This is a genomic window from Treponema sp. J25 (assembly GCF_004343725.1).
Classification (GTDB): Bacteria; Spirochaetota; Spirochaetia; order Treponematales; family Breznakiellaceae; genus J25.
Genome location: NZ_PTQW01000034.1, coordinates 1 through 57,671 on the forward strand (window position 1 = coordinate 1; position 57,671 = coordinate 57,671).

The following is a 57,671-nucleotide window of genomic DNA, read 5'->3' on the forward strand; positions in this document are numbered from 1 at the left end:
AAGGCAAGGCTGGGAGGGGAATTTGGGTGCAGCGCTGAGGGGGCCCAAAAACCTGGCGCTATTGCGGGGTGACCCGGAAAGGGGCCAAAAGACGCCCGCTGTGGCCTGGAGGGAGCGTCCCCCATCGGCAAAAACCTCCCGGCGGAGCTTAGAGATCGCCAGAATCGGGTAAGATTGGCTAAAGGGGCCCTTCTCAGGGCCCCGCCGTGGGTGAGCCCGGAGTGGGGGGAGCGCCTGATCGCCTGAGCCGTGGGGCTAGATGTGTGGGCCGGGCTGGAAGCCCGGCCGGGGAGGGGCTGTAGAAGCGGCGAAGGAAGCAGGCGCGAGGGGGGAGCCGCGGCGGCTGAGGCGACGGTATGCGGGCTAAGCTGAGAGGGGGCGGTGCGGTGCTCCCCTCCTGGATGGTGGCAGTGTACGGGGCCTTGCAATGTAAGAAGGGGCGCGATATAGTAAATGTTAACGACCGGTCGGTAACATTGGGGCGCTTTGGGTGTTTTAGAGTAAGTACAGGGGATTCTCAAATCGACTGGCGGTAGCCCCGACCAACGTGAGGGTAGCAGGTAGATGCTTTGCAAAGAAAGGATAATCGAGACTGCCTTTAAGGTGTGGGGAGAAGAATGTTACAGAACTCGCAGTTTGACCACGGTGGCAAAGGCCCTCGGGGTATCCAAGGCGGCGCTGTACCGGCATTTTAAGGACAAGGATGAACTGATTGAGGCCCTCTATCGGGATTTCTATAGTCGTTTTATTCCTCTGATGGAAGAACTGCGGTTGAGATTTCAGGCCTGTTCTTCGCCGAAGGAACGGTTTGTTACGTTTGGATTGCACCTGGCCCGGTATTTCATTCGGCAGGGGGCAGATTTTGGGTTTCTGTTGTTTGTGGTGATGAATGGGCAGAAACCGGAGTGGGCTATCCCCGAACAATTACGGCAGCGGGGCATTACGTTTGAAGACTTTTTTCCCCTCCCGGAATCTGAAAAGGAAGAGCTTATCTATCGTTTTACCCTTATTTTTTCTACCGTTAGTTTTTATTGTGGCCTGTACTATCTTAAACAGTGGTATACCCTCGAAGAGGGGGAAGGGCTTTTTCTGGAATTTATAGAAGGGGTCCTGCGGCGGGGTCTTGGGTTGGATGCGAGGGAGATGGAAGCGGCGCTGGTTTCTTCCGGTGAAACGGAGGGGCGAACCGAAAGTTCCGCCTCTGGATTTAAAGCGGGACAGGGATTTGAAGCGACACAGGGGGCGCAGCAGTCTTTAATTGCCGCTATTGCTGCCGCCGTGGCCGAGCGAGGCCCCTGGGAAGCGTCCATGAGCTATGTGGCCGAGCGTTCGGGGCTTTCAAAAAGCGGTCTCTATGCCCATTTCGCAAGCAAAGAAGCGATGCTTGAGGCCCTTTTTAAAAACGAGTATGAGGCGCTATTGGATTTTTTGGCGAAATACCTAAAGCAAAGAGAAAGGGTCCCCTTCCCGGGGGAAGGGGGCCTCTCGTTGGGTCTGCGGTTGTGGCAGGTTATCGATGCCCTGTATAGCTACCTCTCTGCCCATCGGGACCTGCTGGTTATTCTGGACTGGGTGCGGATTCAACGGATTGATATTGGAAAGCTTCCCGAAAAAGGAAGGGCCCTCTGGGACCTGATGGGGCCCTTCCCGCGGCTTACGGAAAAGCTTCCCCTGGGGCCTTACAATACCCACCGATGGATTCTCTTTTCCCTGATTAGTCTGCTTATGATGCAGTTTCGGCAGCCCGGTGGGGGGCCGGAACGGAAGAGCATACAGAAATTACTTTTTACCTACCTCGCCGCTGGGGTGGAAGGATGGTGTGCATGAAACAGGATGAATGCGGTTTAGTTATGATGTCTGGTGCCTCGCAGGTAGGACAGCCCCTGCTAATGGGGCTAGTGGGGCACCCCTGCAGGAAAAGTCCGCCGGCAGGGACTGGGACGGGGATTGCGGCCGCGGTAACACATCGGCGTTTTCCCCTTGCGCCCGGGTCTCTTATGGGAGGGCTGCTCCTGGGGGCTTTTCTGATGGGCCTGTCCGACGGGCGAGGCCTCTGGGCCCAGGACAGGGGGCCCCAGGGGAACATAGAGCCAAAGACCGCCATCAGTGCCAGCAAGGGTGGTTCTGAAGGAGAGAAGGCACCGGTCGGGGCTGAGAGCAGACCCCAGGTGCTTACCATGGACGATGCGGTAGCCCTGGCGCTGGAGCACAATTTGGGCTTTCGTTCCAGTGGGATTGATCTGGGCGTAAAGGAGCGGAAGGCCAGTACCGCCTGGAATGTCTTTGTCCCGACGATAGATGTGGCCGGAAGTCTGTACCGCCTGAACAAGGAACAGAGTGGTACAACCCTTATTCCGGTGGGGCCCTTAACAGGGGGATATTACGGCGTTATTCCCTATAGTTACACCGCTCCCCAGTGGGGCATGGCAGGAAGCCTTTCTTTTTCGCTCAACCTGAATGTGGCGCTTCTTGAAGGGATCCGCAATGTGCAGCTTGATTACCAGTCAGGAAAGCTCAGTTACGAAAAGGCCCGGGCCCAGCTAGAGCGGGATGTGCGGAAAGCCTATTTACAACTGTTGCTCCTGCAAAAGAATCTGGCCCTGCTCCAGGAGAACCTGGCCGCCGCCCAGCGGCGCTACGAACAGGCCCGGGCCAATTACCGCGCTGGCCTCGTGCCGGAGCTTACCATGCTTCAGGCTCAGGTGGCCCTGGAAAACCTGAAACCCACCCTGACGGAGATGGAGAACGGTATCAAAACCTATCGGGCCAATTTTGCCTTTTTGCTGGGGCTCCCGGGGGACGCGGCCTTTAGTCTTGAACCGGTAGATCTCCCTGCGCCGGTTCCCCTGGATGAGGAGGCTATCGTTCGGCAGGCCGTGGCAAATAAACCGGAACTGCAGGAACTGCGGAATTCCATCCTGGTCCTTGAAAGCACCAAAAAAGCAACCTGGTATAACCTGTACACCCCGACCCTCTCCTTAAGCTGGAATTTTGATCCCACCTTTGCGGGGGACCCCTGGAAGGATTCCTGGTTTGATGGGGATAAGTGGAATCAACGGTCGGGCATGTTTCGGGCTTCCCTGGCCTGGCGCTTGAATGGGCTTTTCCCTTTTTCTAAGGAAGCCCAGAGCCTGAAGGACCTGGAGGATAACCTTTCGAAGCTCCAGGTCTCCTTAGCCCAGGCGGTGCGGGGGGTGGAACTTGAAGTCTATTCGGCGGTGCTGAAACTTAAAAAAAGTGAACAAACCATTGCAAGTTTGAATCTGAATGCGACCCTGGCGGAAAAGGCCTATCGTTTAACCGAGGAGGCTTATCGGGCGGGTAGTAAGGAACTTCTGGAAGTTCAGAATGCGGAATTGGAGATGCAAAAGGCCCGGCTGGAGATCATAAAAGAGCAGTTTAATTATCTTACCGCCTGTATCGATCTAGAATATGCCATGGGGGTCCCCTATGGAAGTCTTACAAGGAGTAAGTAAGGATGAAAAGGATTCATATGTCATCGCAAACGAGGTTTTTTAGAAGTGAAGGGTGGGCAGGTCCCCTGCTGATAGGGCTTGGAATATTCGTTGTGGGGGGGAGTTTGTTTTCCTGTTCCCGCCTTGGCGGAGCTGATACGAGGGCCTCGGCGGGGCAACAGGAGCGGCCCGTGTATGCGGTAAGCACGACCCGGGCAGTTAAAGGTCAAATCCGGGACTATCTTGCCCTATCTGGTGACATTGTGGCTGGATCCACCGTGGATGTGTACCCTGATGTGGCTGGGAAGGTAACGAAATTGATGGTGCGCTTGGGTGAACGGGTGGAAAAGGACCAGGGGCTCCTTGAGGTAGATCCTTCCCGGCCAGGAATGAACTATGTGTCCAGCCTGGTAAAGTCCCCTATTGCAGGGGTGGTCATTGCCGTACCTGCCCAGGTAGGGATGACGGTAGCCCAATCGGTGCCGGTGGTGCGGCTTTCTGCCTCGGGAGCCCTGGAAATTAAAACCTATGTAGCCGAACGGTTCATATCGAAAATACGGGTGGGTCTTCCTGCAATGGTTACCCTTGAGGCATATCCGGGGGAGATCTTCTATGGTACGGTACGAGAAGTAAGTCCCGTGGTGGATCCCCTGTCTCGAACCATGGAAGTTCGGATTAATGTGCAGAATCAAGGAAATAAGCTTAAAACTGGTATGTTTGCTAAGGTACGCATAATAACCCAGGAAAAGCAGAATGTGGTTAAAATCCCCTCTGCGGCGGTGGTCTCTCGGTACGGTGAACAGTGGGTCTTTGTGGTAGAGCCTGATCCAACAGACCCGGCCTTTACCATTGTGCGGAAGCGCCCTATCAAGGGAGGGATTCTTATCGATAACCAACTTGAAGTTCTGGAAGGTCTTGCTGCGGATGAGGAAATCGTTGTCCGGGGCCAGACCCTGCTGGATGATGGAGCCCGGGTAAACGTGGTAGAACGACAACCCGGTGTGGGTTCCCGCTAACGGAGGATATGCCGATGAGTCTTTCGTCAACCGCCGTGTCCCGGCCAACCACCGTTTTTATCGCCTTTGTGCTTCTTATTGGGCTGGGCGTTTTTGCAACCCTGAACCTTCCCATCGATCTGTATCCTGAAATCGAACCCCCTATCCTGGTGGTCTATACCAGTTATTCAGGGGCTGGCCCTGAGGAAATCGAAAAGACCGTAACCCGACCACTGGAAGGGACCCTGTCAAACGTTTCGAACCTGGAAAAACTTACCTCCACCTCGTCCAAGGGTTCCAGCATGGTGATGCTCACCTTTACCTATGGGACCAACATGGCCGATGCGGCCAATTCGGTGCGGGACAACCTGGAACTGGTAAAGCGTTTTCTTCCAGACGGGGCCGATACGCCGCTTATCTTTAAGTTTAACCCCTCTATGATTCCCATCATGGGACTCATGGTAACGGGGAACCGGAGCCCTGAGGAACTGCGGGAAATCGCGGAGAATGCCATTGTTCCCCGGATCGAACAGGTCCCTGGTGTCGCCATGGCCAGTGTTTCCGGGGGAAGGCAGAAAATTATCCGGGTGGAGATTCCTCAGAATCGCCTTGCCGCCTATGGGCTTACCATTACCCAGATCCGTTCAATATTGGCAAGTCAGAACGTGGCGGTCTCGGCGGGATCCATTATGGATGAGGGCCTTTCGTACCTGTTAACCACCGCAGGAGAGTATCAGAGTATAGATGAACTGGGTGCGACGGTGATCGCCTACAAGGGTGGTGGGGTGGTCGGCGGTCAGGCTGAAAGTCCCCGGCTTGTGTATCTGCGGGACATTGCGGATATTTACGAAGGGTATCGAAGCGAAGATAGCCTGGTGTACGTGAATGGCATCCCGGCGGTACAGATTTCGGTGCAAAAACAGAGCGGCAAAAACTCGGTGCAGACCGCCCGGGAACTCCGTAAGCGGCTTGAGCGAATTGCCAAAGAGGTCCCGCCGGGGGTGCAGATTACCGAAATTTTTAACACCACCGATATTATCGAAAATTCAATTAACCAGGTATCATCCAGCGCTCTCCAGGGGGCGCTCCTGGCGATTCTGATTTTGTTTTTTTTCCTTCGTTCTATAAAACCCACTATTATCATTGGTATTACGATACCGGTCTCCCTGCTCTTGACCCTTATGATCATGTACTTCTGGGGACTTACCCTGAATGTCATGACCCTGGCGGGTCTTGCTCTGGGGGTGGGGATGCTGGTAGATAACTCCATCGTTATTCTCGAAAACATTTACCGGTACCGGGAAAAGGGGGCCAAACTCAGACCCGCCGCAATCTTAGGAAGTCAGGAGATGATGACCGCCATTACCGCATCAACCCTGACAACTATTTGTGTTTTTGCCCCCCTGGTGATGTTCCGGGGGATGCTGGAGATTGTGGGTGAACTTTTTAGCGGTCTTGCCTTTACGGTGGTTATCTCTCTGAGTACCTCCCTGGTGGTAGCGGTAGTCCTTATCCCGGTGCTGGCAAGCCACTACCTTCCCCTGACGACGAGGAAACAAAAACCTTTACAGGGCCTTTTGGCGGTGATTGACCGACCCTTTGCGGCCTTTTTTGATGGTCTGGATGCGGCCTATCGTCGAGCGGTGGATTGGGTGCTCCGCCATAAAACAATTACGGTGCTTTTCATTGGGGCCCTCTTTGTGGGAAGCCTGCTGCTGATACCGGTGATTGGCTATATCTTTATGCCCGAACAGGAGGCCGATTCCATTACGGTGAATGCCACCCTGCCGGTGGGAACGCCCTTAAAAGAAACCGATACGGTGTTGCGGAGCCTGGAGGCGCTGATTCAGCAGGAGGTGCAGGGGTATAAGCGGATTATCGTTAATGTGGGGCAACAGGGCTTTTTTGGGCTCGGGAGTTCCTCCGTTAACCGGGGCTCTATCCAGATTACCCTGCCGCCGTATAAAGAGCGGATCGATTCGGCGGAAAGCATCAAGCAAAAGGTGCGTTCCCATTTTACCCAGTTCCCGGGGGTCAGTTTTAGTTTTTCCAGTTCTACCCAGGGGATGCGTATTGGCAGCGCCAGTCCCATCGATATTCTGGTGAAAACCGATGACCTTGTAAAAGGCAAGGCTATCGCCGAAAAAATTATGAACCTCATTAAGGAGCGGGTTCCTCAGGCCACAGAACCTTCTATCGATCTTCGGGATGGGCTGCCCCAGATCGAAGTTCAGTTTGATCGGGAGCGGATGTATGCCCTGGGCCTTAATGTATACACCGTGGGGAACGAACTTAAGGCGGCCGTGGATGGTCTTACCGCCACAAAGCTTCGCCAGGGGGGGAACGAGTACGATGTGGTGCTGATTCTCCCTGAATCTGATCGGGATGAATTGCCCGACCTGGATCAATTATTTGTGAATAGTCCCACGGGGCAGCGTATTGCCTTTTCTAGCTTTGCCCGCTATGTAAAGAGCACCGGCCCTATCACTATCCGGCGGGAGAACCAGAGCCGGGTGATCCATGTAACGGCCGGCACCCTGCCGGGCGTACCCCTCAATGTGGTGGAAAACCAGATCCGGGCCCTCATCAGCCAGGAAATCCCCGCGGAAGAGGATGTGATCATCGAATATTCGGGGGACTTCCAGCAACTGCAGGAATATTTTGTCAAATTTATATTGATCATGGTGGTGGCGGTCTTCCTTGTTTTTGGGGTGATGGCGAGCCAATTTGAATCCCTGCGGGACCCCTTCATCATCATCTTTACCATCCCCATGTCGGTGATTGGGATCGTGGCCATCTACGGCCTTACCGGCGAAATCTTTAATATCCTTACGGCGGTGGGGCTGTTGGTGCTTGTGGGGGTCATCGTAAACAATGGGATTGTACTGGTGGATTACACGAATCTTCTTCGAAAGCGGGGGCTGTCCCTCCATGAAGCCTGTGTGGAGGCGGCGGGTAACCGCCTGAGACCTATCTTGATGACCACCCTGACGACGGTGCTGGGGCTTGTCCCTATGGCCTTTTTCCCCGGGGAAGGATCGGAACTGGTGGCTCCCATCGGTAAGACCGTTCTTGGGGGCTTAAGTTTTGGTACCCTCATGACCCTGTTCTTGATGCCGGTGATTTACTATGTGTTTAATCGACATAGTGACGAACGGCAGGCCCGGCAGGAAGCCCGGATAGAACGCATCGCAGAAGGCAGGTAGGCCATGGTACGGATAGAAATATTTGCGAATCGGTCGGTGGAAGAGGATCTCCTGGAGGCCTTTAAAAAGGCCCAGGTAGCCCAATACTACACCAAAATCCCCGTAGTCCATGGGGTGGGTTCTTCGGGCCCCCGGATGGGAGACGCCATCTGGCCGGAAGAAAATTTTTCCCTGGTGATCTGGTGTGATGAATCAGAGGCCCATACGATTGCCCGAATCGTGGAAGAGGTAAAACTCCGTTTTCCCCATGAGGGAATAAAGCTCTTTGGGCTTGAGTAAGCCTGGTATGTGAAAGGGCTGGGATTGCCCTACAGGAAACTAGCCCCTCAGGAAGTCCTGGAGGGGGTCAGCCTCTTCGGCGCTTCTGAGAGGGGCGAACAGGGAAGCCTTCTTAAAGACGCGTTGGAGGGAGCCTGAAAAATGGGCTCCCCCTCGTCATTGGGGGGGCCCGAAGAGGTGTTCCTCCCTCGTTTTCCCCAGCCACACACACCTCCCCCATACCCGTAGAAGGTTCCCCGATAGCGATAGAGGGGCCCTCACTTTTGGAATGACAAAAAATAATGCCCCCCTGTTTTTGGATTTGCATTTTCTTTTGCCCCTCTTTTATACTTTTAAGAGGTAATAGATATAGATCCGTAGCTCTAGGTATTGAAAAAATCTGGGGCTATAACTAAGGGAATGGGCCTTTCGGTCTTGCGAGTATATAGGGGCAATGAAAGAAAAAGAGAGTTCTCTCTCGTTACTGGTTGTTATTTCCCGTTCTTTGGTTCGAACCTTTGCAGTAACCATGGCAATTATCTTGCTCCTCTGGTCTTTCTTTGCGGTGTTTTATACTTTAGAAACCGTCAAAAAAGACTCCCTTGCTGTGCAAGGAGTTGTTCATACTACTCTAACCGATGCTATCTGGGAAATGGATAATGAACGGCTTACCGAACAGGCGGAGGCCCTCTTTTATAATTGGAATCTTTCTTTTCTGAGAATTGAAAACGAAGAAGGATATCCTTTGTTTGAAAAACAGCGGAATGGGAGTATAACAGCTTCCCCTAAAAATGTAACAGTTATTCCCCTTTCCCGTCAGGGCTATCCCCTGGGAACCGTATCCTATAGTGTTGATCACTCTTTTGTGTGTGCCTCTGTATTCAAGGGGATACTGTTTTTTGGTTTAGGGGGTGTTTTGGTGCTCCTGATTACCCTGTATACCCTGCGAAAACGGCTTTTCATAGAATTACAAAAACCCCTGGATGAATTAAAGGCCTTGATAGCCACCTATGCTCATTTACTTTCAGAAGATAGGGCAAGTCCTCAAGAGCGGAATAAACATATCATGCTCTATAATCAGGTTCCCGCGCCACTGTATAAAGAATTTGAAGAACTATATACATTGTTGGCCAATCTAAAGAACACCATCCTTACACAACTTCGACAACTGGAAGAGGCCCACCAGGAACGGGAACTGCTTCTGAGAGAAATAAATCATCGGGTTTTTAACAATTTGCAACTGCTCGGTGCCATCTTGAATCAGCAGGCGGAGGTCCAGCGGGTTCGCTGTGCTGAAGAGTATCGGGTCTTTGATAAGGTGATCCAGCGCATCGAGGTGCTTGCGGAGGCCTATAATCAATTGTGGGAATCCAAGCATGTGAATGGGGTAGAAATGGCCCAATATCTGGAACGAATCGTAAGTTTTGTCCAGCAGGTTGGTGATTCCCCCGACATTCAAATCCATACGGCTCTTTCCGCGATGATTTTCCCTTTGGATGTGGCCCTTGCCTGTGGTCTTATCTGTTATGAGCTTCTCTCCAACGCCCTTTCCCATGCCTATGAGAAACAGAAGGGGGCCGTCTGGCTTTCTTTGAAAATGGAAGGTCCCCTTGTTTCTTTCTCTGTCCGGGACGAAGGGAAGGGATGTCTGTATTCCTTTGATATGCCCCCTGAGGGAACGCTGGGGTTCCGCTTTGTTCGAGTGCTAGCCGATCAGATACGGGCTACGCTGGTTCAACGGAAGGATACCGTTGGTTGTCATGTGGAACTTACCTTTCCTCGGGATGTGGTGGAAAACTCTTTTAAGGAACCTTTGTATTCAATATGAATATAAAAAATGAAGGTCGAGAGATACTATTCCCTTTTGAGGATACGCCCGTTAGGGCTAGAAGGGTTTTTAAGGAAAGGCCCCCCCCTTTTTTCTCATTCCAGAATATCGTAGCCAAAAGAAAAACTTTTTTAGAAAGGAAAAAGAGATTTTATCAATGGCTGCTCCTGGGGGGGACCTTCCTGACTATGTTTGGTTTGCTTCTGGGGGGAAGCCCCTTTACCAGGCAAGATGGAACGGCATTTGTAGGCAGGATAGGAGAAAAGGATAGCTCCCGTACTATCCCGCTGGTGATTGGAGAGTGGGCCCCCTATACGGGAAAAAATCTTTCTGAATATGGTGCGGCAAGCCAGATTGTTTCGGCAGCTTTTCGGGCCGTTGATCTAGTTTCCGTGTATACATTTTTACCCTGGGATCGCTGCGAGTACCTCGTAAAAAAGGGAGAATACTTTGCCTCTTTCCCATACCTCCTGATCCCTGAACGGGAAAAGGACTTTTGGTTTTCGGCCCCCTTATTTGTCTCTTCGGTGAAGATCCTGCGATATATCCCAAACCTGCGAACCAATTCCTTTGTGTATGACGGGAATCCTGCTTCGTTAAAGGCTTTCAGGGTGGGGACCACCGAAGGGACCAATGCGGTGATCTTCCCGTTAAAGGCGGCGGGGGTGGTGGTGGAACCCTCCCGTACCCTTGACCTGGCGATAAAAAAACTTGCCGCAGGACGGCTTGATCTGGTAATCGAAGAAGAAGCGACTATCCTGGATGCGGTCCGTCGCATTTTCCCCGGGAAGGAAGCTCTTTTTGAGTTTCTTCCCGAGCCCTTTTTGGCCCAGCGGGAGTACCGGTTGATGGTTTCCAAACGGTATCCCCGAGCTCAGGCTATTCTCGAGCGTTTTAATGAGGGCCTACGGCGGATTAAAGAACAACGTTCCCACGATCTGGGCCGCTGAGGTAGGGGAGATGGCGGTAGGGCTCCCTTTTTGTATAAAAGATAGGATGACGAAGTGCATGCTGTGCAAGTTAAGGGAGAGGGGTCTCTAGTGGCATTCCACCGGTGGAAAAAGCAATTTTTCTAGTATTCCATCTTTTAGCAGATGTAAATTGAACAGGTACCCACCCTGTAGGTAATATTCTTTTAGAAAACGTTTGGCAAAATCCCATCCCTTCCCGTCGGTAATCCAGATAAAGTCAATGGTATCACAATTTTTCCTAATGTCATTTAATCTTTCTTTGTATTCCCGGGCAGTAGCATTTAACTTCGATCCACCACCGGTGTAATAATTTACTTCCATCAAAAAAAGTTTGTCTTTTGAGCGTACTGCAAAGTCATAAGTTCTATCAGGTATCTCTATATTCACAGAAAAAGTCCTTTCAATTTTATCATTGTTAGCCTGTTTACAATAGCAAAAATCATCATGATATTTCTTCTTCAAAGATTCAAAATATTTTCCAACGATTTTTTCCATTAAGATTCCACTTCGATTTTTTCTTGCATTGGAATCAAGACCAACTTCGATACCATACATATAATCAACAAAATTCTTAATTTTGTTTTCAAGTATTAATGCATTAAGGCCTGATTTCAGAAAGAAATCGGCAATTTTCTGAATCTCCTCTTTCGGATATTTTTGTTTAGACCTAAAATCATACTTAATAGACTCAGGTATTGAAAGCTCGGATCCTGAATTTTCATCTAAAATATTGAAAACCCTCTCGCGAGATGCAATTAAAAATGGAATTATTGGTACTATTCCTGGATCTTTTGAAATAACTTCTATTAAGGCCTTTTGAGGATCGGTTTTACCAATGATATAGTTCAGTACGTTTAAGTGATACTCAATGTCATTAATTTTGCTATAAATTTTCTCCCAGTCCACAAACCAATCAAAAATGGTCCTATTTTCGAATGTTTTGAGTATGTATTCAAAAGCTTCATCGTCTGTTTTGTATCCAAGCAATTCGGTAATTCTGTTCATTGGTAATTCTCAAATTGTAAAAGAGACAGATTTGTTTTTATGCTATCCTCAAGCCGTTCTTTTGTAATAGCACAATAGGCAGGGTCTATTTCTATTCCTATATAGTATCGCTTGCCGATCAATATGGTAGCCACACCCGTAGTGCCTCCTCCATTAAAAGGATCTAAAATAATATCTCCTGGTTTTGTAGAAGCTTCTATAATTCTTTTTAATAAAGCTACCGGTTTTTGTGTAGGATGTTTTCCAAACTTTTTTTCTTCTTGTTTCGGAGTCGGAATAGACCAAACCGAACGCATTTGGGTGTTTTCTTTTTTTAAGAAATCTTCTGGATATTTCCCGTTTTTTACTTTTAAATAATTAAATGTATGTTTAGCTTTTTTATCCTTTTTTGCCCAAAGAAGGGTTTCGTGAGAAGCAGTAAAATATCGACAACTTAAATTAGGAGATGCATTCGGTTTAAACCAGGCGATATCATTTAAAATATGAAAATTAAGTTTTTGTAATATATACCCACACTGATAGATACTATGGTACGTACCGCTTATCCAAATGGTTCCTTCTGGTTTTAAAACCCTTCTACAAGCAGCAATCCATGTTTCGTGAAAAAGTGTATCGTTCTCAAACCCTTTGCTTTTGTCCCATTTACCTTTATTGACACTTACCATTCGCCCATTCTGACATGTAATACCATTGTTAGAAAGCATATAGGGAGGATCTGCGAAGATCATGTCTATCGATTCATCAGGAAGTTTCTCTAATACCTCTAAGCAATCGGCATTGAATAAGGCTGTTTTATCTGTTTTATAGAACAATGAGGGAGCCATATTTATTTTACTTACTAGTTCTTCAAAGCGCTTGCCAGGATGGAGAATTTCGTTTACCTGTTCTATGTGTTGGGCTTCAGTCATGAGAATATTCTAACTCATTTTTGGAAAATAATAAACTCCCATCCTGGTTATTGTTTCATTTAGTTTTCTTCCATATACCGTTGGGCGCGTTCTGCAAGGGTAGCAAAAATAGCCTGCCGTTTCCTATCGTCCTGTTCGAGGAGGGTAAAGCGAAAGCCTTGGAACTCAGTCGCAAAACCCGAGAGGGGAACCACACAGATCCCTGTACTTGCCAGAAGCCAATACGCAAAACGTTTGTCCGGAGCGGATGGATGAGTTGCGTGTTCTATGATGCTTTCTATGTAAGAGGCTAAGGATGCTGTTTCTATAGAGAAGGGCCTTTTTTTTGACCTTTCCTCTGCTAAGAAATCCGTATCAAACAGAACCGTGGCATAAAAGGCCCCTTCGGGCATGATAAATGTAAGGCCTTCTTTCCCTCGAAAAGCTTCACGGGCTTCCTGGGCTCGCTGGGCAAATTGGGCTTTCCGTTTTTCCAGATGGGCAGAATATTGGGGATTACCCATAATGGCGGGAATGCAGAGTTGGGGAAGGCTAGTGGCACAGACTTCAAGCCGTTTTGCCGCAGCGATGCCTTCGATATAGAGGGCAAATTCTCTGTTCGTTGCTTTGTTGTATACTTCAATCCAGCCACAGCGAGCGCCGGGCCAGGGAATTTCTTTAGAAATTGAACGGAGGGCGATACCAGGAACGTCTCCAATCACCTGGGCAAGGGATGCGGTAGGAGAGGGCCCAAAATGGATGTTAAGATAGGTTTCATCAGCAATGATAAACAAACCGTGGCGCCGAACAATTTCTACAATATGTGAAATAGTTTCTGGTGTATATACCGTTCCCGTAGGATTCCCCGGATTGATGTATACAATTCCGACGATATCAGGGTTCATTTCCACAAGCTGTTCTAGTTGATTGAGGTCGGGCTCCCAGTTCCGTAAAGGATCCAGTGGATAGGTAATGGGAGGCTTCCCTGAATGGAAGGTCTCTGCGCCAGCATGGGCAGGATAACAAGGAGAAGGGATAAGGATGCGAGAAGCGGGGTCTAATAGCTGGTATAATTTTCCAATTGCGTCCCCAAGACCATTAAAAAAGATGATATCCTCCTGTTCGAGGTGGGAGCAGGGAGCCCCAGGCAAGGTGTTACCGTTAGTTCCTTGTACGACTTGGTTCCTTCGTTGATTTACCTGGGCCGCAATAAATTCCCGGCTTTCTCCGATACCTTCGGTTTCAGAATAGGCATAGGAACAGTTTTCTCTGGTTTTTTCTGCCACTATGGAGCGAATCCATTCAGGAACGCTTTCCCCCTTTTTTACGGGGTCCCCGATGTTCTCCCAGATGATGGGAATATGCCAGCGGCTTTCGATGGTTTTTGCTACGGCGACGATATCCCGGATTTCATAATGGATTTTCCCCGCATGGGGATGCACAATGCTTCTGCGCATAGGGCCCTCCTGCCGCTCCTCGGGGTTGGGCCCCTGTCCAACGGACATAAAAAAAGCCGCAATCCCCGCATGGTGGATCGCGGCCTTGTGATATATAAACAGCTAGCCGCGACCCGGTGGATCTGCGGCTGCTGCGACGAAACAAAAAAGGATTGAAAAACAGGATTGGTAAACCATGTCTTCATCATTGGCGAGAAGAAGCAAAATGTCAAGGGGCGGGAGGGGTGGGGGAGTAGCATACAGCGGAGAGAATCTTGCGAATAGTTAGAAAAAATCGAGTTGCCGGGAGGGGAAAAGAGGGTAATAATTGCTTATAGTATTTAAAGAAAAAGAATGTTTTTATTTAAAGACATAGGGTAAAAGGAGGGGATAGTATTATGAAAGCTTTTATTAGTTATTGTGCACATAACTACTACCAGCATGCTCAAAAAGCAAAAGAATTTTTAGAGGCAATAGAAATTAAATCGTTTCTAGCAGATGACGATTTAAGAACTGCATCTGATTGGAAAAATACAATTGTTAAAGAAATTAATACATCAGAAATATTTATACCTTTACTTTCTAAGGAATTTAAAGCCTCTGATTGGTGTTCTCAAGAGCTAGGGATTGCTTATTCGCAGGCGAAAAAGATAATTCCGATTAGCCTTGATGGTACAAAACCGTATGGATTTATCAATCATCTGCAAACAAGATCCTATGAGAATTATGGGTTACAGTTACTCATAGCAGAAGGTCTACTGGAAAATCATATTATGAATGGGGGCTTAGGTTTTGCTAAACTTGTAAAAGAGGCTGGATGTTTTCGATATTCAGAAATAGTTTTTAAAATACTGTACCCCTTTTTCGATGTTTTAGATAAAGAGACCTTAAATCAGATAATTGTATCCGCTATAAAAAATGGCCAAGTATGGTTAGCCAATGAATGTGCAGAAAAGTATATACCTGAATTGCTAAAAAAACGAAAAAACGATATAGATCCTGAACTATATAGAAAATTAGAATATCAAATCAGAGAAGGAAGATGGTATTCTGATAATGTATAATTCAAAGAAAATCTCTTGCTCATATTTTAAAAGAGGGTAATACTATAGCCATGCCAACACTAGCTGAAACCTGTATCCCCCGGAAGTCCGTTTTTGACCGGGCCCGACGCGACACGGTACTTAACTTAAGTGATCTCTTACAGAATAGGCTTGATATCGATTATGCCCGTCAATTCTTTGAGGAAAATTATATTACCGCCGGCATGAAGGTCCTTATCCAAAAAAGTTTTGATCGGCTTTCTGGTAAACAGGATCAACCCTCTGCGTACCTTTTATCCCAGGCTATGGGTGGCGGTAAAACCCATAGCATGATTGCTCTGGGGCTCTTAGCCCGCTATCCTGAAATCCGTCATCGATTAGGGACGGATTTTCAATTAGGGAATGAGGTCTATACTGTTATCGGTTTCGATGGTCGGGAATCGGATTACCCCTTTGGTCTATGGGGTGCCCTGGCGGATCAGTTAGGGCAGAAAGACCTCTTTGCATCCCTGTATACTCCTTTGCAGGCCCCAGGGGTAACATCCTGGGTGCATCTATTAAAAAACAAATCTGTCATTATTCTATTAGATGAATTGCCTCCCTATTTTAATAATGCCCGGTCTATCCAAATTGGTTCTTCCAATCTAGCAGAAGTAACAGCTACAGCCCTCTCAAATTTGCTTGTTGCTGCAAACCGAGAAGAACTTTCGCGGGTAGTCATTGTAATCTCTGATCTTTCTTCCACTGCGTATACTGATGGTTCGCTGCTCATTAACCAAGCTTTGGAAAATTTCAGACAAGAAACACAACGGAATGTTGTTCCTATCGAACCAGTGGCAACCCAGGGGGATGAAATCTTTCATATTCTCCGGACTCGCCTTTTTGAAACCCTGCCAGATAACGCTGTTCGTGATGCTATTGCAGTGGCCTATGCAAAGTCGGTGGAACAGGCAAGGCAGATGGATCTGACGGCAGAAACACCCGCTTCCTTTGCAAGTCAGATTCGGGAATCCTATCCCTTTCATTATGCTCTACGAGATCTTTATGGTCGCTTTAAAGCCAACCCAGGATTCCAGCAGACCAGGGGATTACTCCGACTTATGAGGGCTGTTACTGCAAATCTTTGGGAATCGGGGAAAGCCCAACGGCTTGAACTTATCCATCCTTACGATATTGATTTAAATGTTCAGGAAATCTTTAATGAATTTTCTACAATAAATCCAACCCTTACCGAAGCAATACGGGTAGACATTGCCAACTTTGGTGCATCCCATGCCGAACAGCTTGATGCCAAATTAGGTGGTGAAAGTCAAGCTCAGGATGCGGCAAAGCTTTTGTATGTCGCTTCTTTGTCTACTGCACAAAATCCAGAACTGGGGCTTCATGACGGTGAACTTATCGCATGGCTATGCAGACCCGGCAGAGATGTGTCCCGTATGAAAACAGATGTGCTGGAACAGCTTCCGGCCAGTGCTTGGTACCTCCACGTGTCTAATGATGGAAGGCTTTATTTTAAGAATGTACGAAACCTCGCGGCAACCCTTCATAGCTATGTAGAATCGTACAATAGGGAAACAAAAATAAAAGAATTGCGGGAATATTTAGTAAGCCTGTTTAAACCCATCCGAGGAGATGTATACCAGGAATGCCTGGTGTTACCGAATTGGGAGGAAGCTCAACCAGGAATAGAAAAAACAGTGTTAATTGTTACCGATCCCTTCTCTGTAACGGGCACTTCACAGCAAATACCTTTGCACCAGGAATGGATCCATTTTTATGAGAACCTGGAATACAAAAATAGGGTGCTTTTTCTTACCGGTGATCGGGATACAATGGAAGAGGTATTAAAAAATGCCGCACTCCTTAAAGCTATCCGTACTATCCTGGCGGAACAGGAAAGTGAACATCTTTCTGAACGGGATCCTCAAAGGATAGAAGCTAACCGGAGCAGAGATCGTATTTTGTTGAGTCTCAGGAGCGCCATACAGCAAACCTTTAGTATGGTTCTCTATCCGGGACGGTCAGGTTTACGGAAAGAAGAAATTAAGTTTGTTTTTGATGCCAATTCCTTTAATGGTGAAGATCAGATCCGTGAAGCCCTGAAGCAGTGCCAGAAATTTAGCGATGGGAGTGGAAATATTGAAAGCTGGATTAGCAAAATAGAAGACCGTTTGTTCGATAATCAAAATCCAGTTCGATGGCGGGATATTAAAGCCCGGGCAGCCACTAAGCCGGATTGGCCCTTACATCTGCCCCGATTCCTTGATGATGTAAAAAATCAGGCTCTTCGCCTGGGTAAATGGCGCGAAGAGGGGGATCTTATTCGAAAGGGACCGTTCCCGAAAGAACCTAGTACTGTTTCTATTATTGTAAAAAACAGGGATGAGACCACAGGTGTTACGGTATTGGATATTCGTCCTGTAGGTGGAACCAAAGTCGTTTATGAAATTGGAGATGGGGAGCCTACCACAACGAGTGAAGTTGTTCCAAACTATTCGGCCTTTGAAACAAAGGATTTACGGCTGACATTTAAGTGTATCGATGAAAATGATCCAGGCCGGAAGAGTAAAATTGTCCGATGGACCAATAAGATTACTCTGCAAAGTCGGGTTTTTGAGCAGGCAGGAGAACGATATATAGAACTCCTGGCGATACCTCCTGTTCCTATTTATTATACAACCGATGGCACCGATCCAAGAATTCATGGAGTGTCCTACGAGGGCCCTTTTCCAATTCCTTCTGGTTGCAGGGTCATTCAGGCCATAGGGAAAAAAGATGATATCGAAAGCGATCTGCTTACTCGGGATATTCAGCAAATAACAAATAGAAGCGTGGACCCCGCCCGTTCATTAATCTGGAAAACAAAGCGTTTTATAAACCTTACTACAAATGATGCGTGGGAACTTATTAGTCGTATGGAAGAATTTAATGCTATAGGAGAAGGTATAACTCTCTATCTGGAATTCCCTGAGACTGGCGGTGAAGAATTTAATTATACCGCTCCCCCGGGAATTAAAAAAAGCGGTGTAGAACTCCGAAAAATCCTAGAAATGATAGGATCCTATGGGGACACTCCAAATATCACGTTGAGCCTTCACCAATTGCATTTTGAACGGGGGCAAGGTTTTCTTGATTGGGTTAATAAATATAGAATTGCCTACGATTTTGATCGAGAGGTACATCAGTGACCGGTAAGTTTGCTGGTTTTGGCTTTGATCCCTTGAAGTATAACCATTTTTTTAGTTTGTTATTGCCTGTAGCAAAGGGTAGTCCAGAAAAAGCTGTCGTTAAAATTGTTGAACATTTTGAATGGAAGGACAGTATCCCTGATATAGCTGCCGTTCCCTATGACAGCAGGGAACTAAAAGCTCTTATTTCTCTCTCACTTTTTAAAGAAATAACTGAGCCCGTAAAGGCAGAATTTAATCGCCGCCTTACCGCAAAGGGGCTGCCAACCGGTAAGTGGCCTGCAAAAGGTGGTACTGCCTTGCTAAGCCCCGCATTTGGCAAAGAGCTTTTGGTTCTTCTCTGGGCTATAGAGGATGCGGATCCAACCCTGGTTCAGAATGCGGTCCGTAACTGGCTCGGGCTTTCTCCTGAGGAACGTTGGTGGCTCTATACCATGACCAATGCCGCCACAGGCCAGGCCTTTGCGGGCCGTAACCGGGGCTGGCGCAAGGCGCTTCGCTTTGCCCTTTGCGAAAATCCTATTACCGATATGGCAATTATCAGGAAAAAGCCGGTTTTAGAACTGGAGCTGTTTGAGGACGAATAGGATGCTTACGAAACTTGAAATCCATAATTTTAAAAATTTTGAAACCATCTCGATTGATGTAGCTCAGGTTACTGTCCTGGTGGGGCCTAACAATTCCGGAAAAACCACCATATTACAGGCTTTAACACTCTGGGATATAGCACTGCGAAAATGGATTGCTAAGAAAACGAGCAGCAAAGCAAAAGAACGGACCGGCGTAACCATCAATAGGCAGGATTTGTTTGCTATCCCCGTACCGGAAGCAAAGCTCCTCTGGCACGATCTGCATGTCCGATCCGGAGTTGGCGAAAACAGCGCTGTTTTTTTAACGATTGTTTTAGAAGGTATAACAGACCAAAAAAAATGGAAAGCGGGTTTGCAGTTTTATTATGCTAACCCTGAATCGTTATACGTAAAGCCCATGGAAGGGCTGGATAATCCTGAAAATCTTGAACTAGCTCAAAAAGAAACAGTAGCATATTTGCCGCCCATGTCCGGCCTTTCAGCCGTAGAAGAACGCCTGGAAGAAGGCAGTATCCGCAGGCGTATCGGAGAAGGTCGTACCGCCGAGGTGCTTCGGAACCTGCTTTGGAAAATCTATGATACCGATAAAAGTGCTTGGAATGAACTTTGCCAGGTTGTAAATAAAGAATTTGTTACCGAACTATTGCCGCCCCACTATCATAGTGCAACGAGCCTTATCACCTGCAGAATAAAGGAAAAGAATCATCCTGAAATGGATATTACCGCCAGCGGAAGGGGATTCCAACAGTTCGTTTTGCTATATAGTTATTTGTATTATCAAAAACACACCATATTGCTTCTGGACGAGCCCGATGCTCATCTGGAAATAATTCGTCAGAAATCTCTCTTTAACGCCCTTGCGGATTATTGTAAAAAAAATAATAACCAGCTCATCATTGCCACCCATTCGGAAGCTATTCTGGATACCGCTGCGGAAAATGGGGATCTCATTCTTGCCTTTGTAGGAACCCCTCACCGGGTTCAAAAACTGGAACACTTAAAAAAATCCCTCTCTGATATTCCCGCATCGGATTATATGCTGGCCCTGGAAAAGCAACGCATTCTGTATGTAGAGGGCACGACAGATCTAGCCATGCTCAAGGCCTTTGCAAAGGTATTACAGCATCCTGTGCAAGAAAAATTGCAACAGACCTTTGTGGTCTACATGAATACCAATGACCTTTCATTTTGCAGAAAGCATTTCTTAGGCCTTAAAGAGGCTGTCCCTGAGCTACAAGCAGTACTTCTTACCGACCATCTAACGACAAAACCAGAGATGCCGCCGGGTCTTCTTCATCTTGAATGGAAACGGAACGAAATAGAATGCTATCTTCCCCTTCCAACTGTTCTATACCGTTATTTTTCAGATAATACAGAACAAAGAAGCGAGCTGTTTACCTCCGAGACTCAAGCTCTATTGCAGGAAATAATTACCCAGGAAACAGCTCCGGCAGCCCTCGTCGATCCAAACCATGAGTTCTGGAAAAATGAAAAGCTATCCGACAAATGGCTAAGCCCTATATTGCGAAAATATTACGAAGCTATCAGGTACCCCATGGAATTGCGGAAAAGCGATTTTTATCTCCTCGCGGAGCTGGCGCGGCCAGAGGAACTCGACCCGGAAATAAAAGAGAAACTTGATACGCTTGAACGTATGTTATAACCCACCTAAGGAGTGTGCACCATGTCTTATAAGCCCTTTATCGAAGTACAGTTCCCCCTGGCCCGGCTTTCGGCGGAAAGTTATAAGGAACGGAAAGCCGGTTCGGGTCAAACCTTGACTGGCTTAGGTAAGTGGTGGGGAAGAAAGCCCCTTATCCTGGTACGGGCTGCACTCCTTGGACTCCTTATGCCTGCTTCGGAGGACCCCCAAAAGGACCGGGAAATTTTTTATAAGATCCTTACGATGGATGAAGATGGGCTCTGGCGGCGCAAAACCAAAACCATGAGCGCCGCGGATATAGCGGAGCATCTTAGCCCCAAAGAATATGAAGGCTTCATAGAAACATCGGGTGGAAAGCCAGCCTGGGTTCGAGGTATGAGCAAAGAGGAAAAAACGAGGCTAGAACAACTTGCCTTTACCCGGCTCCCCTATGAAGAAAAACTCGCTTACTGCTGCCGACCCGAAGAGATAGATGGCCCAGGTCCGGAAGCATGGGAAGCTATCAATGCCCACCTGGGAACCCGGTCCCACAATCTCCAGGAGCTTTTTACTGAACTTTCGGAGAAGGCCTTTGGGCGCCGGGCCAGGGTGGGGGACTGTTTCTGCGGCGGCGGCTCCGTTCCCTTTGAGGCGGCCCGGCTTGGTCTAGAGACCTATGGAAGCGACCTTAACCCCGTCGCGGCCCTCTTAACCTGGGGAGCCATACACCTTGTGGGGGGCGGCAAGGAGTTACAGGAAGAAATCCGCCGGGCCCAGGAAGAGGTCTGGCAGAAGGTTGATGCCCAAATTACCGCCTGGGGCATTGAACACGATGGACAGGGCAACCGGGCCGATGCGTACCTCTATTGTGTGGAAGTACAATGCCCCGCCACGGGGCTTTGGGTGCCCCTAGCCCCAAGCTGGGTTATCAGCGAAAAATACCGGGTGGTGGCAAAGCTCAGGCGCAACGACCGGCGCGGGGGCTACGACATCGATATTGTTACCGGCGCAAGCGACAAGGAGCTAGCGGAAGCCCGGAAGGGGACCGTGCAGGACTCGGAACTGGTAGACCCGGAAGACCCTAGCCGGCGCTACTCCATTGCAAGCCTCCGGGGGGACCGGCGGGGAGAAAATGGAGAAACCATCTATGGCCTGAGGCTCTGGGAAAACGATGACCTTGTTCCCCGGCCGGGCGATGTGTTCCAGGAACGGCTCTACTGTGTGCGCTGGGTAAGCCCAACGGGCGAGCGCATCTACAAAAGCGTTACGCCAGAAGACCTGGAGCGGGAAGCGAAGGTGCTTGCCCTCCTTAAAGAGCGCTTCCACGCCTGGCAGAAAGCGGGCTATATCCCGTCGAAGAAAATTACCCCAGGTTACAATACCGAACAGCCTATCCGCGAGCGCGGCTGGACATATTGGCATCACCTCTTTAACCCGCGGCAGTTGTTGGTGCATGGGTTGTTGATGGAAAATATCCTTGAGAAGTATAAACAGAGTGTTATTAAAGCTACATTACTTTCAATGGGCAGGTTAGTTAACTGGGATTCAAAGCTCATTCAATGGTTAAGTTTAAGACCTGGAGAAGGTTCATCGCAAACATTTTCTAATCAAGCATTAAATACCTTTTATAATTATCCAATAAGAGGTTATATTACAATTAAGTCAATATTAGATACAAATATCAATAATGACAATTTAATTTTTAATTACTTATCAACCATCCTCCCCCTCGACGCCCGGGATGTGAGCTATACCGCCGACCTCTGGATTACCGACCCGCCCTACGCCGATGCGGTGAACTACCATGAGCTCGCGGACTTTTTCCTGGCTTGGTACGAAAAACATCTACCTAAGCTCTTCCCCGACTGGTATGCCGACAGCCGCGCCGCCCTGGCTGTCCGGGGCGCCGACGAGGACTTTAAAAAGAGCATGGTGGACATCTACTCCAACCTGGCCCGCCACATGAGCGACAATGGCCTCCAGCTTGTCATGTTCACCCATCAAGACGCAGGGGTCTGGGCAGACCTGGGCATGATCCTCTGGGCTGCGGGGCTCCGGGTTACCGCCGCCTGGACAATCGGTACTGAGACTTCAAGCGGCCTTAAAAAGGGTAACTATGTCCAGGGGACGGTGCTCCTCGTGCTCCGCAAGCGCACCGACACCCGCCGGGTCTGGCTCGATGAACTGTATCCTGAGGTGGAAGACGAGGTGCGCCGCCAGCTCGATACGATGCAAGGTATCGACGATACCTTGGCTCCCCAGTTTGGTGACACGGATTATCAGCTTGCAGCCTATGCGGCGGCCCTCCGGGTGCTGACCGCCTATTCCCAGATAGAAGACATGAATATAGAGCATGAGCTCTTCCGGCTCAGGGGGAAAAACGAAGAGAGCCAGTTCGAAAAGATAATTGACCGGGCAGTCCGCATCGCCACAAACTACCGTATTCCCCGGGGTATTACTAATTACACCTGGCGCAATCTGGAAGCCATCGAGCGGCTCTATCTATCTGGTCTAGAACTGGAGCGGCACGGCGAATGCCGGCAGGGAGCCTACCAGGAACTGGCCCGGGGCTTTGGGGTAAACGAATACCGCTTCTTGCTCGGCGACACAGATGCCAATATGGCCCGCTTTAAGACCGCCTCGGAATTCAAGCGGACCATCCTCTCGGTGCAGACAGGCAGCCGTGACTCTGACCAGGCCGCCTTTGCAAAAAGCCTTACCCGGCAAATCCTCTTTGCCCTCTCCGAAACGGTCAAAACCGAAAACCCCCGGGAGGGCTTTAATTACCTTAAGACGGAGCTTCCCGACTACTGGGGCCGGCGGGATGATATCATCAATCTGCTTGAATACTTTGGAGCAGCAAAGGCTATATCTGGTTTTTCCCACTGGCATAAGGATGCGGAGGCCGCAGCTCTCCTTGCGGGCCTTATCCGTAACGACTATGTAGGATCCCGATGACGAGCGAACGGCTTGCGCGGCTTTTGGCTTCCCGAGAAAAAGAGACCCTGGAGTTCAAAAAGGCGGAGCACCAGATCCCCGATTCACTCTACGAGACCATCTGTGCCTTTCTTAACCACCGGGGTGGCGATATCCTCTTGGGGGTTGATGATACGGGACAGGTTGCGGGTATCGAAAAGGAAACAGCTGAGCTGTATTGTGTTGATATCGCCAATGCCACCAACAATAGCACACTGCTCTCTCCTCCCTTTTTGTTGTACCCCGAATTAGTTCAGTATCAGGATCGTTGGATTGTGGTGATCCAGGTCCCTGAGAGTTCCCAGGTCCATAAACTCAGGGGGACCATATACGATCGCAGTGCCGATGGGGATTACCGGCTTACAGATCCGGCTGCAATTGCGCGTATTGTAAATAAAAAACGCACCTATTATTCCGAAGCGAAGGTTTATCCTTTTATCTCAGTGAAGGATTTAAGCTCTGAAACCCTAAAAAAGGCCCGTACCCGGCTGAGTACGGTTCGTCCCAACCATCCCTGGCTGGCATTGGACGATACCGCATTTTTAAAAAAAGCGGGCCTCATAAGCCGGGATATGGAAACCGGTCAGGAAGGCATTACCTTGGCGGGAATTTTGCTCTTTGGACTAGAAGAAACCATTCTTAATATCCTTCCCTTTTATAAGATTGATGCCCTTCTAAAACGCCTTAATGTGGATCGCTACGATGACCGTTGTTATGTACAAACTAACCTTATTGAAGCCTATAGCACCCTCATGGATTTTATAGAACGATCCTTGCCGGACCCCTTCTATATGGAACAGGATATACGGGTAAGCCTGAGGAACAAGATTTTTCGGGAGCTAGTAGCTAACCTCCTCGTGCACCGGGAGTACACCAAGGCAGATGTGGCCCGTATTGTTATCTATCAGGATCGGGTAGAGTGTACCAATCCCTGTACTCCCCATTGGCAGGGAAGACTGGACCCCAAATCCCTCGTACCTTACCAGAGAAACCCCCTTATTTCCAAATTTTTCTTACAACTTGGATGGGTAGAAGAAATAGGATCGGGCCTCTTGAATGTGCAAAAATATCTACCCCATTATGCGCCCCAGGGGCGGCTAGAAATTTACGAGGAAGAACTATTCAAGGTTGTCGTCCGTTTGGAAGCTACCCCGCAAGCTACCCCGCAAGCTACCCCGCAAGCTACCCCGCAAGCTACCCCGCAAGCTACCCCGCAAGCTACCGACGACCGGATTGAGCGACTCCTTAACTACTGTGTCATACCCCGATCCAGAGAAGAAATCCAGTCCTTTTTAGGTTTAAAGGACCGAGAGTATGTCAGGAAAGAAATACTCGATCCTCTTATTACTTCAGGTAAGCTTGAGCTCACCATACCGGATAAACCTCATAGCCCAAAACAAAAATATCGAGCCCGGGGTGTACCATCATGATCTATCGCCATGTATTTCAGCGATCCCGTTCCATGCCAGGGAAGCAGTTCCTGGTAGACCGGCTGAAAGGAGCGGTTGGCTATGACCGTATCGCCGGATATTTTGATAGTTCCCTCTTTGAATTGGCCGGAGAAGCCCTTGAATCGGTTCAGGGGCTTATACGAATCGTCTGTAATTCGGATATACAAGCGAAGGATGTGGAAGCTGCCTCAGCGGCGGTCCGTGAACAGGCCCAGCGGCAATCCTTTTTTAAGCAGGATCCTGAGATTTTGTCCCTGTCTGGAAGTGACCGATTTTCCCGGCTCGCTCGTCTCCTTAAAGGATCGGGCACAGCCCGCTTAGAAGTCCGGGTGCTCCCGGATGACGCCTTTGGTCTTGTGCATGGGAAGGCCGGTCTTATTACCTATGCTGATGGACGCCGTATAAGCTTTCTGGGGAGTACCAATGAAACCTTTGCAGGCTGGGCTTTGAATTACGAACTCCTCTGGGAAGATGATAGCCCTGAGGCCTGCGACTGGGTTGCTGCTGAATTTGAGCGGCTCTGGAATCATCCCCTCGCTATGCCCCTGTCCCAGGCAGTAGTAAAAGAGGTGGATCGTCTTTCGAGGCGTTTTGAAATACCCGTAGGAGAGTGGCAAAACAAACCAGAGCCAGCGAGCCTTGCTGTAGAATCTCCTGTCTATCGAGAGCAATTTGGTCTCTGGCCTCATCAGAAATACTTTGTGAGTCTCGCCTGGAGGGCCCATCAGGTTCATGGCGCACGGTTTGTTCTGGCAGACCAGGTCGGTCTCGGTAAGACGGTGCAGCTTGGTATGGTTGCCCAGCTTATTGCTCTGACATCCGATAAGCCTGTGTTGGTCCTACTCCCTAAAACACTTATGGAACAGTGGCAGATAGAGCTTTGGGATCTCTTACAGGTTCCCAGTGCCCGCTGGACCGGAACCGCCTGGATAGATGAATTGGGTTTTGAATATGTGCCTTCTAGCAAGGAGCCGCTTCTTGCATGCCCCCGTAAAATTGGACTTGTTTCTCAGGGTTTGGTTATTCGTAACCCTGAGCGTCTTCAGAATCTTTTGGAGCGGGAGTGGTCCTGTGTCATTGTGGACGAAGCCCATCGAGCCCGACGGAAAAAAATACCCCCACAGGATGAACGAGGGCCAGGAATTCGTAACCCTGAAACCGAATGCAATCGACTGTATTCGTTTTTGTACAAGCTGGCAGGGAAGACCCGTTCCTTGCTCCTTGCGACCGCTACTCCTGTACAGCTCCATCCCATAGAAGCCTGGGATTTGCTTTTTTTGTTATCCCAAGGAAACTCCCACGTACTTGGCGAAGCGGGCAGTTATTGGTTCAATCCGGAAAAAGCACTACCCTTGGCTCTTGGAGAAATCTCATTCCCTGAAGAAGATGATGAAGCCTGGCCCTGGGTTAAAAATCCCTTTCCTCCCTCATGGGAAAGACCGGAAATAAAAACTTTGCGGCAGCAGAATAATCTTGATGATACACGGGCTACCTTTCCTTTGTCATTTCAGGAATTGAGACCCGCTGATAAAACCAGGGCCAAAACGATTATCTCTAATTATGTAAATAGCCATACTCCCTTTTTAAGGTCCATAGTGCGTCGTACCAGGGGATATCTGGAACAAACTATAAACCCTGATACCAAGGAACCCTATCTTAGTCCCATTGGAGTTGAATTATTTGGCGAAAATGATCCGGTTCCCCTCGATGGTTATTTTGCTGAAGCCTACAAAGCGGCGGAGGATTTTTCACGACTCCTTGCACAACGTATACATGCATCGGGTTTTCTTAAAACACTTTTACTCCGAAGACTCGGAAGTTCTATAGAAGCAGGAAAAAAGACAATAGAAGCTATGCTGTCTCATAACCCACAGGAAGACTCAGAAGATGATACTGATGAAATAGAAAACGAAACAACGATTTCTGAGGATACGCTTTCCGAGTTATATCCTCTCACTGCTGAGGAAACAGAATTGTTGCACAAATGCTATAAGCTGCTTTGTGCTGCAGAACGGGAAGATCCAAAATGGCAGGTTATCGAGCAGTATATAAAAAATTGGAAAGCCGAAGGTTGTATACTCTTTTCCCAGTATTTTGATACCGCATACTGGGCTGCACAAAAACTGACCCAATTATTTCCCAATGAACCAATAGGTTTATATGCTGGTTCCAGGAAGTCATTGCTTTTGCTCGGGACAAGACAACTTAAAAAGGATCGGGAAGAGCTTAAGCGCATGGTAAAACAGGGAGAACTACAAATATTAGTAGGTACCGATGCCGCTAGCGAAGGACTTAATCTACAGACCTTAGGAACCCTCATCAATATAGACCTTCCCTGGAACCCGACAAAGCTGGAACAGCGGAAAGGACGGATACAACGCATAGGTCAGCGGCGGGCTTCTGTAAAAATACTTAACCTAAGGTACGAAGGTTCAGTAGAGGACCGGGTGCATGAAGTGCTTTCAGACCGGCTACAAGAAATATTTAAGCTCTTTGGCCAGATTCCCGATATAGTCGAAGATATTTGGATAGATATTGCGCTGGGAGACACAGAAAAGGCAAAACAAGAATTAGATCGAATTCCTAAGACTAATCCCTTTGACGATCGCTACAGTAAAATAGATAGGGTGCCCGATTGGGAGTCTTGCGAAACGGTAGTCAATAAGCTTGAAAAGATTGAGTTACTCAAAAAAGGTTGGAGTTAAATTGTCCCCTTTCCCCTTGAGAGTGGTCGTCCCCTTTTCTCCTTAGGCGTGGAGCTCTTCGGGCCCCACCCTCTTTAAACCGGGGCCCTCAGACCCATACTTTTTAGTTGTGCGGCCCTTCTTTCAGCACCCGGTCTATCTCTGCTAACTCTTCCGGGCTAAAGTCAAGCTTTCGGGTGGCCGCCACGTTTTCCTGGATTTGCTCCGGCCGGGATGCGCCGATGAGGGCGCTGGTAACCCGCGTATCCCGCAGGGTCCAGGCCAGGGCCATCTGGGCCAGGGTCTGCCCCCGTCGCTGGGCAATGGCGTTGAGGGCCCGAATTTTTTCAAGCACCTCGGGGGTAATCTGTTCTGGCCTGAGGAAGGGGCTTGAAGAAGCGGCCCGGGAGTCTTCGGGGATTCCCTTCAGGTATCGATCCGTAAGGAGCCCCTGAGCCAGGGGCATAAAGGCGATGACCCCCACCCCGTGTTCTTCACAGGTTGAAAGCAATTCCGCTTCTATCCAGCGGTCCAGCATGTGGTACCGGGGCTGGTGAATCAGAAGGGGAATCCCCTCACTGCGGAGGATGGCCGCCGCCTGGCGGGTAAGGTCCGCCGGATAGTTGGATACCCCCACATACAGGGCCTTGCCCTGCCGTACCGCCTGAACAAGGGCCCCCATGCTTTCTTCCAGGGGGGTCTCCGGATCGGGTCGATGGTGATAAAAGATATCCACATATTCAAGCCCAAGCCGTTTAAGACTATCGTTCAAACTCGAAAGGAGATACTTTCGGGAACCAAAATCCCCGTAGGGCCCGGGCCACATGCCATAGCCTGCCTTGGTAGAAATAACAAGCTCATTGCGATAGGGGGCAATGTCCCGTTTCAGAATTTTCCCCAGGGTTTCTTCAGCCGCCCCCGGCGGAGGTCCATAGTTGTTGGCAAGATCAAAATGGGTAATCCCGAGATCAAAGGCGGTAAGCGCCATGGCCCGGGCCCGTTCATAGGGGGTTCCTTCCCCAAAATTATGCCAGAAACCGAGGGAAATAACGGGCAGTTTAAGGCCCGATTTTCCACAGCGACGGTAGGGCAGGGTCGCATATCGTTGTTCATTGGCAGTGTATGGCATGGTGAACCTCCTCTTCCTCGGATGTATCTCTCAAACCTGTTGACAGACTCAGCAGGATAATCGAGTAAACTAATTACTTACTATATCCTCTTATTTACTTTAAAGGGAGAGGGGGTGGGAACCCCCTTGTTCAATTCCTAAAAAATTCCCACCTTTTTCCAAAATATTATTATATTAGTAATATATATTGTTCTTTATATATACCGGCGTTGCCGGTGAAGAAAAACAATACCGTCTCAGCCTTTGGTTGAAGGAAAGAGGAGTTTGATATGAAACAGAATATGGGATTAGTGGATCGCCTCGTGCGGGTAGTTCTAGCTCTTGTGGTAGGGGTGCTGGTCTTTACGGGACAGCTCACCGGTGTGGCCGCGGTGATTCTGGGAATTTTTGCGGTGGTATTTCTCCTGACTAGTGCGGTCGGCTTTTGTCCCCTCTATGTACCGCTGGGGATTTCTACGAAAAAGAAAAGTTCCTGAGAATAGGGAGCCAGGATGGGCCCTGCAAGAGAAAAAAGACCCAGGGGGTACCAGCAGGAGGGCAACATATGGAAAACAAGGATACCCTTTGTTTTATAGAACCGACAGAGGAACTGCGACAACGTTTAAGTGAAGAAGAATATGCGGTTATCGTCCAGGCCGCTACGGAGCCACCCTTCCGTAACGCCTACTGGAACAATCATGCAGAGGGTATCTACGTGGATAAAGTCGATGGGACCCCCCTGTTTGCGTCGGTCCATAAGTTTGACTCTGGTACGGGGTGGCCTAGTTTTTTCAAACCCCTTTCGCCGGAAGTTCTCGCATTCAGGGAAGACCATTCCTTTAATATGATTCGTACCGAAGTGCGCGCCGCAAAAAGCGGGGCCCACTTAGGCCATGTGTTCCCCGATGGGCCGCCACCCACGGGCCTTCGTTATTGTATCAATTCGGCGGCCCTCCGGTTTATCCCCCGGGAGAAGATGGAAGAAGCGGGGTATACGGAATGGTTGTACCTTTTTGATGAAAACTGAAGGGCCGGTATCCCCTAACTCTGAGTTGCCCTTTGTTCTGGCCCCCTGAGGAGGGAAGCCCCTGCCAAATACTCCTGCTAATATAAAGAAAACCCGGAGGGCCCTTTCATCCTGATTCTGTTCCCTGAGGAAGCACCTTTTAGCCTCCCCCTTGAAGATGCGACGGGAATTGTGTTATCTTTTTTATGAAAAATGCAAGTCATTTGCAAATTTAACAACTCAAGGAGGACCAGGTGTATGCGGTACCAGAAAAGGGGTCTTTTGTTTCTTACCGTGGTGGTTGGGATGATGCTGAGTGCCTGTGGCGGCAAGCAGACCCAAGGTGATAAACCCGTGGTGGTCGTGAGCATCCTACCCCATCGATATTTTCTTGAGCGAATTGGGGGAGATACCATCCAGAGCCTCGTCCTGGTAGGTCCGGGGCAGAGTCCCCATAGCTATGAACCTACTCCCCAGCAAATGGAACAATTAGGGCGGGCCCGGGCGTGGATCTATTCAAATACGGATTTTGAAATTACCCTGCTCCCCCGGATTAAAAAACTATATCCCCAGCTCAAACTGGTGGATGGTACGGCGGGTATGAAATTCCGCTCCCTTGAAGCCCATGAACATGAAGAAGACCATGCTGGCCACGAAGAAGGCACCCATCAAGAACACGATGGGATAACCCCTGGAGCGGAAGGAATGGAAGTGGATCGACATACCTGGTTGGGGAAAGAGGGCGCCCTGGTGTTCTCCCGGCATGTGGTGGAAACCCTTTCAGAGCTCTTCCCTTCCCATCGTTCTCAGTACGAAGAACGGTACCATGCCCTCACTCAGGAAATTGAGCAGGTCTTTGCCGAGTTGCGGCAGCAGCTAGAACCCCTGGCGGGAAGCAAGGTGTACGTGTTTCACCCTGCCTTTGGGTATTTCCTTGACGAATTTAAGTTACACCAGGTGGCGGTGGAGACCGGAGGAAAAGAACCCTCGCCCCAGGCCCTGGCGGCCCTTATCAAACAGGCCCAGCAGGATACACCGCGGGTTATCTTTGTGCAGGCCCAATTCCCCACCGCTTCCGCCGAAGCCCTTGCCAAAAGCATCGGCGCCGTGGTACTCCCCCTCGACCCCCTTGCTCCTGATTGGCTTCTTAATATCAAGAAGATGGGGGCTGCCCTGTCGGAAAGCCTGAAAAGAGAAAACCTTAAATAATCGAGACCTTGGACGAGATAGCCTTTGTGCCCTTAGCGGACTTCTTCGCCACCGCGCTCACTGCCGATTTCCGTGGGACGGAATGGGCTCCGGGCTCTTAGCGGTCTTGAACTTCCTATGAGGCCCGATGGGCAGACCTTTGGGCAAACCCTCGGGGCCTGCCCTTTTTATTCTTTTTTCTCTGTGCTACTGTTTGGTGAGGGGTGACGATGAAAGACGTGGTGGTTAATTGTGAGGACCTGGCCTTTTCCTATGAGGATGTTCCCGTGTTAGAAAAGGTCAATTTTCATCTGCACCGGGGGGAGTTTATTGCCCTGGTGGGTCCCAACGGGGCAGGCAAATCCACCCTGCTAAAGTTACTGCTGGGCCTGTTAAAACCCCAGCAGGGGCGCCTGACTATTTTAGGGAAACCCGTGGGAGAGCAGCAACGACTCATCGGGTACGTGCCCCAGCAGTCGGAATATGACCGGAGTTTCCCCATCCGGGTGCGGGAAGTAATCGCCATGGGGCGCCATTGGGGCCTCTCCCGGACATGGACGGCCCATGACGACGAAGCGGTCCAGTGGGCGGTGGACCAGGTTGATGTGCGGGAACTCCTGGACCGTCACTATGCAGCCCTTTCGGGGGGCCAGCGCCGGCGGGTGCTGGTGGCCCGGGCCCTGGCTTCCCGTCCAGAACTCTTAGTCCTTGATGAACCTACCGCGAACATGGATGGAGAAAGTGAAAAGCGGCTCTTTACTACCCTGGGGAACTTAAAGGGGACTACCACCATTCTTATTGTGACCCACGATTCGGAATTTGTCTCTTCCCTTACGGACCGGGTGCTCTGTGTGGGGGAGCGAAACGAGACAAGCGGGGCCTGTCGGGTGGTGGAACACAGGACCCGCGAAACTCCCCACGCACCCCCCGACCGCTTTGGAGGAAAGGCCCTGGAAGTGCTCCACGACGAAACCCTGCCTGAAAAAAGCTGTTGCACCAATGAGGAGACCCCCTGATGGTTCAGAGTTTTATTGCTACCCTTTTTGACCCCTCCATCCCCTTTCTTAGAAATGCCCTGCTGGCGGGCGTTCTGGCGGCGATTCTTTTTGGGGTGTTGGGCACTATCGTTACGGTAAAACGAATCGCGGGCCTGGCGGGGGCTATTTCTCACGCCGTTCTGGGGGGCATCGGCCTTGCGCTGTACCTTTCTGCCACGGGCCTGGTGCCTCATTTTTCTCCCCTTATGGGGGCCCTCCTCTTTGCGGTGCTCTCCGCGGTGGTGATAGGCCTGGTGTCTCTGACCATGAAACAGCGGGAGGACACCATTATCAACGCCATATGGGCCATCGGCATGAGCCTGGGGGTCCTCTTTATGGCAAAAACGCCGGGATATCGGGACCCCGCAAGTTACCTGTTCGGGAATATCCTTTTCATCACCTCCCAGGATTTAGTATTGTTGGCCCTTCTCGACGGCCTGGTGATTTTTCTGGTATGGCGCTATTACCCCCAACTGGTGGCCACCGCCTTTGATGAAGAATTTGCCCGGGTCCGGGGCATCCCCGTACAGGCCATCTTTCTGATCATTCTGAGCATCACCGCCATAGCGGTGGTACTGCTCCAGACCTTTGTGGGGGTGGTGATGGTGATTGCTATGCTCACCCTGCCGGCGGGTACGGCAAGCTACTTTAGCAAAAGCCTGGCGGGGATGATGGTGGGGAGTGTGCTCTACGCCCTCGTGTTTTCGGTGATGGGACTTTTCCTGGGCTGGGTCTTTGACCTTCCCGGCGGAGCCATGGTGGTAGTGCTCGCCGGAGTGGGATATATCATGGCGGGACTCATAAAACATTTTAGAAAATGAGAGAACAGGCATGACCAGAATTCGAAAACGCATCCTCCAGGTGTTACAGGGCGCCAGCGAACCCCTTTCTGCTTCTCAGGTGGCTCAGAGGGTAGGTCCCCCCTGTGACCCGGCGACGGTATACCGGGGCCTGCATTACCTTGAGGAACAGGGGCTTGCCGAGTCTTTTGTGCTATCCTGTCAGGAGCACGGCACTGAACGATACTATACGGCCTGCGAAACCCCTCAACCCTCTGCCGCCGCTTCATCCGGCGAAAGGGTGTTCCTCCCGCCCCACCGGCATTGGTTCCACTGTGAAGGGTGTCATCGGTTTATCCCCCTGGGGGTGTGTTTGCTGGACCCGGTGGTTCACCAGTTTGAACAGGAACAGCAGTGCACCGTCCGTCAACATACCCTTTATTTTACCGGCCTCTGTCGGGACTGCCGCGGGAAATAGGCCCCCTCTTTTCTTAAGGGTGCACCCAGGGCTTTATTCAAACAGCGATCCAGTGGTTTCCAAACTCTAGCAGGGGGAAGTCTCCCCCTCGCTCCGGCCGCCGCAGCCACTTCCCCAGCGGCTCCGGCTGCCAGCGGGGAAACATCGCCGGCCACTGGGGCCCCGTAATTCGCCGCGGCGCCTCACCGTGGTTATCAGCCGCTCCCTCAGCGGCCCTAGCCGCGTAACACGCCCTCTGGCGGCCTCCGCTACCCCCTCTGCGGGGGACACCCCCGCAACGCCCCCGTCCAGGGCCGGCCCTTGCACAGCCCCCTCGCCATGGTGGGGCGGCCACAACGCCGCCGATCAAACCAGCGCTGACCGTATTATTCTGCCCCGCGGTTTTGCGATGCACACCCTCAGAATCCACGTAATTTTCGCTGCGGTCTCCCTCAAACACCAAAGTAAAAAAAGAATTCACTTATTTTACTTTTAGCGTGCAAAGTAAATTAAATGAGTGTATACTATACGCTAGTAGGTGTGTATGGATATCAAAGATTTTAAGGCCGGATCCTACAGGAATGGGTATCAGTACCGGTATTTTTTGCCTGAAAAAATCAATCATCCTTTCTACTGGACCGACCCGACCATCAACGAACTTCTGGAAAAGGCTTCTGTGCGGCTGGGTGAGTTAAATTCGTTTTCTCGCTTTGTTCCCGATACGGATATGTTTATCATCATGCATATTTTTAAAGAGGCGGTCCTTTCCAGCCGCATCGAAGGAACCCGGACAAACATCGAAGAAGCTTTTATAGACGAATCGGACATAAATCCCGAACAACGCGATGATTGGCAGGAAGTCCACAATTATGTTAACGCTATGAACGCGGCCATCGAAGAACTGGAAACCCTGCCCCTTTCCACACGACTGATCCGGAATACCCATCGCATCTTGCTTTCCAGCGGCAGGGGACAGCATAAAGCCCCGGGGGAATTCAGAACTTCCCAGAACTGGATCGGCGGGGCTACACTATCCGATGCGGTTTTTATCCCGCCGGCTCATACAGAGCTTTCGGACCTGCTTACGGACTTTGAGTTTTTTTTAAACAACCAGGACCTTAAAATCCCTCACCTCGTTAAAATAGCCATCGCCCATTATCAATTTGAAACCATACACCCATTCCTGGACGGCAATGGAAGAATGGGCAGGCTTCTCATCACACTGTATCTGGTATCCAGCGGGTTACTCGAAAAGCCGCTCTTATACCTGTCTGAGTTCTTCGAAAAAAACAGAAGCCTTTATTACGACAACTTAACCCTGGTACGCACCAGAAACGATTTAGCCCAATGGATCAAGTTTTTTCTGGTCGGTGTGATTACCACCGCAGAGAAAGCCACGGAAACGCTCCGCAACATCATGAACCTTAAAGCTCGTATAGAGCAGGAGCACATTCTCGCCATGGGAAAACGCTCCCGCCAGGCCATGGACCTTTTGCGCTACCTGTTTAAAAAGCCGGTCATCACCGTGAAGGAGGCTCAAACTTCCACAGGACTTTCTCTTAAAGCGGCCAATGACCTGGTTCGAGTGTTTACTGAAAGCGGAATTCTTAAAGAGATTACCGGATACCAGCGTAACCGTATTTTTGTGTTTGATGCCTACATGAAGCTCTTTAGCGAACAATAAGGGGGGAAGTCTCCCCCCCTCGCTCCGGCCGCCGCAGCCGCATCACGCGGCCTCTGGCGGCCTCCGCTACCCCCTCTGCGGGGGACACCCCCGCAACGCCCCCGTCCAGGGCCGGCCCTTGCACAGCCCCCTCGCCATGGTGGGGCGGCCACAACGCCGCCGATCAAACCAGCGCTGACCGTATTATTCTGCCCCGCAATTTTGCGATGCACACCCTCCTGCTGCTCCGGAGCCGTTAGCCCAGTTGCCCCCTTGATTGTCTAAAGAGACCGCTTGTTTTATACTTTCCGGTATGAGCGCCAAAAAACTCCCTATCGGACTTCAAACCTTATCAAAAATTCTCTCTGATAATTACTACTATGTTGATAAAACCCGCTTTGTAGAAATGGTGGCTCGCCGTGGGGGATTCTATTTCCTCTCCCGGCCCCGGCGCTTTGGGAAGAGCCTCTTCCTCGACACCCTGGCGGAAGCCCTCTCAGGAAACAAGGAGCTCTTTAAGGGCCTCTATCTCTACGACAAATACGACTTTACTCCCTATCCCGTCATCCGCCTGAGCTTTGGGAGCGGGGACTACAAAAACCTTTCGGCGGTCAGCAAAGAATTGGCATATACGTTTAAAGAAAATTACGAAACCCTGGGGCTTGTTCCAGAGTACGCCTATGATGATTATCGAGACTGTTTTAAGCATCTTATAAAAGCCGCCTCCGAGCGCTACGAGGCCCCGGTGGCAGTCCTTATCGATGAATACGACAAGCCCATCCTGGATAACCTCTCCCGCCCCGAGGTCGCCCGGGAAGCCCGGGACATTCTTAAAAACCTCTACTCGGTCCTTAAGGACAGCGACCGGTACCTACGGCTTGCCTTCATTACCGGGGTGAGCAAGTTCAGTAAGCTCTCCCTCTTTAGCGGCCTGAACAACCTGGAAGACATTACGCTCAACCCCGCCTTTGGAGAAATCTGCGGCTACACCCAGCATGACCTGGAGACGGTCTTTGCGGACGCCATGGAAGGCTCAGACATGCATCTTGTCCAACTCTGGTACAACGGCTATTGGTATTTTGGAGAAAAACTCTACAACCCCTTTGATATCCTCCTCTTTTTGTCCAACGGTAAGATTTTCAGCAACTACTGGTGGCAGACCGGGAGCCCGAGCTTTTTAATCGAAGTTCTTAAGCAGGAGCGGTACTTTCTTCCGGAACTGGAAAACTGCCAGGCCAGCGAAGAGCTTTTAAACGCCTTTGATGTGGACTACATCGATATTCGGGCCCTCCTCTGGCAGACGGGGTATCTTACGATTAAGGACGTAGAGGCTGATGATCTTGGCGGCCGCCTGTTTCGACTCGGCGTACCCAATGCCGAAGTCCTGCGGTCCTTAAATGAACTGTTGCTGCGCCAACTGGGGAACCGCATCGATTTTTCTGTCCAGTATCGCAGACCACTGATTCAGGCCCTGGAACAGGCGAACCTCTCGGCCCTGGTGGATGAGCTCAAGCGGCTGTGCGCGGGGATTCCCTACAACAACTACGTGAAAAACGACATCGCCACTGCAGAGGGCTACTGGGCAAGCCTCGTGTACGTGTTCCTTGCGGCCATCGGGTACCGGGTCTCCTGCGAGGACGCCACGAACCAGGGCAGAATCGATATGACCATCGAAACCTTCCGGGACATGTACATCATCGAGTTTAAGGTAGATAGCAGCGAGCCCGCCATCAAACAGATAGAAGAACGGCGCTATTGGGAAAAGTACCAGGGCCAGGGGAAGCGGATACACCTCCTCGGCATCAATTTTTCAAGCGAAGAACGAAATATCACAGACTGGGAAGGGCGGAGCCTGGAGGGGTAAGAGGAAACCTTGCAGCACGGGCCTGCGGCTTGTAACCACGCTACCGCTAACGAGAAACTCGCCTCTGAGCGGACCACACGGTTTCCTACTAAGACCAGTCATCCTTAGTCAGGAATCCCATTGCAAGAACCTGTTTTTTTTGGTAAGAAATAAAAAATGAAAAACCCATCCTACGCATATTTTTGTTCTTCAAAAAAGAAACTATCTTCTTTCTTTCTACAACTTAAAAAGCGACTCCTGGTGGGCTGGGCGGTGGTGTTAGGTGTTTTCGTTTCCTGTGCCGCTCCCTCTTCCCCACAGACTGAATTCGTCCTTGGAACCGTTTGTTCCATCAACCTGTTTGAGTATGGCAGACCTGAACGGTACCGGGCTCTGTTTGCGCGACTTCGGGAAATCGAAGACCGGATGAGTGTCAATAAAACAGGTACCGAACTTGATGCGGTTAATGAAGCGGCCGGCCGCGCTCCGGTACCGGTGCATCCTGACACGTACTACGTGGTTGAAAAGGCCCTCGAATATGCCCGCGTGTCCGGTGGGGCCTTCGACCCTACTGTGGGTCCCCTGGTAAAACTATGGGGCATCGGTACAGAGGATGCCCATGTTCCTAATCCCTCAGAAATTGAAGGGGCCTTAAAGAAAATCGATTACCAGAAGGTTCTCTTAGATTCGGAGCACCACACTATCTATCTTACAGAAGAGGGGATGGCCCTTGACCTTGGAGCGATCGCTAAGGGTTTTGCGGCGGATGAACTGGCGGCCATGTTGCGGCAATGGCGGATTCGCCGGGCCCTGATAGACCTGGGGGGGAATATCCTTGTGGTGGGAGAAAAACAGGATGGCAGTCCCTGGCGAATTGGGGTCCAGGATCCCCGCTCGGGGCGGGGCGAGTACATTGGGATTGTTCAGATAAAAAGAGATAAAACGACGGTAACCAGCGGTGTATACGAGCGATACTTTGAACAAAATGGTAAACGCTATCATCATATCCTTTCTACTCGAGACGGGTACCCCGTACAGAACGGTCTTCTTTCGGTCACCATTGTGGCGGACCGTTCGATAGATGCGGATGCCCTTTCCACTACCGTGTTTGCCCTGGGATACGAAAAGGGGCTTTCTCTCCTTGAACCCCTTGATGTAGGGGGAATTTTTATTTTTGAAAATCAAGAGGTGGCGGTAACACGAAATCTTTCTTCCCAATTTCAATTGACCAATACGGCCTATAGGTTAAGCCCCCCGAGGTAAGATGAAGATTCTTTTAAAAGGCCTTTTAGTGATGTTCGAAGGATGGAAAAATACCATTAGAGAGATCCAGGGTCCTGTTTGCGGAATCTACGTGCGCCCTGTTTTTCTAGGGCAGGGTGCTCAGGGAAAACCGCCTTTTACCATATCCTGATAAAAAGGACCTTCTCTTGACAATGGTTGCCCATAACGGTATAAGTATCGGAGCCGGGCCTTTAGCTCAGTCGGTTAGAGCTGCGGACTCATAATCCGTAGGTCGCTGGTTCAAGTCCAGCAGGGCCCAAAGTGAAGCCGCCGGGAGGCGGCGTTTTTTTTTGTGCTGGACTTGAAGCGGAGCTGCCGCCGACCAGGAGGGAGGGAGAGGGGCCAGGAGGGCCCCGGCAGGCAGCGGAGCCGGCCTGGAAGGGCTGAGCAGGAAGCGAAGCCCTGGAAGGCAAGTCCAGCAGGGCCCAAAGTGAAGCCGCCGGGAGGCGGCGTTTTTTTTGTGCTGGACTTGAAGCGGAGCTGCCGCCGACCAGGTGGGAGGGAGAGGGGCCAGGAGGGCCCCGGCAGGCAGCGGAGCCGGCCTGGAAGGGCTGAGCAGGAGGCGAAGCCCTGGAAGGCAAGTCCAGCAGGGCCCAAAGTGAAGCCGCCGGAAGGCGGCGTTTTTTTTGTGCTGGACTTGAAGCGGAGCTGCCGCCGACCAAGTGGGAGGGAGAGGGGCCAGGAGGGCCCCGACAGGCAGCGGAGTTTGACTTTATTTTTATGGGACTATTTGCTATAAACTACGGTAATTCTACCGGAGTAAGGAGTCCCAATGGAGCAGTATTGGAGTTCCTCTTTTAAACTGGGGATTATTGCAGGCGGGCAATTAGCTAAAATGTTGATTCAAGTGGCAAACCAATGGGACATAGCCACCTGGGTCCTCGATCCGGATCCCGCGTGCCCCGCAAGCCGAACCTGTACCCATCTTGTACGGGGAGATCGCCACAATCCCCAGGAGGTACTTGCCTTTGGGCGGCAGGTAGATCTTCTTACCTTTGAAATAGAAAGTATAGAAATCACCGCCCTGGAAAGTCTTTCCCGGGAAGGGCGGCCAATCCTTCCTGACCCCGCTATCTTGCGTATCATCCAGGATAAGGGACTGCAGAAACAATTCTATGTTTCCCGTGGATTCCCCACGGGGAAGTTCCAATTGGTGGAAAATGCCAACCAGGTCCGGGCCCTGGTTGAACAGGGAAAGGTGCACCTCCCCTTTGTGCAAAAGCTCAGAACCGGTGGTTACGATGGGCGGGGGGTACTGGTGATCCGTCGTCCAGAAGACCTGCAGCAGCTTTTCGATGCTCCGTCGGTGGTAGAAGAGTACATCCCCATAGCGAAGGAACTGGCGGTTATTGCCGCTCGAAACACCAGCGGACAGGTCCGCCCCTTCCCGGCGGTGGAAATGGAATTTCACCCCGAAGCAAACCTGGTGGAACACATCCTGTGCCCCGCCGACATAGACCCCCGTATCGAAAAGGAAGCGGAACAAATTGCCTGTGATCTTGCCGCCGCATGTAACCTGGTAGGACTCCTGGCGGTGGAATTCTTTCTTGATACCCAGGGGCGCCTGTGGATTAACGAGGTAGCGCCCCGGCCACATAATAGTGGCCACCTCACCATAGAAGCCTGTGCCACAAGCCAGTATGAACAGCACCTGCGGGCTATTCTGGGGCTCCCCCTTATGACAACCCGGTTAATCCAGTCTGCGGCCATGATTAACCTGATTGGCGCCGAAGGTTTTGCCGGCCCCGTTCGCTATCGGGGGCTGGAAAAGGCCCTGGCCATTGAGGGCGTGAAGGTTCACATTTACGGGAAACAGGAAACGCGACCCTGTCGAAAAATGGGGCATATCACTATAGTAGGAAGCACCAGGGAAGAAGTTATAGCAAAAAGCCGCATGGTGCAGAACCTTGTGAGGGTAGAGGCATGATACACAGTGATACAGAGAGAGGATCTCCGCAAAAAATATCCCCGGAGGCTGGTCCGGGGGGAACTGAAAATCCCGCCGCCCCCCCGGCGCCGGTGGTGAGCGTTATCATGGGGTCCGATTCGGACCTTGCTGTAATGGAGCAGGCCGCAGAGGTTCTTAAAGAATTTGGGGTCCCCTATGAGCTTACCATCGTTTCGGCCCATCGGACCCCAGAACGGATGGTGGAGTTTGCAAAAAACGCCCATCGACGGGGCATTAAGGTTATCATTGCCGGCGCCGGGGGGGCGGCCCACCTGCCCGGCATGGTGGCATCCCTCACGCCCCTTCCTGTCATTGGGGTGCCTGTAAAATCATCCAACTCCCTCGATGGCTGGGACAGCCTCCTTTCGATTGTACAGATGCCTGCCGGTGTGCCCGTCGCCACCGTGGCGGTAAATGGCGCAAAGAATGCGGGACTCCTGGCGGTCCAGATCCTTGCCACTGCCGATGCCCCCCTGCAACAGGCCATGATTCGCTATAAGGAGAATTTGCGCGACGGGGTGCTTGCCAAAATTGATGGGCAGCGTTTTGCGAAGATATAGGGCCCCTTTAGAGAAACAAACGAAATATCCCCTCTATGAGTCCGGGGCCGGGCTGTGTCCCGGACCCGGAAAAAGAGGGTAGCCGCCAGAAGAGAAGGCCGTCGCCACTGAGATAACTTACCGTGGGACAACTTACCTTCGGGTGCGCCTTTCAAACCAGCTGTTAAGAAGAAAGAGTAAGATAGCCCACAGTACCAGCATCCAGGGAATAGTGTGGAGCCCCGCATAGCGGCCCAGAATCCCCATGAAGCCCGGGAGGACCCCCACGCCGAGACCTGCCATGGCCATCTGCATCCCAATGGTGTTCCCCGCGTGTTCCCGTCCTACCCGCCGGGAAGTGGTAGAAATGAGAGACGGGAAGATGGGGGCAATGACAAAACCTAAAAGAAGGATCCCCATAATCTTAAGGACAGTGAACGGAATGGCTGCTAAAAAGAGGGTTACTCCCATCACGGTTACAAGACTTATCTTAAGGATGCTAGCGGGGCGTATCTTCTGGGTAGCAAAGCCCCCAAGGATGCGGCCTATAGTGAAGGTGGCCCAATACCCGGCGGTCCAGATTCCCGCGAAGGAACTGCTCAGGGCAAGTTCTGCGGTAAGCCAGGTGTACGCCCAGTGCCCCATACCAAGTTCAATTCCCGAGTAAATAAAAAAGAGGAGAGCGCTGAGCCACGCGGGTCCGTACCGGAGGGTGTGACGAAAGGGCCGCAGCTCCATGCCGTCGGTCATTTCAGCCTCATAGTGGGCCGCCTTCGGCGCCTGGTCCCATCGGCGGGCCTGGGTAAAAAAGAACAACCCTAAGAGCAACTGGGCTCCCGCGACGATCCAGTAGCCCGGTCGCCATGAGCCAGTACCCGCAAGGCCCGCCGTCATAATAAGGGGGCCCGTGGTAATTCCAATGCCGAAACTTGCATGGAGCCACTGCATGACCCGATGACTCAGGTGGGCTTCTACCCAGTTGTTTAAACTGGCATCGATACCCCCTGCACCAAGGCCCGCACAAAAGCCAAGGGCCACAAAGACTGGCCAGGAAGGACTTAGGGTATACCCTAACAGAGAAAGGCCCGTCAGCGTTGTGCTCGCAGCCAGGAGTTTCCCTACTCCCAGGCGCTTCATAAGGTAGCCATTACTGAAACTAGAAAGCAGGTACCCCAGGACGGTGCTCAAAAGAAGTGTCCCCAGGGCGTCCAGGGGAAGCTTGAACTGTTGTCGAAGGCTGGGCCAGGCTACTCCTAAAAGCCCATCGGGCATGCCCAGGGCAATAAAAGCGATAAAGCTTAAAATAGTAAGAAGAGGGAAGGTTTTTTTCTGTTGATTATTCATGAAAGCAATAGTAGCGTGAAGTTACATCAAATTGCTAGGGGCATCGTCAGTGCTCCGTGTCCGGTTGGTTTTTATAGTGTTGCCGATAAATTTTGTATACCTCTGCTTTTTTTCCTATAAAAATATCCACCAGTTCGGGGTTAAAATGGCTTCCCTTTTGTTCACAGAGCATTTGTAGGGATGTCTCAAAAGGGAAGGCCTCTTTGTAAGGACGTTTGGTGCTCAGGGCATCAAACACATCGGCAATGGCGACGATTTGGCCTTCTATCGAAATTTCTCTTTCTTTTTTCCGCTGGGGATACCCTGAACCATCCCACCATTCATGGTGATCCACAATAAGGTTGTAGGCCGTGTGGAGAAGTCCATAGCCCAGTTCATCGATAAGTTGTTGGTTTGCTACCCGAATTAATTTTCCCCCAATCCACGGGTGTTGTCGCATGATCTGCCATTCTTCCTCGGTAAGTTTTCCCGGTTTTTGCAGAATGTGATCCGGAATACCGATTTTTCCGATATCGTGAAGGGGCGCATAGTTGGTAATTTCCCGGGCCTTCTGGGGGGTAATGAGACCCTGTTCGCTGAGCACCGAAGCAATTACCTCTGAATAGAGGGAGACCCGACGGGTGTGGTCCGCCGTTTCATCATCCTTAAATTCTACAAGATTGACAATGCCATCCCCAAAGATGGAAAGGGTTTTTTGAATCGCGTAGGAATAGAAAAATCGGGTTTTTACCAGGTTAGAAATAAGGAGGGCCAGCCGTCCTTCATCAGCGGTGTAGGCAAAGGTTTTGCTATGAGCAAAAAAGAGAAAACCGAAAATTCGCTGATTTATAAGAATAGGAATCGTGAGATTTGAATGAATTCCTTCTAAAATAAGGAGTTCTGCGGAAGGAGAAGCATGTTCGGTAAGATCGTGGATAATTCTGAAAGGAAGCCCCTTGTCGATGATTTTTTTAAGAGAAGTTTCGGAAAGACGCTGGGAAAATCCTTTTTGAAGAAGAACCGGTGTGTTGTAACGGGTGTACGCATGGTACGCTATGAGAAGATCCTCCCGGCTGTCATATACCGCTAAAGAAAAACGGTCGCAGGGAAGTAAATTTTGATAGGTTTCTCCACAGACAATGGCCCCAAACTGGTCGATAAAAGCTTCAAGGGAGAAGCTGTGATCCATAGAAAGAAAGTCCCGTACAAAGCGAAGTGCCTCTTGATTCTGAGCAAAAAGGGAGGTAAATGCTTCCAGTTCTTTGTAGTCAACTGGGGGGGGTAAGTGAAGTAAAAGAACGAGTTGTATCCTCCCTTTCCGCAGGGATGAAGTTCAGGAAAAAGGTTGTCGCATAATGGTGGGCTATATCCGTTGCTTGCCGGAAGATATGCCGTAAAGAGATCCCTGATACTATGATGAAAAAAATCAAAAGAGAAAAAAGGGGAAAAATTATCCCCATAATAAGGCGGAATTGTACAATAAGTGTTTCGAGGCGCTGGTTGCGGAGATCCTGAATTTCCCTGGCAAGCCGTCGGGCTTCTTCTTGAGTTTTTGATATATCCCCTGTTTGAACGAGCATGGGAAGGGGGCTCGCCGGGAAATATTTCTGTACTAAAGTGAGCGTTTCTTGTTCGATAGGCCGACTGGTAAAGAGCCGATTCAAGTTACTAAATAATAATCCTGTCTCCTGAATACAGCGGGCATAACTTCGAAGCTGGAAATCGAGTAGGAAAAACAACGAAAAGAGAGCAAAACTTAATATGAGAGAAATAAACAATTGAATGCGAAAATGTTTTGTAATGGATTTCATAATCCCTTTATAGTTTACTATAAAGAACATCTATTTGCTAGTAGAAAAAGGGGCAAGCAGGAAAGTGGAACCCTCTCGCTCTATCGAAAAAAGAAACTGTCATTAATGGGGGCCCACCACGTTTTAGGGACTGGTTCTTAACCGCTAGTAGGCTTGACCTGCGGGGCTCCTTTTCTGTTTCTCTTGCTAAAAACTCGGAATCATTATATTTTTGTAAGGAAACCTATCTTCGGGGGTACACAGTCATGAATCTTTCTATCCGGACCCGGCTCTTTATTCTTTTTCTGGTTCCGCTCGGTTTCTTTCTTGTCCGAGAAGGAATGAATATCCAGAGACACTTAAAAGAATATGCTACCTATCTTAGTCAGCAAAAAAATATAACCGTCATGGGTATCACGGCGGACCTTGTGACAGCCCTCCAGCGAGAACGGGGAGTTTCCGGTATTTTTGCAAGCAGTGGAAAAAATGCAGAACAAATGGTACAAGAACGAACAAAAGTCGATGAAGTATTGGGGATGTGGCTTAAAGAGATCGCGGGCCTTTCCTATGTAAAAAAGGAAGAAGGGGCAGAAATCTCTGCAACCCTTACCCAGGTTCGCCAAATGGTTGATAGTTGGAATGGGGGCGATTTTTATCAGGTCCTCGATGGGTATACCCGTATTATCCGTCAGTTGCTTGCCCTTTCTAATAAGGCGGTAAATCAGCCCACCATTGGTGGTATTGGTAAGGTGATGTCCTCTATGGCGCTGATGATGGAAGCCCAGGAGTCGGTAGCCATTGTCCGGTCAACCCTCGGGAGCGTTCTAGCCGGTGATTATCGAATTGCTGAGCGGAACCGACTGTTAGACCTTATTGAACAGTTTGAAGGTTTGGAGATCAATTTAAAAAGTCCGGCCATTATTTATTCAACCCAGACCAAAGAGACCATCGACAAACTTTTGAGTAGTCGAGGGTATCAAGTTCTGGAAGAAACTCTTTATGAGGTAGTGATAAGAAATTTTCAGGAGACTCAAAACGGTGTTTATAACATAACCTACGAAGAACTGTGGCAGGAAGATACAGGGCTTGTGGGTTCTATAAACGAAGCGGTTCGGGCTGAATTAGAGAATCTTGTTGATCGTTCTAAGAAGATTGCCTATTCGTATCTTGTGGATTTTCTTATCACATCTCTCGTGGTAGGTTCACTTATTGTGGGGCTTTTGATCACCGGTTTTGCCTTTTCCCGGGCTATTCGAAAGCCCATTGTGCAGGTCATGCATACCTTTGATTCTATCGCTCAGGGGCAGGGAGATCTTTCGGTAGAATTGGAAGTGCCCGATCAATCTGAACTTGGGCTTATGGCCCGGTATTTTAATCAATTTACCGGTCATCTCAGCACTATTATCAAAACGATCCGGCAAGAAACAGAGGAATTGAGAAAGCTTGGGGAGTCCCTTTCCAGCGAAATGGAACAAAGTGCGGCCGCCACCGAGGAAATCGGCGCCACTCTGAAGTCGATTCATCAAAATGTGCTTCATCAGTCGGCCAGTGTAAGCGAAAGTGCCGCCACGATAGAACAGTTTTTATCAAACATTTCGGAACTCAAGGAACATATCGAAACCCAATCGGCGGCGGTTACCGAGTCCAGTGCTTCGATTCGGCAAATGCTGGAATCCATTAAACGGGTGCAGGATTCCCTTGAGGCAGGGAATTCTAAGATTGAAGCCCTGGTGAAGGCCAGTGAAGTAGGTCGTAACACCCTGGATCCGCTTATTGTGCAGATTGGTCAGATCACCGAGCAATCCCGGGCCTTGCAGGAAGCAAACAGCCTTATCTCGGGTATCGCTGCCCGGACTAACCTCTTGGCCATGAATGCGGCTATAGAAGCGGCCCATGCAGGCGAGCATGGGCGGGGCTTTGCGGTAGTGGCCGACGAAATTCGCAAGCTTGCGGAAAATGCGGCGAGTCACTCTAAGAGCATTGCCGCTAACCTCAAGGCCATTCAAGAAGTAATCAATCGAGTAGTGGAGAGTTCTAAACAAGTTCAGGAGAGTTTTAATACCATTAGTACGGGAGTCCTGGAGGTAAACCAGAACCGAGAGCAGATCCGCTATGCCATGATGGAACAAAAAGCCGCTTCTAAGGAGGTTTCTACTGCCCTGGATGAAATTACGGCTATTACGGGGAAGGTCCAGGATTTTGCGGGCGAAACGGAGAGCGGAAGTAAACAGATTAAAACCGAGATGGCGAATTTGTTGCAAGTTACGGAAGAGATTAAACAGGCGGTAAGCGATGCAAGCCGGGCCCTTGATGAAATTGCCGCAGCCAACAACCATGTTCGTACGCTAACCTTAGAAAATCGGGATGCAATTCAAAAAATCTATGAGGGCTTTAAAAACTTTAAGTTGAAAGGTGATTGAGGGAGTTACGATTAAGGACGTACAAGTAAAACAGTCCGCTCTTAAAAAAGAGGAGCCCCTTTCCTGAGAAGATGATCGCCTTGTAGGTCCATTTCGTCTCAAGGAAGAAGGAAAGGGCTCTATAGTTGGTATTTTTCTGTTGCGGGACGAGGAAAATTACGATATCCTAAGTGTACCCATTCATGTTGAAGGAGGAATACGGTGGAACAGTTATTTAAGTTGAAACAGCACGGGACTACTGTGCGGACCGAACTGGTGGCTGGTCTTACTACCTTTATGACCATGGCCTATATCCTGGCGGTGAATCCTAATATCCTGAGTAATGCGGGAATGCCTGCCGGTGGGGTGTTTACCGCCACCGCCCTGGCTTCGGCAATTGCGACTATCTGCATGGCCCTCCTGGCAAATCTTCCCATAGCTCTGGCGCCAGGTATGGGACTCAATGCCTTTTTTGCCTTTACTGTGGTACTCGGTATGGGCTATAGCTGGCAGCTTGCCCTGACGGCAGTGTTTCTGGAAGGACTTCTTTTCCTCCTTCTTTCCCTTTTTAATGTCCGGGAAGCGATTATTAAATCTATCCCCACCAATATTAAAAAGGCTGTTTCGGTAGGAATCGGTCTTTTTATTGCCTTTATTGGACTCCAGAATGCGGGAATTGTTGTAAAAAGTGAGGCAACCCTTGTGGCCCTGGGAAGTCTGGATAAGGGACCGGTGCTCGTAGCCCTGATTGGTCTTGTGTTAACCGGTGTTTTGCTAGCCTTTAAGGTGAAAGGGGCCCTCCTCTTTGGTATCCTGGGAGCGACGATAGTGGGGATCCCCTTTGGGGTGACGAACATCCCCAAGAATTGGAATCCCGTTGGAAGTCCTGCGGCTCCTCTTCTGTTTCAGTTCCAGTTTGATAAAATCTTAAGCCTTGATTTCTTTGTGGTCTTCTTTACCTTCCTCTTTGTGGATATCTTTGATACGGTGGGGACCCTGGTGGGAATTACTACCCAGGCCGGGATGATCGATAAGGAGGGAAACGTACCCCGAGTTAAGCAGGCCCTGCTGTCTGACGCTGTGGGAACGGTGGTAGGGGCTTGTCTCGGTACTTCTACGGTAACCAGCTATATCGAAAGTGCTGCTGGTGTAGCCGATGGTGGTCGGACCGGGCTTACCGCCTTTACCACGGGGATTCTCTTTTTACTTGCCCTGTTTCTTTCTCCCTTATTCCTTTTAATTCCTTCGGCGGCCACCGCTCCAGCCCTTATCCTGGTGGGGCTCTTCATGATGGAACCCATTAAGGATGTGGAACTCTATGATTTTACCGAAGCAATCCCTGCTTTTCTTACCATCATTATGATGCCCTTGACCTACAGCATCGCCGATGGGCTTGTGTTCGGGATTCTCTCGTATATTTTCATCAAGCTCTTTACCGGTAAAGTTAAGGATATTTCGGCTGTTACCTGGATTGTGGGGATTCTCTTTATCATCAAACTTATTATGAAGTAATTGATACAAAGATCTGCGGTATGAAAAGGGGGCCCTGCGGGGCTCCCCTATCGCCTGCATCAATGAGAAACGGCAGGGCTTACCGGAGGCGTACCCACTGCCATCGGCCCGTTGGGGGAAATGAATAGGAACCGGGGAAAAGGGCGTACGACTTGTGTGGGTGTGGTAAGCCTTTTAGTGTGATTTAATGATGAACGTTTCAATATTTCCCTTTTTCGTGAAGCAAGTGTCTCCTCATTTTTTATAAAAAACTAACCCAACCCTTTCTGAAAAATAATTCGTATCCTCAATGATACTTATAAAGTTTGATATAAGGAGGAGAGCGTTATGAAGACGGTACTGAAAGGGGTATGGTTGTCCTTTTGTTTTGCCTTTTTCTCTTGGTCGCTTATTGCTGAGCCATCTCGGGTGGTTCGCTTCGGCGTGATAAGCGATGTCCATGTTTGTGACAAGCCTGATCAATCTCAAGTAATATCAGTCAATGCTTCTCCCCGCTATTTTACTGGCGGGCTGGCAAAACTAGAGGCCTTCGCTGAAGCGATGAACAAAGCAAATGCCGCTTTTGTTGTGGAACTTGGGGATTTTACGGACAATCCGGTGGACATGAGCCTTCCTTATGAAAAACGTAAAGCGGCGGCCTTCGGCTTCCTTGAGGCGGCAGAAGCCAAATTGGCGTTATTTAAAGGCCCTCGGTATCATGTGATGGGGAATCATGATACGGATCAATTGTCAAAAGAGGATGTAAGCACGAAAATTGTCAACGGGGGAACGGGTGAGATTATTCCAAAAGGAAAAACCTACTATTCATTTGATAAAGGGGGAATTCACTTCGTTGTTCTTGATGCGTGCTATAAGGCTGATGGCAATCCCTATTCAGGGGTCCCTGGTGGTCCAGGCTCCGGGTACTCCTGGTCCGACGCAAATATCCCCGCAGTTGAGGTAGAGTGGCTAAAAAATGATCTTGCATCCACAAGACTCCCCACCATTGTTTTTTCTCATCAATTACTGTGTCCCCTTGAACAGGTTGACGCCGCCTACGATCCAGCCCATTCTGTTAAGAATGCGGCGGAAATTCGTTCTATTCTTGAAAAGAGTGGGGTAGTGGTCGCTGCTTTTGCTGGTCATTATCATGACGGCGGTTATATGAAGGTCAATGGAATACATTATGTATGTTTACAGGCCAATGCGGCGTATGGTAATGATGTTTCATACCACAACCAATATGTGCTTGTGGACGTTTACAAAGATGGAAAAGATATCCAGATCGCCATTGCTGGAAATGGAAACCAAAAAAGTTATGTGTTGGCAAGCACTCTAAAATAACAACGACTAAAAACGAATAAAGTGGCGGCTTCAACCCGCCACTTTTTACACCTCCTGGTCTAACACCTCTTTCATCGAAAGAACCGCCTCTTTGCCTTCTTTGCTTACCGTTGCAAGGTGTTGAATCATCGAAAGGATCTCTTCGTTTTCCCTGGTAATGGAATGGATATCTTCTTTAAGAGATTCGGAAATACGTTGAAGTTCCCCTATCCGACTTCGTAACCGTTCCCCTTCTCCTTGTTCTTTTTGGGCTTCGCTACGTATTCCCTCGGCGGTTTCTGAGAGCACCGAGAGGTTTTGGCGCAGTTGATCTGCCGCTATTTTCTGTGAACTCAGGGCCCGGTAGATTGCTTCTATGCTTGTCAGGGTTTTCTGAGCTCCCAGGGTTACCACATCTAGGGAATTCACCATGTTCTTATTTAAAACAACCCCCTGCTCTATTCGTCGTGTGATTTCCTGAATAGCATCCCGGATTTTTCCTACCTGTTCAGCGGAAAGGGTGGCGAGCTTTTTGATTTCGTTGGCAATAACCGCAAAACCTCTCCCCGAACTTCCCGCATGGGCCGCTTCGATAGCCGCATTCATCGCCAAAAGATTTGTCTGCTCCGCAAACTCTTCTACCGCTTGCACAATGCTTACGATTACGTCTGAAGTATGTCGAATTCGTTCTATTGCCTCAGATAGTTCATCCGAGGCAATGCGACCCGCTTCTGCCGATTTCTGTAGTTCCCGGGCTGACTGGGCGGTTTGTTCCGTATGGGTGGTAACCTCCGCGATTGCCTGGGCCACCATTGAAACCGATTCCACCGAGGTTCGTATTTCCTGGGCCTGCCGATCGACGTCCAGGTAGACTTTCCCGACCGATGCCGCAAATTGGTCCACCGCTCCACTTGCGTCTTGCGCGGCCCTTGTTTGCTGGCTAGCCCCTTCCTGGATATGCGCGACTCCCCGGGATAGCTTTTCTGCCGATTCGGCGGCCCGTTGGGCTTCCCTATCAATGCTCACCGATATGGATGAGATAGTCCGGGCGCTCTCTTCGAGCCCCCGGATAAAGTGGGTGAGCTGGCTGGTTTTCTGTTGAATTTCGGCAGAGTAAATCTCCAGTTCTTTGTATAGCCGGGAAGATCGGAAGGTAAGGGAAACAAAGAGGGAAAGATTCAAACAGAAGAACCCCGTTCCCTGAAGCCAGACCAGGGGATGCTGCCCCATCGCTGAATAGATAACATCGTGGGTTCCAAAGGCTACGCCACCGATAACCCCAAAAAGGAGGGGCAGCACCTCTTGTTTTCCCTTTCTTACCGAAACAATCGTAATAATCGTAACACTGAGGATAGTCGCCTGGACAAAAAGGAGGGAATAATTAAAGACCTTACCTATGGCGTTGAGGTCCTGGTAAGAGAACAGATAAAAACCGGTTATTACCGTAGCGATGACGCCGATTAGCCAGGAAATCCATCGGGGAGTTGGAATTTCACAAAAGGAAATAAAAAATTAAATTGAATAAGACTTGCCATAGAAATGACAAGGGCCGCTTTGGAAACAGCCCGCTGCAGGTTATACGGGATGAGGGCAAAGTTAGCCCCAATTTCCATAAAGTATATGCCAATCGCAAGAGAAGCCAGGGCGTACCAGAAATAGGGTTTTTCCTGTCTTCGGCCGAGCCAGAGGGCAAAGAAGTACATCCCAATAAAAATGGAAAGGGTCCCGAGCATCAAATTGAGGGTACTATTCAGAAAAGAAACCACCTGTTCTTGAAACAGGGCCCCCGAAAGATTGGTGATATGAAGGGGCCGCAAAGATACAGTGGAGCCCTGACTGTACATCCTCAGACTTATCACGTTATTACCGTTTTGCAGCAGTTCCGATGGAAGCGCCCAATAGGAAACCTGATTGGCAGGCACGACGAATTTCTGTGCCGACGATGGGATGCTCCCTCGAAAGCCGATATAGCTTCCATTCAAAAATACCTCACAGGCGATATCGGAGCGGTCAAACACAAGGTAGTAGGGGCCCGCGAAGGAAACATCTTGAAGGTTGAAGGCCCCCCGGGCCCAGGCAAAACCATTAGTGAGAGAGATGGATGCAGGAAGTTCTTGCTCGGTCCAATCACCGGAGTCACCGTCTCTTTGTGCCCATGTGGGGTTATCTCCGCTTTGGATAAACCAGCGGGCAAGGGTGTAGCTTGGTTGGTCTCTATTCTGGGTAAGGACCGCATGGTTCACCAGGAGAATCAGCATAGTAACCCAGCAAAATTTCGAGTAAAGGCGCATCATAGAAGTTCCTTATAACAGTCAGAGGTCTCTCGAAAAGGCACCATTAAGCATATCCGATTTTGTAAGAATATCAATACGGTCTTGTTAAGATTTTAAGAAAGGTTCTCTGTTTTTTGATGTTCGAGGTTAGTTTTCTCCTCATTGCATAATCTTGAGGAGAGGAATAACAATATACCCATGAACTCCTGCAGAGAAGATGTATACCAAAAGGTAGCTGCGTTGCTTCAGAATATTAAAAATAAAAGGGGAGCCTCCCTTGCGCTTACGGGGGCGGGAATTTCCACCGAAAGCGGCATCCCCGACTTTCGTAGCCCCGGTTCGGGACTCTGGGAACAGATGGATCCCATGGAAACCCTCTCGGCCCAGGTCTTGAGAGAGCGGCCCGAGGAATTCTATATCCGGGGGTTTCGTCTTCTTACGAGCATGAAGGATGCCACCCCTAATCTGGCCCATCAAATCCTGGCTAAATTGGAAGAGGCAGGATATATCCAGGGAGTCATCACCCAAAACATTGACAACCTTCATCACCTAGCGGGGAGTAGACGGGTCTGGGAAGTGCATGGCAATACCCGGGAAGCCTATTGTCTTTCGTGCAGGTGGCGGGGGGCCTTGTCTGAGCTTGAACAGCAGGTGGCACAGGGCTCTATCCCGCCCCGCTGTCCTCTCTGTGGTGGAAATGCGCGCCCGGCGGTGGTGCTTTTTGGGGACCCCATGCCGGTGGCCTTTAACGAGGCCTTGGAGGCGGTAAAGAAGGCGGACCTTCTTCTTGTGGTGGGTTCGTCCCTTTCGGTGTATCCCGTGGCCTATCTTCCCGAACTGGTGCGGCATCTGGTTATTATCAATCTTACCCCCACCCCCCAGGATTACCGAGCAGAGGTGGTGCTGCACGAAAAGGCAAGCCAGGCCCTGGCGAAGATATATGACCGCCTGGAGGGAAAGGGGCTTTAAGTCGCAGGGTGAGGCAGGGCATGGCCGAAAAAATATAGAAGTAGACCCTCTCATTAAAAGAAAGCTTTTAGGGGCCCTCTCCTTAAAAGAAAGCTTCCTTTCTTCGGGTATGGCCTCCATCGGTAGGGGCCTTCCCCCTTCTGGCAGATAACCGGTAGCCCTTCCTTTTGACAGACAATCGGGGTGCCCTCTGTATCCGAAAAGCCCCCTTGCGGTGAATAGATGCGGCCCCCTCGCGTCCCGGTTCCTCGAGCCCGGTGCCTACTCGGTATCCAAAAAGGCCCTTTGTGGTAAATAGCCGCGACCCCCGTGAGTCCTGGCCTCTCGAGTTCGGGGCCCGCCCATTCGCTGTGTTGGCTTGCCCTTATTGGACCGCCGCAATCGCCTTTTGCAGAGCCTCTTCTAGCAGTTCCTGAGGGGGCGCCTGGATATGCCCCTGCTGGTGCATGTCCTGCACCAGCGTGCGAGCAGCGGTAATGTCGGCCATTGCTTTCTGGTACACCTCATCCCAGGAAAGGGTGCAGCGGGCTACCCCTTCTTTGATAGCCTGCATGGCCACATCGGCCGCTTCCACCGCGAAGACCTCTGTTTCTTCCATGGTGGCGATGATGTTGTCAGGATGGATGCCCCGCCGCTCTGCAAAGTCGGCAATGGAATGGGCGCAGCGGATGGCCATCCCATCGGTAATCTTGCGGGCCCGAACCAGGAGGGCCCCCTTTAAGATGCCAGGGAAGCACACCGAGTTGTTTACCTGGTTGGGAAAATCCCCCCGGCCGGTAGCCACAATGTGGGCCCCCGCTTCCTTTGCCGCATAGGGCCAAATTTCTGGTACCGGATTGGCGCAGGCAAACACAATGGCTTTCTCGGCCATGGAGCGGACCCACTCTTGTTTCACCGTATCCGGTCCGGGGGTCGACAGGGCAATGAGAACATCGGCCCCCTTCATGGCGGTGGCCATATCATCAATCCCCTGAGGATTGGTTTGCTGGCAGAGTTCCCATTTCCGGTAATTCCGCGGGTCCGTCTCAATGTCTTTTCGTTTCCTGTGCAACGCTCCCCGGGAATCGAACATGATGATACGGTCGGGGTCCGCCCCATCGGCCATGAGGAGCCGCGCAATGGTGGTGTTTGATGCCCCCGCCCCTAAGAGCACAATCCGTACATCAGAAAGTTTTTTGTTCACCAGTTTTAAGGCGTTGATAAGCCCCGCCAGGGTTACGCAGGCCGTTCCCTGGGCATCGTCGTGCCAGACGGGAATATCGCAGGCTTCCCGCAGTTCATCCAGCACCTTAAAACAGTTGGGCTGACTGATATCTTCAAGATTAATCGCCCCGAAGGAGGGCTGCGCCATTTTCACAAACTCGATAATTCTATCGGGGTCTGGTTTTCCTTCCCTGTTCCGGGAATCGATACAGAGGGCCACCGCATCAACACCACCGAGGTACTTCATGAGCAGGGCCTTCCCTTCCATGACGCCAAGCCCGCCGGGAGGGGTACAGTCCCCATCGCCGAGGACCCGGGTAGAATCAGAAACCACGGCTACCAGATTCCCCCGGTTAGAAAGGGCAAAGGACGCATCGTTGTTGTCCCGAATGGTGGTGGAAATTTGCGATACCCCCGGGGTATACCACACGTTGAACCAGTTAAATCCAAAAAGACCGCACTTGGGGACGGTCTGCATCTTTCCGCCATACCATCGGTGGGCCTCGAGGGAAAGATTTTTTAAAAAGAGCGTCTTGGCTCGGGCTTTCTGTTCCTCAGTAAAAGTAGAGGGAAAGAGACTGTCCAGATTACGGAGGCTTGTATCAATGTTCATAGGTTCCTCAACATGGTTAGAATGACGAATGAGCGCATTATAGCAGTAACCAAAAAGAAAAAGAAGGGGAAGGGCTGATTTTCAGAGACTGCAAAAACGGGGCCGATAGTCCGTATTCCGGAAAACGCTATAAAACAGCCGGGAGCGTTTTAGGGCGAGGGCCGGCAAAAATCCCTCAATTTCGGTACTGACCCAGCCTGCCCAGCGGGAAAATCATCCCACTAAAGAAACAAGGCTAAAGGCAAGCTCGGACCACCGTTCAAAGGACCAGGTCGCAGGGGCCCCACTCTTTTCTAGAGAGGAAGGTTTCTCCTGTCGGTTTGTAGAAAGGTGATGGTGTATGCCTGTCGCTTCGAGCCATTCGTAGGAGCCTATCTCTTCCCCTCCGGGAATTTCTTCCGTATCAAGCGCAAGGAGGTATACCAATCCTACATGGACGAGGCCTACGGCGCTTTCTTCTTCCTGGATAAGCCCTACACAGGTGTATGCCTCGGAGGGGAAAAAAAGACCAATCTCTTCTTCCACCTCCCGTCGCAGGGCCCGATGAATAGTATCTCTCAGAGAGGTGGTGTCTCCAAAAGTTCCCTTGTTATAGCTAAGACTATCTGCAGGGTTGATATGTCCCCCAATCCCCAGGGAGCGCAGACCGTGGAGGCGCTGCTCCGTGCCTTGCCTCTCGTAACAAAGGTATTGTCCTTTGCTGTTTTTAACCAAACAGTAGGGAATCAGTTGCTTGTACCCCTTGTCCTGTTCCGCCAGTGGTCGGGGGATAAAAGTAGGATTACAGGACGAAAGCTGTTCAAAAATGGTTGTTTCTGACAGGGCATAGGTCTGCCGCTTCCCATCCCAGTGCTTTTTAAACAAGTCGGTACTGACGCAGAGAACTCGCTCCGATGTCCGATTACTTTCTCCCATGCCCCATTACCCCTGGGCAATGATGGCATAGGCCTTATCTTTTTCGGTGGGAAGCACATCGAGAGGAAATTTCTCTGCCCCCAGACTTGATGCAATCATATACAAAGCACAATGGAGGTTGTTGGTCTTGCAGTAATTGTTCTTTAGTTCCTCCGCATTGGCTGGCATGGGACTCGTTTTGTTATTAAAAAACGGACAGGTTCCCATAAATTCGCATTCACCCATGGTTTCCACCTTCTGTAGTATTTTATGTTTGAACTAGTATATCACTAAAGGGGCCATTCATGCCATAGGGGCGTAAGACACAATCAAATAATGGGCGGTCCTGGCGTTCTTGCGATTTTTTATGAAGGCCCTCCCTAAGGGACTCATCTGCCCCCGTATTCATCCCTTGACCCCCACCGCCGCTCTGTGGTACCACAATAACCACCCATGAACTACACGGATCCCACACGGCTGGGCATTATTGCCTGCCCCGGCGGAGAACATTTTGCCAACGAAGTGATAGGTCATCTGCGACGCCTGTACCGCCGGCGTTTCGAAAATAAGACCCAGGTTCTTTCTAAACGGTATTCCCTGGATACGGAACAGGTTATTCGAAAAATCAACTTTGCCAGTGATATTGCGGTTTCCACCACCAACACCCCCCGGGATGTGCTTACCTACCGCATCCCCCATTTTAAGATCCCTGCCCGGTTTACCTATTTCCCCAACGGGGAACTAAAAACGGAGATCCTTGAATCGATTCGAGGTAAAGACGTCTACGTTTTTCAGGATGTGGAAAACCATTATCCGCTGCCGTTTAATGAGGGAAAGAATCTTAAGGTCCTTTCGGTGAATGACCATATCATGAACCTCTTTGTCACGGTGGATGCGGTAAAGCAGGCGGGAGCCGAGCGGGTAACCCTGGTATTGCCGGTATACCCCTATTCCCGGCAGCACAAGAAGAAAGGGCGGGAAGGCCTTACGGCAAGCCGTATCGGAAAGATGCTTGAGGCCATGGGGGTGGACCGCATCATTACCCTGGATATCCATTCCCGGGAAATTGAAAACGCCTTTAACTTCCTGCGGCTCGAAAATCTCCACGCCAGCTACCAGATTATCCGGAAGCTTTCCCAGATTACGGATATTCACAGTGAAAATTTTGTGGTGGTCTCGCCGGATACGGGGGCGGTGGATCGAAACAAATTTTACGCCACCAGTTTGAAAAAACCCCTGGCCCTTCTGTACAAGGAGCGGGATTATAGCCGGGTTACCCAGAATGCCCTGGACAACAACATCGCAGAAATTAAGCTGCTCGGAAACGTGAAAGATAAAACCGTCTTTATGGCCGATGACATGCTGGGAACGGGGGGTACCCTTCTTAAGGCGATGAAATTCCTTAAAGAGCAGGGAGCCCGGGAAGTCATAGCAGCAATCAGTCTTCCCTTCTTTTCAGGGGATGCGATCCAGCATTTTGACGAAGCCTACCGACAGGGCTGGTTCTATCGGGTGATCGGCACCAACGCGGTGTACCACGAGGAACTCCTGAAACACGAGTGGTACGTCAGCGTGAATATTTCCAGCCTTTTTGCCCAGACCATTTCCCGTCTGCATCACGGTCGATCCTTAAGTTCTATCCTTGATAACCGGGAGATAATAGAAAAACTTATCAGCCAGGGATAGCCTATGCAGGGCCAGGGTGCGTTTCTCTGCGTCGATATTGGCACGTCAAGCCTTAAAGCGGCCTATATAGGCACGGATGGAACGGTGCTGGCCTTTTCCCGTCAACGCTACCCTTCCCATCGCGTGATGGAGGGGACGGTCCTGGCTTCTGATTGGGAAGATGCCTTTGTTCGGGCCTGTCACGAACTGGCCGAACAAATATCTTTTCTTCCCACAGTCCGGGGAATTGCCATTTCCGGCAATGGGCCTACCCTTGTCCCTATCACCCCAGAAGGCCGGGCCCTGGCCCCCCTCCATTGGCATCAAGGGAAGAAAAAAGAGGAAAAGTGCCCCGCCCCCGGTACCCCTATTTCGGCCGTCAAGGGCAAGAGGGTAAGGGCTTCCGCTGCTGAAAATACGGGCGCTGAAAATACGAGCCCTTCCGCCCCTCCCCGGTCGTCGGCCCCAACGGAAAGTGGGGGAACCTCACGTATGGAGCGGGACTCCTCTTACAAAGCCATGTCGGTGCTCCCAGCGGAAAGTGGGGGACCTTCCCTGTTCTTGCCCTCGGTGCTCCGGTTTTCCCGGGAACGACCTGAGGATTTTGCGTCGCTGGCCTTTTTCCTTTCGCCCCAGGAGTATCTCCTGTGGCGCCTGGGGGCTGACCCGGTTACGGCCATCCCCAACGAACGGTATATCCCCTATTACTGGGATGGTCCCCAATTAGAAGGGGCTGGCCTTCCTGCCCGCCTTTTTCCGCCCTTTGTCATCATGGGAACCATTGTGGGCCACCTTTCTGAAAAAGCCGCGGGCCCCTGTCTTCTTCCGGCAGGAATTCCCCTTATTGTCGGCGGGCCTGACTTTATCATGGCCCTCCTTGGTGTGGGGGTGCTCGAGGAAGGCATGGTCTGTGATCGGTCCGGCACCTCGGAAGGGATCAACCTCTGCACTGCCCGCCCCATCCACAGTAGTTCCCTCCGCCTGCTTCCCCATGTAAGGGGCGACAAATGGAACCTGGCGGCCCTGCTTCCCTCTACGGGACGCCTTTTTGAGTGGTTCCGGGAAATTACGGGACAGCACGAACGGGACTACCAGGAGATGATGCGGGAAATTCTGGAAACACCGGCACCGAAAAGCTTCTTTTTCCCCGAGATCCACGGAGAGGGCTCCCTCTGTCTTCCCAGTGCTATCATTTCCACCGCGGGACTAACGAGCCGGGCCGAACTGGGCTATGCGGTGCTGGAGGCGATTGGCTTTATGG

The 57,671-nt window shown here is 50.4% G+C and carries 44 protein-coding genes and 1 tRNA gene (1 of these 45 running past the window's edge); 33 read left to right on the forward strand and 12 right to left on the reverse strand.

The window, feature by feature from the left end; translation table 11 throughout:
* The first annotated feature begins 564 nt into the window (after positions 1-564).
* From C5O22_RS10480 to C5O22_RS10510, 7 genes are all read left to right on the forward strand, one after another.
* A complete protein-coding gene (locus tag C5O22_RS10480; protein ID WP_132781597.1) occupies positions 565-1,827 on the forward strand; it encodes a TetR/AcrR family transcriptional regulator in 1,263 nt (420 codons plus the stop codon).
* Positions 1,824-3,476: a TolC family protein gene (locus C5O22_RS10485; RefSeq protein ID WP_165910495.1), complete on the forward strand. Its 1,653-nt coding sequence runs from the start codon at positions 1,824-1,826 to the stop codon at positions 3,474-3,476. The genes C5O22_RS10480 and C5O22_RS10485 overlap by 4 nt, the downstream gene beginning before the upstream one ends.
* A gap of 2 nt (positions 3,477-3,478) precedes the next feature.
* A complete protein-coding gene (locus C5O22_RS10490) occupies positions 3,479-4,471 on the forward strand; it encodes an efflux RND transporter periplasmic adaptor subunit (RefSeq protein WP_243692926.1) in 993 nt (330 codons plus the stop codon).
* A gap of 14 nt (positions 4,472-4,485) precedes the next feature.
* On the forward strand, positions 4,486-7,656 hold the full coding sequence (locus tag C5O22_RS10495) for an efflux RND transporter permease subunit (protein WP_132781601.1): 3,171 nt from the start codon (positions 4,486-4,488) through the stop codon (positions 7,654-7,656).
* A gap of 3 nt (positions 7,657-7,659) precedes the next feature.
* Positions 7,660-7,935: a PG0541 family transporter-associated protein gene (locus tag C5O22_RS10500; RefSeq protein ID WP_132781603.1), complete on the forward strand. Its 276-nt coding sequence runs from the start codon at positions 7,660-7,662 to the stop codon at positions 7,933-7,935.
* 433 nt (positions 7,936-8,368) lie between these two features.
* Positions 8,369-9,742 carry a sensor histidine kinase gene (locus C5O22_RS10505; protein WP_132781605.1) on the forward strand — a complete coding sequence of 458 codons (1,374 nt, stop codon included), beginning with the start codon at positions 8,369-8,371 and terminating at the stop codon, positions 9,740-9,742.
* Between the two features lie 188 nt (positions 9,743-9,930).
* Entirely contained in the window at positions 9,931-10,692 is a 762-nt protein-coding gene (locus tag C5O22_RS10510; protein WP_165910496.1) for a substrate-binding periplasmic protein, read from the forward strand.
* 87 nt (positions 10,693-10,779) lie between these two features.
* On the opposite strand, the gene C5O22_RS10515 is transcribed toward C5O22_RS10510, so the two are convergent.
* The 3 genes from C5O22_RS10515 to C5O22_RS10525 are packed head-to-tail and all read right to left on the reverse strand — an operon-like array spanning position 10,780 to position 14,062.
* The gene (locus tag C5O22_RS10515; protein WP_132781609.1) at positions 10,780-11,718 is read right to left on the reverse strand and encodes a type II restriction endonuclease; all 939 of its coding nucleotides are present in this window, start codon (positions 11,716-11,718) and stop codon (positions 10,780-10,782) included.
* Positions 11,715-12,626 carry a DNA-methyltransferase gene (locus C5O22_RS10520; protein WP_132781611.1) on the reverse strand — a complete coding sequence of 304 codons (912 nt, stop codon included), beginning with the start codon at positions 12,624-12,626 and terminating at the stop codon, positions 11,715-11,717. Before C5O22_RS10520 ends, C5O22_RS10515 begins: the two co-directional genes overlap by 4 nt.
* Positions 12,627-12,685: 59 nt before the next feature.
* On the reverse strand, positions 12,686-14,062 hold the full coding sequence (locus tag C5O22_RS10525) for a pyridoxal phosphate-dependent aminotransferase (protein ID WP_132781612.1): 1,377 nt from the start codon (positions 14,060-14,062) through the stop codon (positions 12,686-12,688).
* 377 nt (positions 14,063-14,439) lie between these two features.
* On the opposite strand from C5O22_RS10525, the gene C5O22_RS10530 reads away from it, so the two are divergent.
* Genes C5O22_RS10530 through C5O22_RS10560 form a run of 7 tightly spaced genes read left to right on the forward strand, consistent with a single transcriptional unit; the run spans position 14,440 to position 27,636 of the window.
* On the forward strand, positions 14,440-15,105 hold the full coding sequence (locus C5O22_RS10530; RefSeq protein WP_132781613.1) for a toll/interleukin-1 receptor domain-containing protein: 666 nt from the start codon (positions 14,440-14,442) through the stop codon (positions 15,103-15,105).
* A gap of 50 nt (positions 15,106-15,155) precedes the next feature.
* Complete coding sequence (locus C5O22_RS10535; protein WP_132781615.1) at positions 15,156-18,272, forward strand: DUF499 family protein; 3,117 nt, start codon at positions 15,156-15,158, stop codon at positions 18,270-18,272.
* Positions 18,269-18,859: a DUF3780 domain-containing protein gene (locus C5O22_RS10540; protein WP_132781616.1), complete on the forward strand. Its 591-nt coding sequence runs from the start codon at positions 18,269-18,271 to the stop codon at positions 18,857-18,859. Before C5O22_RS10535 ends, C5O22_RS10540 begins: the two co-directional genes overlap by 4 nt.
* 1 nt (position 18,860) lies before the next feature.
* Positions 18,861-20,525, forward strand: coding sequence for an ATP-dependent nuclease (locus C5O22_RS10545; protein ID WP_132781618.1), 1,665 nt, complete (start codon positions 18,861-18,863; stop codon positions 20,523-20,525).
* A gap of 21 nt (positions 20,526-20,546) precedes the next feature.
* Positions 20,547-23,462: an anti-phage-associated DUF1156 domain-containing protein gene (locus C5O22_RS10550; RefSeq protein ID WP_132781619.1), complete on the forward strand. Its 2,916-nt coding sequence runs from the start codon at positions 20,547-20,549 to the stop codon at positions 23,460-23,462.
* Positions 23,459-24,910, forward strand: a complete 1,452-nt coding sequence (locus C5O22_RS10555) for an RNA-binding domain-containing protein (protein ID WP_132781621.1) — start codon at positions 23,459-23,461, stop codon at positions 24,908-24,910. The genes C5O22_RS10550 and C5O22_RS10555 overlap by 4 nt, the downstream gene beginning before the upstream one ends.
* The gene (locus C5O22_RS10560; protein ID WP_132781622.1) at positions 24,907-27,636 is read left to right on the forward strand and encodes a phospholipase D-like domain-containing anti-phage protein; all 2,730 of its coding nucleotides are present in this window, start codon (positions 24,907-24,909) and stop codon (positions 27,634-27,636) included. The genes C5O22_RS10555 and C5O22_RS10560 overlap by 4 nt, the downstream gene beginning before the upstream one ends.
* Positions 27,637-27,739: 103 nt before the next feature.
* On the opposite strand, the gene mgrA is transcribed toward C5O22_RS10560, so the two are convergent.
* A complete protein-coding gene (mgrA, locus tag C5O22_RS10565) occupies positions 27,740-28,744 on the reverse strand; it encodes an L-glyceraldehyde 3-phosphate reductase (RefSeq protein ID WP_132781624.1) in 1,005 nt (334 codons plus the stop codon).
* Positions 28,745-29,013: 269 nt separating this feature from the next.
* Here mgrA and C5O22_RS10570 point away from each other — a divergent pair, with 269 nt between their 5' ends.
* From C5O22_RS10570 to purE, 12 genes are all read left to right on the forward strand, one after another.
* Positions 29,014-29,220: a YgaP family membrane protein gene (locus C5O22_RS10570; protein WP_132781625.1), complete on the forward strand. Its 207-nt coding sequence runs from the start codon at positions 29,014-29,016 to the stop codon at positions 29,218-29,220.
* A 68-nt stretch (positions 29,221-29,288) separates the two neighbouring features.
* Positions 29,289-29,750, forward strand: a complete 462-nt coding sequence (gene msrB, locus C5O22_RS10575) for a peptide-methionine (R)-S-oxide reductase MsrB (RefSeq protein WP_132781627.1) — start codon at positions 29,289-29,291, stop codon at positions 29,748-29,750.
* A gap of 237 nt (positions 29,751-29,987) precedes the next feature.
* Complete coding sequence (locus C5O22_RS10580; RefSeq protein WP_132781628.1) at positions 29,988-30,938, forward strand: metal ABC transporter solute-binding protein, Zn/Mn family; 951 nt, start codon at positions 29,988-29,990, stop codon at positions 30,936-30,938.
* Positions 30,939-31,147: 209 nt separating this feature from the next.
* On the forward strand, positions 31,148-31,933 hold the full coding sequence (locus C5O22_RS10585) for a metal ABC transporter ATP-binding protein (RefSeq protein WP_132781630.1): 786 nt from the start codon (positions 31,148-31,150) through the stop codon (positions 31,931-31,933).
* Positions 31,933-32,775 carry a metal ABC transporter permease gene (locus tag C5O22_RS10590; RefSeq protein ID WP_132781631.1) on the forward strand — a complete coding sequence of 281 codons (843 nt, stop codon included), beginning with the start codon at positions 31,933-31,935 and terminating at the stop codon, positions 32,773-32,775. The genes C5O22_RS10585 and C5O22_RS10590 overlap by 1 nt, the downstream gene beginning before the upstream one ends.
* A 10-nt stretch (positions 32,776-32,785) precedes the next feature.
* Positions 32,786-33,211, forward strand: coding sequence for a Fur family transcriptional regulator (locus C5O22_RS10595; RefSeq protein WP_132781633.1), 426 nt, complete (start codon positions 32,786-32,788; stop codon positions 33,209-33,211).
* 523 nt (positions 33,212-33,734) lie between these two features.
* Positions 33,735-34,874 carry a Fic family protein gene (locus C5O22_RS10600; protein WP_132781634.1) on the forward strand — a complete coding sequence of 380 codons (1,140 nt, stop codon included), beginning with the start codon at positions 33,735-33,737 and terminating at the stop codon, positions 34,872-34,874.
* A 292-nt stretch (positions 34,875-35,166) separates the two neighbouring features.
* Complete coding sequence (locus C5O22_RS10605) at positions 35,167-36,717, forward strand: ATP-binding protein (protein ID WP_132781636.1); 1,551 nt, start codon at positions 35,167-35,169, stop codon at positions 36,715-36,717.
* A 156-nt stretch (positions 36,718-36,873) separates the two neighbouring features.
* The gene (locus C5O22_RS10610) at positions 36,874-37,959 is read left to right on the forward strand and encodes an FAD:protein FMN transferase (protein ID WP_132781637.1); all 1,086 of its coding nucleotides are present in this window, start codon (positions 36,874-36,876) and stop codon (positions 37,957-37,959) included.
* A 206-nt stretch (positions 37,960-38,165) separates the two neighbouring features.
* Positions 38,166-38,239: transfer RNA gene (locus C5O22_RS10615), tRNA-Ile, on the forward strand.
* A gap of 513 nt (positions 38,240-38,752) precedes the next feature.
* Positions 38,753-39,907: a 5-(carboxyamino)imidazole ribonucleotide synthase gene (locus C5O22_RS10620; RefSeq protein ID WP_132781639.1), complete on the forward strand. Its 1,155-nt coding sequence runs from the start codon at positions 38,753-38,755 to the stop codon at positions 39,905-39,907.
* Positions 39,904-40,488, forward strand: a complete 585-nt coding sequence (gene purE, locus C5O22_RS10625) for a 5-(carboxyamino)imidazole ribonucleotide mutase (protein WP_132781640.1) — start codon at positions 39,904-39,906, stop codon at positions 40,486-40,488. The genes C5O22_RS10620 and purE overlap by 4 nt, the downstream gene beginning before the upstream one ends.
* Positions 40,489-40,620: 132 nt before the next feature.
* On the opposite strand, the gene C5O22_RS10630 is transcribed toward purE, so the two are convergent.
* The 3 genes from C5O22_RS10630 to C5O22_RS10640 all read right to left on the reverse strand — a co-directional run bounded on the left by C5O22_RS10630 (position 40,621) and on the right by C5O22_RS10640 (position 43,601).
* Positions 40,621-41,811, reverse strand: a complete 1,191-nt coding sequence (locus C5O22_RS10630; RefSeq protein WP_132781642.1) for an MFS transporter — start codon at positions 41,809-41,811, stop codon at positions 40,621-40,623.
* 46 nt (positions 41,812-41,857) lie between these two features.
* Positions 41,858-42,979, reverse strand: a complete 1,122-nt coding sequence (locus C5O22_RS10635) for an HD domain-containing phosphohydrolase (protein ID WP_132781644.1) — start codon at positions 42,977-42,979, stop codon at positions 41,858-41,860.
* A 79-nt stretch (positions 42,980-43,058) separates the two neighbouring features.
* A complete protein-coding gene (locus C5O22_RS10640; protein WP_132781645.1) occupies positions 43,059-43,601 on the reverse strand; it encodes a hypothetical protein in 543 nt (180 codons plus the stop codon).
* Between the two features lie 245 nt (positions 43,602-43,846).
* On the opposite strand from C5O22_RS10640, the gene C5O22_RS10645 reads away from it, so the two are divergent.
* The 3 genes from C5O22_RS10645 to C5O22_RS10655 all read left to right on the forward strand — a co-directional run bounded on the left by C5O22_RS10645 (position 43,847) and on the right by C5O22_RS10655 (position 48,814).
* On the forward strand, positions 43,847-46,000 hold the full coding sequence (locus C5O22_RS10645; protein ID WP_132781647.1) for a methyl-accepting chemotaxis protein: 2,154 nt from the start codon (positions 43,847-43,849) through the stop codon (positions 45,998-46,000).
* Positions 46,001-46,201: 201 nt separating this feature from the next.
* Positions 46,202-47,491, forward strand: a complete 1,290-nt coding sequence (locus C5O22_RS10650; protein ID WP_132781649.1) for an NCS2 family permease — start codon at positions 46,202-46,204, stop codon at positions 47,489-47,491.
* A 327-nt stretch (positions 47,492-47,818) separates the two neighbouring features.
* The gene (locus C5O22_RS10655) at positions 47,819-48,814 is read left to right on the forward strand and encodes a metallophosphoesterase (protein ID WP_132781651.1); all 996 of its coding nucleotides are present in this window, start codon (positions 47,819-47,821) and stop codon (positions 48,812-48,814) included.
* Between the two features lie 45 nt (positions 48,815-48,859).
* On the opposite strand, the gene C5O22_RS10660 is transcribed toward C5O22_RS10655, so the two are convergent.
* Positions 48,860-50,092, reverse strand: coding sequence for a methyl-accepting chemotaxis protein (locus C5O22_RS10660; RefSeq protein WP_132781653.1), 1,233 nt, complete (start codon positions 50,090-50,092; stop codon positions 48,860-48,862).
* Positions 50,093-50,095: 3 nt separating this feature from the next.
* On the opposite strand from C5O22_RS10660, the gene C5O22_RS13525 reads away from it, so the two are divergent.
* A complete protein-coding gene (locus C5O22_RS13525; protein ID WP_165910497.1) occupies positions 50,096-50,257 on the forward strand; it encodes a hypothetical protein in 162 nt (53 codons plus the stop codon).
* Here the strand turns inward: C5O22_RS13525 and C5O22_RS10665 are convergent.
* The gene (locus C5O22_RS10665; RefSeq protein ID WP_132781655.1) at positions 50,254-51,087 is read right to left on the reverse strand and encodes a hypothetical protein; all 834 of its coding nucleotides are present in this window, start codon (positions 51,085-51,087) and stop codon (positions 50,254-50,256) included. The two genes, C5O22_RS13525 and C5O22_RS10665, sit on opposite strands and share 4 nt — an antisense overlap.
* A 177-nt stretch (positions 51,088-51,264) precedes the next feature.
* On the opposite strand from C5O22_RS10665, the gene C5O22_RS10670 reads away from it, so the two are divergent.
* Positions 51,265-52,035, forward strand: a complete 771-nt coding sequence (locus tag C5O22_RS10670) for an SIR2 family NAD-dependent protein deacylase (RefSeq protein ID WP_132781657.1) — start codon at positions 51,265-51,267, stop codon at positions 52,033-52,035.
* Positions 52,036-52,399: 364 nt separating this feature from the next.
* Here the strand turns inward: C5O22_RS10670 and C5O22_RS10675 are convergent, their stop codons facing one another.
* From C5O22_RS10675 to C5O22_RS10685, 3 genes are all read right to left on the reverse strand, one after another.
* The gene (locus tag C5O22_RS10675) at positions 52,400-53,851 is read right to left on the reverse strand and encodes an NAD(P)-dependent malic enzyme (protein ID WP_132781659.1); all 1,452 of its coding nucleotides are present in this window, start codon (positions 53,849-53,851) and stop codon (positions 52,400-52,402) included.
* Between the two features lie 213 nt (positions 53,852-54,064).
* Positions 54,065-54,766 (reverse strand): NUDIX domain-containing protein, encoded by a 702-nt coding sequence (locus tag C5O22_RS10680; protein ID WP_132781661.1) that lies wholly within the window; start codon positions 54,764-54,766, stop codon positions 54,065-54,067.
* A 6-nt stretch (positions 54,767-54,772) separates the two neighbouring features.
* A complete protein-coding gene (locus tag C5O22_RS10685; protein ID WP_132781664.1) occupies positions 54,773-54,991 on the reverse strand; it encodes a hypothetical protein in 219 nt (72 codons plus the stop codon).
* 207 nt (positions 54,992-55,198) lie between these two features.
* Between C5O22_RS10685 and prs the strand changes: the two genes are divergently transcribed.
* The gene (gene prs / locus C5O22_RS10690; RefSeq protein WP_132781666.1) at positions 55,199-56,431 is read left to right on the forward strand and encodes a ribose-phosphate diphosphokinase; all 1,233 of its coding nucleotides are present in this window, start codon (positions 55,199-55,201) and stop codon (positions 56,429-56,431) included.
* Between the two features lie 3 nt (positions 56,432-56,434).
* On the forward strand, positions 56,435-57,671 hold the 5' portion of the coding sequence (locus C5O22_RS10695; RefSeq protein WP_132781668.1) for a xylulokinase. It continues 338 nt past the right edge of the window; only the first 1,237 of its 1,575 coding nucleotides appear in the window; it begins with the start codon at positions 56,435-56,437; its stop codon lies off the right edge, out of view.

Bases quoted from the DNA above. Each gene is read 5' to 3' on its own strand.
- C5O22_RS10480 (WP_132781597.1), top strand. From the start codon at position 565: ATGCTTTGCAAAGAAAGGATAATCGAGACTGCCTTTAAGGTGTGGGGA.
- C5O22_RS10485 (WP_165910495.1), top strand. From the start codon at position 1,824: ATGAAACAGGATGAATGCGGTTTAGTTATGATGTCTGGTGCCTCGCAG.
- C5O22_RS10490 (WP_243692926.1), top strand. From the start codon at position 3,479: ATGAAAAGGATTCATATGTCATCGCAAACGAGGTTTTTTAGAAGTGAA.
- C5O22_RS10495 (WP_132781601.1), top strand. From the start codon at position 4,486: ATGAGTCTTTCGTCAACCGCCGTGTCCCGGCCAACCACCGTTTTTATC.
- C5O22_RS10500 (WP_132781603.1), top strand. From the start codon at position 7,660: ATGGTACGGATAGAAATATTTGCGAATCGGTCGGTGGAAGAGGATCTC.
- C5O22_RS10505 (WP_132781605.1), top strand. From the start codon at position 8,369: ATGAAAGAAAAAGAGAGTTCTCTCTCGTTACTGGTTGTTATTTCCCGT.
- C5O22_RS10510 (WP_165910496.1), top strand. From the start codon at position 9,931: ATGTTTGGTTTGCTTCTGGGGGGAAGCCCCTTTACCAGGCAAGATGGA.
- C5O22_RS10515 (WP_132781609.1), bottom strand. From the start codon at position 11,718: ATGAACAGAATTACCGAATTGCTTGGATACAAAACAGACGATGAAGCT.
- C5O22_RS10520 (WP_132781611.1), bottom strand. From the start codon at position 12,626: ATGACTGAAGCCCAACACATAGAACAGGTAAACGAAATTCTCCATCCT.
- C5O22_RS10525 (WP_132781612.1), bottom strand. From the start codon at position 14,062: ATGCGCAGAAGCATTGTGCATCCCCATGCGGGGAAAATCCATTATGAA.
- C5O22_RS10530 (WP_132781613.1), top strand. From the start codon at position 14,440: ATGAAAGCTTTTATTAGTTATTGTGCACATAACTACTACCAGCATGCT.
- C5O22_RS10535 (WP_132781615.1), top strand. From the start codon at position 15,156: ATGCCAACACTAGCTGAAACCTGTATCCCCCGGAAGTCCGTTTTTGAC.
- C5O22_RS10545 (WP_132781618.1), top strand. From the start codon at position 18,861: ATGCTTACGAAACTTGAAATCCATAATTTTAAAAATTTTGAAACCATC.
- C5O22_RS10550 (WP_132781619.1), top strand. From the start codon at position 20,547: ATGTCTTATAAGCCCTTTATCGAAGTACAGTTCCCCCTGGCCCGGCTT.
- C5O22_RS10555 (WP_132781621.1), top strand. From the start codon at position 23,459: ATGACGAGCGAACGGCTTGCGCGGCTTTTGGCTTCCCGAGAAAAAGAG.
- C5O22_RS10560 (WP_132781622.1), top strand. From the start codon at position 24,907: ATGATCTATCGCCATGTATTTCAGCGATCCCGTTCCATGCCAGGGAAG.
- mgrA (WP_132781624.1), bottom strand. From the start codon at position 28,744: ATGCCATACACTGCCAATGAACAACGATATGCGACCCTGCCCTACCGT.
- C5O22_RS10570 (WP_132781625.1), top strand. From the start codon at position 29,014: ATGAAACAGAATATGGGATTAGTGGATCGCCTCGTGCGGGTAGTTCTA.
- msrB (WP_132781627.1), top strand. From the start codon at position 29,289: ATGGAAAACAAGGATACCCTTTGTTTTATAGAACCGACAGAGGAACTG.
- C5O22_RS10580 (WP_132781628.1), top strand. From the start codon at position 29,988: ATGCGGTACCAGAAAAGGGGTCTTTTGTTTCTTACCGTGGTGGTTGGG.
- C5O22_RS10585 (WP_132781630.1), top strand. From the start codon at position 31,148: ATGAAAGACGTGGTGGTTAATTGTGAGGACCTGGCCTTTTCCTATGAG.
- C5O22_RS10590 (WP_132781631.1), top strand. From the start codon at position 31,933: ATGGTTCAGAGTTTTATTGCTACCCTTTTTGACCCCTCCATCCCCTTT.
- C5O22_RS10595 (WP_132781633.1), top strand. From the start codon at position 32,786: ATGACCAGAATTCGAAAACGCATCCTCCAGGTGTTACAGGGCGCCAGC.
- C5O22_RS10600 (WP_132781634.1), top strand. From the start codon at position 33,735: ATGGATATCAAAGATTTTAAGGCCGGATCCTACAGGAATGGGTATCAG.
- C5O22_RS10605 (WP_132781636.1), top strand. From the start codon at position 35,167: ATGAGCGCCAAAAAACTCCCTATCGGACTTCAAACCTTATCAAAAATT.
- C5O22_RS10610 (WP_132781637.1), top strand. From the start codon at position 36,874: ATGAAAAACCCATCCTACGCATATTTTTGTTCTTCAAAAAAGAAACTA.
- C5O22_RS10620 (WP_132781639.1), top strand. From the start codon at position 38,753: ATGGAGCAGTATTGGAGTTCCTCTTTTAAACTGGGGATTATTGCAGGC.
- purE (WP_132781640.1), top strand. From the start codon at position 39,904: ATGATACACAGTGATACAGAGAGAGGATCTCCGCAAAAAATATCCCCG.
- C5O22_RS10630 (WP_132781642.1), bottom strand. From the start codon at position 41,811: ATGAATAATCAACAGAAAAAAACCTTCCCTCTTCTTACTATTTTAAGC.
- C5O22_RS10635 (WP_132781644.1), bottom strand. From the start codon at position 42,979: ATGGATCACAGCTTCTCCCTTGAAGCTTTTATCGACCAGTTTGGGGCC.
- C5O22_RS10640 (WP_132781645.1), bottom strand. From the start codon at position 43,601: ATGAAATCCATTACAAAACATTTTCGCATTCAATTGTTTATTTCTCTC.
- C5O22_RS10645 (WP_132781647.1), top strand. From the start codon at position 43,847: ATGAATCTTTCTATCCGGACCCGGCTCTTTATTCTTTTTCTGGTTCCG.
- C5O22_RS10655 (WP_132781651.1), top strand. From the start codon at position 47,819: ATGAAGACGGTACTGAAAGGGGTATGGTTGTCCTTTTGTTTTGCCTTT.
- C5O22_RS10665 (WP_132781655.1), bottom strand. From the start codon at position 51,087: ATGATGCGCCTTTACTCGAAATTTTGCTGGGTTACTATGCTGATTCTC.
- C5O22_RS10670 (WP_132781657.1), top strand. From the start codon at position 51,265: ATGAACTCCTGCAGAGAAGATGTATACCAAAAGGTAGCTGCGTTGCTT.
- C5O22_RS10675 (WP_132781659.1), bottom strand. From the start codon at position 53,851: ATGAACATTGATACAAGCCTCCGTAATCTGGACAGTCTCTTTCCCTCT.
- C5O22_RS10680 (WP_132781661.1), bottom strand. From the start codon at position 54,766: ATGGGAGAAAGTAATCGGACATCGGAGCGAGTTCTCTGCGTCAGTACC.
- C5O22_RS10685 (WP_132781664.1), bottom strand. From the start codon at position 54,991: ATGGGTGAATGCGAATTTATGGGAACCTGTCCGTTTTTTAATAACAAA.
- prs (WP_132781666.1), top strand. From the start codon at position 55,199: ATGAACTACACGGATCCCACACGGCTGGGCATTATTGCCTGCCCCGGC.